This is a genomic window from Gluconobacter sp. R75690 (assembly GCF_015244525.1).
GTDB lineage: Bacteria > Pseudomonadota > Alphaproteobacteria > Acetobacterales > Acetobacteraceae > Gluconobacter > Gluconobacter potus.
Map to the genome: position 1 here is coordinate 56458 of NZ_JABCQB010000012.1, position 53848 is coordinate 110305.

Annotated in this window: 60 protein-coding genes, 2 tRNA genes and 3 pseudogenes (2 of these 65 running past the window's edge); 27 read left to right on the forward strand and 38 right to left on the reverse strand. The window is 63.1% G+C overall.

Going from position 1 to position 53848, the window contains the following annotated elements:
- Positions 1 to 416, forward strand: partial view of a M1 family metallopeptidase gene (locus HKD27_RS13300; protein WP_194689685.1) — the final stretch only. 1585 nt of this gene lie to the left of the window's left edge; only the last 416 of its 2001 coding nucleotides appear in the window; its start codon lies beyond the left edge, outside the window; its stop codon occupies positions 414 to 416.
- A gap of 140 nt (positions 417 to 556) precedes the next feature.
- Here the strand turns inward: HKD27_RS13300 and HKD27_RS13305 are convergent, their stop codons facing one another.
- Positions 557 to 997, reverse strand: coding sequence for a flagellar biosynthesis regulator FlaF (locus HKD27_RS13305; protein ID WP_194689684.1), 441 nt, complete (start codon positions 995 to 997; stop codon positions 557 to 559).
- A gap of 133 nt (positions 998 to 1130) precedes the next feature.
- A complete protein-coding gene (locus tag HKD27_RS13310) occupies positions 1131 to 2633 on the reverse strand; it encodes a flagellin (protein WP_062496979.1) in 1503 nt (500 codons plus the stop codon).
- 178 nt (positions 2634 to 2811) lie between these two features.
- Between HKD27_RS13310 and HKD27_RS13315 the strand changes: the two genes are divergently transcribed.
- From HKD27_RS13315 to HKD27_RS13330, 4 genes are all read left to right on the forward strand, one after another.
- Complete coding sequence (locus HKD27_RS13315; RefSeq protein WP_194689683.1) at positions 2812 to 4044, forward strand: putative DNA modification/repair radical SAM protein; 1233 nt, start codon at positions 2812 to 2814, stop codon at positions 4042 to 4044.
- Positions 4041 to 5543: a UdgX family uracil-DNA binding protein gene (locus HKD27_RS13320; protein ID WP_194689682.1), complete on the forward strand. Its 1503-nt coding sequence runs from the start codon at positions 4041 to 4043 to the stop codon at positions 5541 to 5543. Before HKD27_RS13315 ends, HKD27_RS13320 begins: the two co-directional genes overlap by 4 nt.
- Before the next feature lie 179 nt (positions 5544 to 5722).
- A complete protein-coding gene (locus tag HKD27_RS13325; protein WP_062496983.1) occupies positions 5723 to 6829 on the forward strand; it encodes an HlyD family secretion protein in 1107 nt (368 codons plus the stop codon).
- Positions 6826 to 8403: a DHA2 family efflux MFS transporter permease subunit gene (locus HKD27_RS13330; RefSeq protein ID WP_062496985.1), complete on the forward strand. Its 1578-nt coding sequence runs from the start codon at positions 6826 to 6828 to the stop codon at positions 8401 to 8403. The genes HKD27_RS13325 and HKD27_RS13330 overlap by 4 nt, the downstream gene beginning before the upstream one ends.
- Here HKD27_RS13330 and HKD27_RS13335 read toward each other — a convergent pair.
- Positions 8397 to 9074 (reverse strand): TetR/AcrR family transcriptional regulator, encoded by a 678-nt coding sequence (locus HKD27_RS13335; protein WP_194689681.1) that lies wholly within the window; start codon positions 9072 to 9074, stop codon positions 8397 to 8399. The genes HKD27_RS13330 and HKD27_RS13335 overlap by 7 nt on opposite strands.
- Before the next feature lie 98 nt (positions 9075 to 9172).
- Here HKD27_RS13335 and HKD27_RS13340 point away from each other — a divergent pair, with 98 nt between their 5' ends.
- Complete coding sequence (locus tag HKD27_RS13340) at positions 9173 to 10750, forward strand: efflux transporter outer membrane subunit (protein WP_194689680.1); 1578 nt, start codon at positions 9173 to 9175, stop codon at positions 10748 to 10750.
- Between the two features lie 50 nt (positions 10751 to 10800).
- Here the strand turns inward: HKD27_RS13340 and fbaA are convergent, their stop codons facing one another.
- Positions 10801 to 11877 (reverse strand): class II fructose-bisphosphate aldolase, encoded by a 1077-nt coding sequence (fbaA, locus tag HKD27_RS13345; protein ID WP_062496991.1) that lies wholly within the window; start codon positions 11875 to 11877, stop codon positions 10801 to 10803.
- A 170-nt stretch (positions 11878 to 12047) separates the two neighbouring features.
- On the opposite strand from fbaA, the gene HKD27_RS13350 reads away from it, so the two are divergent.
- From HKD27_RS13350 to HKD27_RS13375, 6 genes are all read left to right on the forward strand, one after another.
- Complete coding sequence (locus HKD27_RS13350; RefSeq protein ID WP_041111363.1) at positions 12048 to 12815, forward strand: response regulator; 768 nt, start codon at positions 12048 to 12050, stop codon at positions 12813 to 12815.
- A gap of 20 nt (positions 12816 to 12835) precedes the next feature.
- Positions 12836 to 14200, forward strand: coding sequence for an ATP-binding protein (locus HKD27_RS13355; protein WP_194689730.1), 1365 nt, complete (start codon positions 12836 to 12838; stop codon positions 14198 to 14200).
- Between the two features lie 117 nt (positions 14201 to 14317).
- Positions 14318 to 14881, forward strand: coding sequence for a NifU family protein (locus HKD27_RS13360; RefSeq protein ID WP_194264112.1), 564 nt, complete (start codon positions 14318 to 14320; stop codon positions 14879 to 14881).
- 3 nt (positions 14882 to 14884) lie between these two features.
- Positions 14885 to 15505 (forward strand): malonic semialdehyde reductase, encoded by a 621-nt coding sequence (locus HKD27_RS13365; RefSeq protein WP_194689679.1) that lies wholly within the window; start codon positions 14885 to 14887, stop codon positions 15503 to 15505.
- Positions 15490 to 16137, forward strand: a complete 648-nt coding sequence (tsaB, locus tag HKD27_RS13370; RefSeq protein ID WP_370544278.1) for a tRNA (adenosine(37)-N6)-threonylcarbamoyltransferase complex dimerization subunit type 1 TsaB — start codon at positions 15490 to 15492, stop codon at positions 16135 to 16137. The genes HKD27_RS13365 and tsaB overlap by 16 nt, the downstream gene beginning before the upstream one ends.
- Before the next feature lie 32 nt (positions 16138 to 16169).
- On the forward strand, positions 16170 to 16577 hold the full coding sequence (locus HKD27_RS13375; protein ID WP_194689678.1) for a GNAT family N-acetyltransferase: 408 nt from the start codon (positions 16170 to 16172) through the stop codon (positions 16575 to 16577).
- Here the strand turns inward: HKD27_RS13375 and HKD27_RS13380 are convergent.
- Positions 16564 to 16812 (reverse strand): sulfurtransferase TusA family protein, encoded by a 249-nt coding sequence (locus tag HKD27_RS13380; RefSeq protein WP_081107306.1) that lies wholly within the window; start codon positions 16810 to 16812, stop codon positions 16564 to 16566. The two genes, HKD27_RS13375 and HKD27_RS13380, sit on opposite strands and share 14 nt — an antisense overlap.
- A gap of 81 nt (positions 16813 to 16893) precedes the next feature.
- On the opposite strand from HKD27_RS13380, the gene HKD27_RS13385 reads away from it, so the two are divergent.
- From HKD27_RS13385 to HKD27_RS13405, 5 genes are all read left to right on the forward strand, one after another.
- Complete coding sequence (locus tag HKD27_RS13385; protein WP_062496999.1) at positions 16894 to 17301, forward strand: MucR family transcriptional regulator; 408 nt, start codon at positions 16894 to 16896, stop codon at positions 17299 to 17301.
- Positions 17302 to 17405: 104 nt separating this feature from the next.
- On the forward strand, positions 17406 to 17939 hold the full coding sequence (locus HKD27_RS13390) for a Fur family transcriptional regulator (RefSeq protein ID WP_062497001.1): 534 nt from the start codon (positions 17406 to 17408) through the stop codon (positions 17937 to 17939).
- Between the two features lie 122 nt (positions 17940 to 18061).
- On the forward strand, positions 18062 to 18892 hold the full coding sequence (locus tag HKD27_RS13395; RefSeq protein WP_011252341.1) for a GNAT family N-acetyltransferase: 831 nt from the start codon (positions 18062 to 18064) through the stop codon (positions 18890 to 18892).
- A gap of 77 nt (positions 18893 to 18969) precedes the next feature.
- Entirely contained in the window at positions 18970 to 20493 is a 1524-nt protein-coding gene (gene lnt, locus HKD27_RS13400) for an apolipoprotein N-acyltransferase (RefSeq protein WP_194689677.1), read from the forward strand.
- A 2-nt stretch (positions 20494 to 20495) separates the two neighbouring features.
- Complete coding sequence (locus HKD27_RS13405; protein ID WP_228518499.1) at positions 20496 to 21134, forward strand: helix-turn-helix domain-containing protein; 639 nt, start codon at positions 20496 to 20498, stop codon at positions 21132 to 21134.
- Between the two features lie 17 nt (positions 21135 to 21151).
- Here the strand turns inward: HKD27_RS13405 and HKD27_RS13410 are convergent, their stop codons facing one another.
- Complete coding sequence (locus HKD27_RS13410) at positions 21152 to 21814, reverse strand: tyrosine-protein phosphatase (RefSeq protein ID WP_194689727.1); 663 nt, start codon at positions 21812 to 21814, stop codon at positions 21152 to 21154.
- 178 nt (positions 21815 to 21992) lie between these two features.
- On the opposite strand from HKD27_RS13410, the gene HKD27_RS13415 reads away from it, so the two are divergent.
- Complete coding sequence (locus HKD27_RS13415) at positions 21993 to 22298, forward strand: hypothetical protein (RefSeq protein WP_226986635.1); 306 nt, start codon at positions 21993 to 21995, stop codon at positions 22296 to 22298.
- A gap of 100 nt (positions 22299 to 22398) precedes the next feature.
- On the forward strand, positions 22399 to 23961 hold the full coding sequence (locus HKD27_RS13420) for a globin-coupled sensor protein (RefSeq protein WP_194689676.1): 1563 nt from the start codon (positions 22399 to 22401) through the stop codon (positions 23959 to 23961).
- A gap of 15 nt (positions 23962 to 23976) precedes the next feature.
- On the opposite strand, the gene HKD27_RS13425 is transcribed toward HKD27_RS13420, so the two are convergent.
- The 3 genes from HKD27_RS13425 to HKD27_RS13435 are packed head-to-tail and all read right to left on the reverse strand — an operon-like array spanning position 23977 to position 25791.
- Entirely contained in the window at positions 23977 to 24156 is a 180-nt protein-coding gene (locus HKD27_RS13425) for a Trm112 family protein (RefSeq protein WP_011252335.1), read from the reverse strand.
- Positions 24157 to 24158: 2 nt separating this feature from the next.
- Positions 24159 to 24833 carry an LON peptidase substrate-binding domain-containing protein gene (locus HKD27_RS13430; protein WP_194263947.1) on the reverse strand — a complete coding sequence of 225 codons (675 nt, stop codon included), beginning with the start codon at positions 24831 to 24833 and terminating at the stop codon, positions 24159 to 24161.
- A 4-nt stretch (positions 24834 to 24837) separates the two neighbouring features.
- Positions 24838 to 25791: a co-chaperone YbbN gene (locus tag HKD27_RS13435; protein WP_194689675.1), complete on the reverse strand. Its 954-nt coding sequence runs from the start codon at positions 25789 to 25791 to the stop codon at positions 24838 to 24840.
- Positions 25792 to 25989: 198 nt separating this feature from the next.
- Here HKD27_RS13435 and HKD27_RS13440 point away from each other — a divergent pair.
- Together HKD27_RS13440 and HKD27_RS13445 are read left to right on the forward strand one after the other, a co-directional pair.
- Positions 25990 to 26064 (forward strand) — tRNA-Gly (locus HKD27_RS13440).
- Between the two features lie 148 nt (positions 26065 to 26212).
- Positions 26213 to 26287, forward strand: a tRNA-Gly gene (locus HKD27_RS13445).
- A 241-nt stretch (positions 26288 to 26528) separates the two neighbouring features.
- Here HKD27_RS13445 and HKD27_RS13450 read toward each other — a convergent pair.
- Together HKD27_RS13450 and HKD27_RS13455 are read right to left on the reverse strand one after the other, a co-directional pair.
- Complete coding sequence (locus tag HKD27_RS13450; RefSeq protein WP_010516374.1) at positions 26529 to 27161, reverse strand: glutathione S-transferase family protein; 633 nt, start codon at positions 27159 to 27161, stop codon at positions 26529 to 26531.
- Entirely contained in the window at positions 27158 to 27727 is a 570-nt protein-coding gene (locus HKD27_RS13455; protein ID WP_010516376.1) for a hypothetical protein, read from the reverse strand. Before HKD27_RS13455 ends, HKD27_RS13450 begins: the two co-directional genes overlap by 4 nt.
- Positions 27728 to 27941: 214 nt before the next feature.
- On the opposite strand from HKD27_RS13455, the pseudogene HKD27_RS16505 reads away from it, so the two are divergent.
- Together HKD27_RS16505 and HKD27_RS16510 are read left to right on the forward strand one after the other, a co-directional pair.
- Positions 27942 to 28085, forward strand: a pseudogene (locus HKD27_RS16505) (LysR family transcriptional regulator); the annotation flags it as partial.
- 87 nt (positions 28086 to 28172) lie between these two features.
- Complete coding sequence (locus HKD27_RS16510) at positions 28173 to 28733, forward strand: LysR family substrate-binding domain-containing protein (RefSeq protein WP_228518504.1); 561 nt, start codon at positions 28173 to 28175, stop codon at positions 28731 to 28733.
- Between the two features lie 87 nt (positions 28734 to 28820).
- Here the strand turns inward: HKD27_RS16510 and HKD27_RS13465 are convergent, their stop codons facing one another.
- The 12 genes from HKD27_RS13465 to HKD27_RS13520 all read right to left on the reverse strand — a co-directional run bounded on the left by HKD27_RS13465 (position 28821) and on the right by HKD27_RS13520 (position 40735).
- Positions 28821 to 29081, reverse strand: a complete 261-nt coding sequence (locus tag HKD27_RS13465; protein WP_010516380.1) for a DUF2274 domain-containing protein — start codon at positions 29079 to 29081, stop codon at positions 28821 to 28823.
- Entirely contained in the window at positions 29078 to 30280 is a 1203-nt protein-coding gene (locus HKD27_RS13470; protein WP_010516382.1) for a TrbI/VirB10 family protein, read from the reverse strand. Before HKD27_RS13470 ends, HKD27_RS13465 begins: the two co-directional genes overlap by 4 nt.
- Positions 30277 to 31278: a P-type conjugative transfer protein TrbG gene (trbG, locus tag HKD27_RS13475; RefSeq protein WP_029329730.1), complete on the reverse strand. Its 1002-nt coding sequence runs from the start codon at positions 31276 to 31278 to the stop codon at positions 30277 to 30279. Before trbG ends, HKD27_RS13470 begins: the two co-directional genes overlap by 4 nt.
- Positions 31275 to 31958 carry a conjugal transfer protein TrbF gene (gene trbF, locus HKD27_RS13480; protein ID WP_010516386.1) on the reverse strand — a complete coding sequence of 228 codons (684 nt, stop codon included), beginning with the start codon at positions 31956 to 31958 and terminating at the stop codon, positions 31275 to 31277. Before trbF ends, trbG begins: the two co-directional genes overlap by 4 nt.
- Entirely contained in the window at positions 31958 to 33382 is a 1425-nt protein-coding gene (trbL, locus tag HKD27_RS13485; protein ID WP_077813798.1) for a P-type conjugative transfer protein TrbL, read from the reverse strand. The genes trbF and trbL overlap by 1 nt, the downstream gene beginning before the upstream one ends.
- Positions 33383 to 33385: 3 nt before the next feature.
- The gene (trbJ, locus tag HKD27_RS13490; RefSeq protein WP_077814490.1) at positions 33386 to 34093 is read right to left on the reverse strand and encodes a P-type conjugative transfer protein TrbJ; all 708 of its coding nucleotides are present in this window, start codon (positions 34091 to 34093) and stop codon (positions 33386 to 33388) included.
- A 23-nt stretch (positions 34094 to 34116) separates the two neighbouring features.
- Positions 34117 to 36549 carry a conjugal transfer protein TrbE gene (gene trbE / locus HKD27_RS13495; RefSeq protein WP_110912913.1) on the reverse strand — a complete coding sequence of 811 codons (2433 nt, stop codon included), beginning with the start codon at positions 36547 to 36549 and terminating at the stop codon, positions 34117 to 34119.
- Positions 36550 to 36561: 12 nt separating this feature from the next.
- Positions 36562 to 36837 (reverse strand): VirB3 family type IV secretion system protein, encoded by a 276-nt coding sequence (locus tag HKD27_RS13500; protein WP_110912912.1) that lies wholly within the window; start codon positions 36835 to 36837, stop codon positions 36562 to 36564.
- The gene (locus HKD27_RS13505; protein ID WP_035444205.1) at positions 36837 to 37169 is read right to left on the reverse strand and encodes a TrbC/VirB2 family protein; all 333 of its coding nucleotides are present in this window, start codon (positions 37167 to 37169) and stop codon (positions 36837 to 36839) included. Before HKD27_RS13505 ends, HKD27_RS13500 begins: the two co-directional genes overlap by 1 nt.
- Positions 37166 to 38095 carry a P-type conjugative transfer ATPase TrbB gene (gene trbB / locus HKD27_RS13510; protein ID WP_031241578.1) on the reverse strand — a complete coding sequence of 310 codons (930 nt, stop codon included), beginning with the start codon at positions 38093 to 38095 and terminating at the stop codon, positions 37166 to 37168. Before trbB ends, HKD27_RS13505 begins: the two co-directional genes overlap by 4 nt.
- A gap of 194 nt (positions 38096 to 38289) precedes the next feature.
- Entirely contained in the window at positions 38290 to 38736 is a 447-nt protein-coding gene (locus tag HKD27_RS13515; protein WP_023979799.1) for a hypothetical protein, read from the reverse strand.
- A 7-nt stretch (positions 38737 to 38743) separates the two neighbouring features.
- On the reverse strand, positions 38744 to 40735 hold the full coding sequence (locus tag HKD27_RS13520; protein ID WP_173574329.1) for a conjugal transfer protein TraG: 1992 nt from the start codon (positions 40733 to 40735) through the stop codon (positions 38744 to 38746).
- Positions 40736 to 42044: 1309 nt separating this feature from the next.
- Between HKD27_RS13520 and HKD27_RS13525 the strand changes: the two genes are divergently transcribed.
- Entirely contained in the window at positions 42045 to 42461 is a 417-nt protein-coding gene (locus tag HKD27_RS13525; protein WP_062497118.1) for a hypothetical protein, read from the forward strand.
- A gap of 132 nt (positions 42462 to 42593) precedes the next feature.
- On the opposite strand, the gene HKD27_RS13530 is transcribed toward HKD27_RS13525, so the two are convergent.
- The 6 genes and pseudogenes from HKD27_RS13530 to HKD27_RS13550 all read right to left on the reverse strand — a co-directional run bounded on the left by HKD27_RS13530 (position 42594) and on the right by HKD27_RS13550 (position 46966).
- Positions 42594 to 43673, reverse strand: a complete 1080-nt coding sequence (locus HKD27_RS13530) for an ArsO family NAD(P)H-dependent flavin-containing monooxygenase (protein ID WP_062497120.1) — start codon at positions 43671 to 43673, stop codon at positions 42594 to 42596.
- A gap of 8 nt (positions 43674 to 43681) precedes the next feature.
- Positions 43682 to 44380, reverse strand: a complete 699-nt coding sequence (gene arsH, locus HKD27_RS13535) for an arsenical resistance protein ArsH (protein ID WP_110912971.1) — start codon at positions 44378 to 44380, stop codon at positions 43682 to 43684.
- Between the two features lie 23 nt (positions 44381 to 44403).
- The gene (locus HKD27_RS13540) at positions 44404 to 45699 is read right to left on the reverse strand and encodes an arsenic transporter (RefSeq protein ID WP_062497122.1); all 1296 of its coding nucleotides are present in this window, start codon (positions 45697 to 45699) and stop codon (positions 44404 to 44406) included.
- Positions 45699 to 46136, reverse strand: coding sequence for an arsenate reductase (glutaredoxin) (gene arsC / locus HKD27_RS16515; RefSeq protein ID WP_231100611.1), 438 nt, complete (start codon positions 46134 to 46136; stop codon positions 45699 to 45701). Before arsC ends, HKD27_RS13540 begins: the two co-directional genes overlap by 1 nt.
- Positions 46131 to 46616, reverse strand: a pseudogene (locus tag HKD27_RS16520) (arsenate reductase ArsC); the annotation flags it as partial. The gene arsC and the pseudogene HKD27_RS16520, both read right to left, overlap by 6 nt.
- A gap of 8 nt (positions 46617 to 46624) precedes the next feature.
- Entirely contained in the window at positions 46625 to 46966 is a 342-nt protein-coding gene (locus HKD27_RS13550; RefSeq protein WP_062497124.1) for a helix-turn-helix transcriptional regulator, read from the reverse strand.
- Positions 46967 to 47204: 238 nt separating this feature from the next.
- On the opposite strand from HKD27_RS13550, the pseudogene HKD27_RS13555 reads away from it, so the two are divergent.
- Positions 47205 to 47405, forward strand: a pseudogene (locus HKD27_RS13555) (arsenical-resistance protein); the annotation flags it as partial.
- On the opposite strand, the gene HKD27_RS13560 reads toward HKD27_RS13555, so the two are convergent.
- A complete protein-coding gene (locus HKD27_RS13560) occupies positions 47394 to 47825 on the reverse strand; it encodes a helix-turn-helix domain-containing protein (protein WP_062497128.1) in 432 nt (143 codons plus the stop codon). The pseudogene HKD27_RS13555 and the gene HKD27_RS13560 overlap by 12 nt on opposite strands.
- A 69-nt stretch (positions 47826 to 47894) precedes the next feature.
- On the opposite strand from HKD27_RS13560, the gene HKD27_RS13565 reads away from it, so the two are divergent.
- Entirely contained in the window at positions 47895 to 48257 is a 363-nt protein-coding gene (locus tag HKD27_RS13565) for a mercuric reductase (RefSeq protein ID WP_062497130.1), read from the forward strand.
- Complete coding sequence (locus HKD27_RS13570) at positions 48250 to 48474, forward strand: GDCCVxC domain-containing (seleno)protein (protein ID WP_081107315.1); 225 nt, start codon at positions 48250 to 48252, stop codon at positions 48472 to 48474. Before HKD27_RS13565 ends, HKD27_RS13570 begins: the two co-directional genes overlap by 8 nt.
- 71 nt (positions 48475 to 48545) lie before the next feature.
- Here the strand turns inward: HKD27_RS13570 and HKD27_RS13575 are convergent, their stop codons facing one another.
- From HKD27_RS13575 to HKD27_RS13610, 8 genes are all read right to left on the reverse strand, one after another.
- On the reverse strand, positions 48546 to 48686 hold the full coding sequence (locus HKD27_RS13575; RefSeq protein WP_155723214.1) for a hypothetical protein: 141 nt from the start codon (positions 48684 to 48686) through the stop codon (positions 48546 to 48548).
- Between the two features lie 253 nt (positions 48687 to 48939).
- Positions 48940 to 50679 carry a VirD2 family relaxase/mobilization nuclease gene (locus HKD27_RS13580; RefSeq protein ID WP_010666219.1) on the reverse strand — a complete coding sequence of 580 codons (1740 nt, stop codon included), beginning with the start codon at positions 50677 to 50679 and terminating at the stop codon, positions 48940 to 48942.
- Positions 50680 to 50973: 294 nt separating this feature from the next.
- Complete coding sequence (locus HKD27_RS13585) at positions 50974 to 51645, reverse strand: lytic transglycosylase domain-containing protein (protein ID WP_010666220.1); 672 nt, start codon at positions 51643 to 51645, stop codon at positions 50974 to 50976.
- 4 nt (positions 51646 to 51649) lie between these two features.
- On the reverse strand, positions 51650 to 51988 hold the full coding sequence (locus HKD27_RS13590) for a DUF736 domain-containing protein (protein WP_010666221.1): 339 nt from the start codon (positions 51986 to 51988) through the stop codon (positions 51650 to 51652).
- 1 nt (position 51989) lies between these two features.
- Positions 51990 to 52547 carry a S26 family signal peptidase gene (locus tag HKD27_RS13595; RefSeq protein WP_010666222.1) on the reverse strand — a complete coding sequence of 186 codons (558 nt, stop codon included), beginning with the start codon at positions 52545 to 52547 and terminating at the stop codon, positions 51990 to 51992.
- Complete coding sequence (locus HKD27_RS13600) at positions 52544 to 53044, reverse strand: DUF2840 domain-containing protein (protein WP_146893096.1); 501 nt, start codon at positions 53042 to 53044, stop codon at positions 52544 to 52546. The genes HKD27_RS13595 and HKD27_RS13600 overlap by 4 nt, the downstream gene beginning before the upstream one ends.
- Complete coding sequence (locus HKD27_RS13605) at positions 53041 to 53283, reverse strand: hypothetical protein (protein WP_018308123.1); 243 nt, start codon at positions 53281 to 53283, stop codon at positions 53041 to 53043. Before HKD27_RS13605 ends, HKD27_RS13600 begins: the two co-directional genes overlap by 4 nt.
- Positions 53280 to 53848 carry the 3' portion of a site-specific DNA-methyltransferase gene (locus HKD27_RS13610; protein ID WP_018308124.1) on the reverse strand. It continues 175 nt past the right edge of the window, so only the last 569 of its 744 coding nucleotides appear in the window; its start codon lies off the right edge, out of view; its stop codon occupies positions 53280 to 53282. Before HKD27_RS13610 ends, HKD27_RS13605 begins: the two co-directional genes overlap by 4 nt.

The following is a 53848-nucleotide window of genomic DNA, read 5'->3' on the forward strand; positions in this document are numbered from 1 at the left end:
ACGCCGCTTTCCGGCGCTATATTTCCGAATGGTCGTTCAAACACCCATCACCGTCCGACTTCTTCCGTCTGATGAGCAGCGAAGCAGGCGAGGATCTGGGCTGGTTCTGGCGTGGCTGGTACTTCACCAATGCCGCCCCTGACTATGCGCTGGGCGATATCCATCACGATGCCGGAAAGCCCGCGACTGTGCAGATCCGTAATTACGGCGCGCTCCCGCTTCCTGTTCTTCTGCGGGCGGACTATGCGGATGGTAAATCTGAGGAAATCCGCATTCCGACAGAAGCCTGGCGCCAGAGCAGCGACATCGTTGTCTCGCTGCCGGTGCATGATGGGCTCAAAGCCGTCACGCTGGACCCCGATCACGTCATCCCGGATATTGACCGTTCGGACAACCGGATTGCCGTCACTCCCTGAGGTTACGGAAAAGTGCGGGGCACAAAATGCCTCGCACTCCTGTCGCGAACAGGGCACGAAAAAGGGCGCCTGGCTGAGCCGACGCCCTGAAACAGCACATCAGAACCGAAAATGGCAGGACCAGACAGCCCTGCCGGATTTCAGCCAACGAGTTCCAGTGAGGATTTCGTCGGGCTCGGCGAATAGGCGCCGGGCATGGCGGGTGCCACGTTTTGCGGCGCCGGCGCCGGCGCCGGCGCCGGCGCTGTGGCCAGGCCCTCGATCATGTCGTTATTGATGTCGATGAGGGGCTTCAGATCCTTCGGCGCGTTGAAAGCGGAATTGGAATAACGCATCGACCAGGATCCGACCTTGATCAGATCGTCGCGCAGAACAGGCGGTAGCGGGCAGTCGACCCGCTCGACGCTCAGGGACAGCAGGCTCCAGAGCTTCAGATTGGCCGCCAGAGCCGCAACCTTTGCCTCGTGATCGGAAGCCTGCGTCAGCAGGGTATTGACGTGCCGGAACGCCATGACTTCGACTTCCCGGGAAGAAAGGTAGCTTCCGGACTGTTTCTGATACTGTGAGGATGCGTAAGTCACGAAGGCAAACTCCTTGCGGGAAAGACTGTTTCAGAAGCCGCTGCGGGATGAGGCAGCAGGTTTCTGAAGCAGTCCTGCGTATGGCGAGGGGGCTGAAGGGTGCCGGATAAACCGGCCCCCTTCAGAAACCTGATCAGCCGCGGAAGAGGCTGAGCAGAGTGGAAGACTGCGAGTTCGCAATCGACAGCGACTGAACGGCCAGCTGCTGCTTCGTCTGAAGCGAGGTCAGCTTGGCGCTCTCTGCTGCCAGATCGGCGTCCGTCAGAGCGCCAACACCCGTTGTCAGGGCATCGGAGAGGCTGGACGTCGTGGTCTGCAGGTTCGAAATCGTCGAGCTGGAGTAACCGATCGTGGAGGCCATCCGCGTGACGCTCGAAATTGCGGCCTGAACAACCGCACTCACGACTGAGGCGCCGGTGACTGCGGTTGCTGTTACGCCGGTTGTGGTGGTCGGAGTTGCAAACACACCTGCTGAGACTGTGCTCAGCTGGGTGCTTGTTGCGTCGATGGAGTTGCCGGCAATCGTCAGGTTGTTGCTGGAATCGCGGGACACGCCGAAGCCCTGGTATTCCATGGCCTGGGTTACCAGATCGACCTGTTCGACGCTCTGGGCGCTCGACGTGCCACCCGTGGTGCTCAGGGAAGATGCGGAAGATGTATTGACGTCCGTGATGACGGACTGGGTCGTCACGTTTCCGTTGGCGTCGAATGCCGTGTTGGCGGTGTAGACGGAGTTGCCGTTGCCGTCCGTGGACTGGACGATGCTCTCTCCGTTCTTCAGCGAGTAGGTAATCGATCCATCCGACGCCGTCGTCTGGGAAACGATCGCATCAGTCGAACCTGAAGAAGTCAGCTTGCCATCTGTACCGAGCGTGAAATCGCCACTGGTTCCGCCAACCGCCAGGCTGACCATATCCAGAGCAGTGCCCTGTCCAGCGGTGCTCTGGTCATCCGCTATGAAGTCATAGGTGACAGACGGGCTGGCCGCGGTAGCGGTCGCAGTGCTCGAAGCGGCTGTGGTATTCTTCAGCTGGAGGACGTTATTCGTCGCCAGTGCATTGTCGGTCGTGCTGCTGCCAAGAGCCAGGGAGGAGCCGGACATGTCCATGCTCAGGTTCGTCAGGCCGAGACCCGCAGACGTCGCATTGAAGCCGTTCTGCGTGAACATCGTGCCCTGGGAGTCCATGGCGGTCGACAGGCTCGTATAGGTCGTGCCGTTGCCCGTCGCGCCGGACAGCAGGTTCACGCCCTCGAACTTGGAGCCCGAGGCGGCGGAATCGATGGAGGCCAGCGTCTGGGTGATGGCGGCATTCAGCGTCGAGTTGTCAACGCCCGTCGTGTTCGTGCCGAGTGTGGTTGCGAGGGACTGCAGGGAAGCTGCGATGCTCGACAGGCCTGTCGTCGCCGTGTTCAGCACCTGAGCGGAGAACTGAAGGCCCGTCGAAACGCCCGACAGGGTCGAGAGCTGGGCGGTCATGTTCTGGGCAATGGAATACATTGCGGGATTGTCGGACGCCGTGTTGACCGACTTGCCCGTGGAGACCGCGTTTTCGGTCGCGGTCAGGTCAGCCGTCGTCTGGTTGAGGCTCTGGAGTGCGGCCATTGCCGCAGTGTTCGTATTGATTGACAATGACATTGAATCTGTTCTCCGTCGGTGCAGGTTTGCGGAGTCAGGATAGGGGGGAGTGGTTAACGGAAGCTGAATCCGTACCGTTAAAAAAAGCCCCCCGGAAATAAGGGAAAACTGGGAAACAACCGGTTAAATTCACGATTTTTCTTGCGATTCATATTCTGGAACGAAATAAGAACACGCAATGAAGAAATCCCTCTCCCAGCGCCTGGCGATTCTGTCCGATGCGGCGAAATACGATGCGTCCTGCGCGTCGAGCGGATCGGGGCGCAGGGACTCGGCAAAAAGTGGCGGTCTCGGCTCCACGACGGGAAACGGCATCTGTCACGCCTTCACGCCAGACGGGCGCTGCGTGTCGCTGCTCAAGATCCTGCTGACCAATTTCTGCGTCTACGACTGCGCCTACTGCATCAACCGCTCGTCCTCGAATGTGGAGCGCGCCCGCTTCACGCCGGAGGAGGTCGTGTGGCTCACGCTGGAGTTCTACCGGCGCAACTGCATCGAGGGGCTGTTCCTGTCCTCGGGCATCATCCGCTCGTCCGATCACACGATGGAACAGCTCGTTCAGGTGGCACGGGATCTGCGGCTGAAGCACGGGTTCCGGGGCTACATCCATCTCAAGACCATCCCCGATGCGTCGCCGCGCCTGCTGGAAGAAGCGGGGCGTTATGCGGACCGTCTGTCGATTAATGTGGAAATGCCGACCGTGGCCGGGCTGGAGCAGTACGCACCGCAGAAAAAGGCGGCCGGTATCCGGCAGGCGATGGGCGAGATGCGGCTGAAGATCGACGCGGGCAGGGAGCGCAGCCATACCGGCCGCCGGGCCGAGCGCTTCTCGCCGGGCGGGCAGAGCACGCAGATGATCGTGGGGGCGGATGCGGCGTCCGATCAGGATATCCTTGCCAGCAGTGCCAATCTTTACGGCTCCTATGGGCTGCGGCGGGTCTATTATTCGGCCTTCAGTCCCATTCCCGATGCTTCCGCACTTCTGCCCGCGAAAAGTCCGCCGCTTCAGCGGGAACACCGGCTCTATCAGGCGGACTGGCTGTTCCGGTTCTATGGATTTGCGTTTGGAGAGCTGACGGCCGGTCGTGCGGATGGGATGCTCGATCTGGAGCTGGACCCCAAGCTGGCCTGGGCGCTGGACAACCGGGCGCTGTTCCCGGTTGATCTGAACCGGGCATCGAAGGAAATGCTGCTGCGGGTGCCGGGGCTGGGGGTCAAGGCCGTGGCCGCCATTCTCAGGGCGCGGCGGCATCAGGCGGTGCGGCTGGAGGATCTGGTGCGGCTGAATGTCTCCATCCGCAAGGTGCGCCCGTTCGTGCAGACGCCGGGCTGGAGCCCCGCCCGCCTGACCGACCGGCAGGATCTGCGCAGTCTGTTCAGCCCCGCGCCCCGGCAGATGAGCCTTCTGTGACCCGTTATGTCCTGACGCTTGAGGATAGTGCGGCCTTTGAACCCTGGCGGGAGATGGCACGGACAGCCTTGCAACGCGCGATCCCGCCCGAAGCCCTCGACTGGCGCATCCGGGGCGGTGAGACGGATCTTTTCGGCCAGATCACCGATGATGGCGACGGGCTGGAGGCGCTGACGGTCCTGCCTGTCGCGAAAACCGTGACCTTGCGGGCATCCTGCATCGCGCTGCTGCGGGATCTGCTGTGCCATTCCGATCCCGGTCGGTTCGCGCTCGCCTACCGGATCGCCTGGCGAGTGCAGGGCAATCCGCATCTGCTGGAAGTGGCGACGGATGCCGACATCGCCAGGGCGCGGATCATGGTGCGGCAGAACCGGGAGGACTGCCACAAGATGGCGTCTTTCCTCCGCTTCCGGGAAGAGCCGCTCCAGCAGGGCGAAGAGCAGGACGGGAGACGGAGGCGGTTCCTCGCCTGGTTCGAGCCGCAGCATCATATTCTCGAACGCATCGCCCCATTCTTCTCCAGGCGCTTCACGGACATGGACTGGATGATCCTCACCCCGCGCGGATCAATCCGCTGGGATGGGAAAGAATTGGTCTGTAGTCCGGAACCCTGCGAGCGTCCGGAGCTGGAGGACGGGTTCGGGGAGTTGTGGGACACCTACTATGCCTCGACCTTCAATCCGGCCCGTGTGCGCACGAAAGCGATGCGCCGTGAAATGCCCGGCCGTTACTGGAAGAACCTGCCGGAAACGCGCCTGATCCCGCAGCTCGTCGCCGGAGCCGAGGCGCGCGTGCGGACGATGGCGGAACAGGAACTCCGGCCCGCACCGGCCTTTCATGAGCGCCTGCGGGCCCGGGAGCAGCTTCCGGCCGAACTGATGCCGGATGTGGCGGAGACTCTTGAGGGTCTGGCCGCTCGGGTCCGGACCTGCACGGCCTGTCCGCTGCACTGTTCGGCGACGCAGGCGGTTGTGGGAGAAGGGCCAGCAGACGCGCGCATCATGGTCGTCGGGGAGCAGCCGGGCGATCAGGAGGATCTGGCAGGGCGTCCCTTCGTCGGTCCGGCGGGGCAGCTTCTGCATGAGGCACTTGCCAAGGCAGGTGTCGATCGCGGCGCGCTGTATCTGACGAATGCCGTCAAGCATTTCCGCTTCCGCCTTCAGGGACGGCGACGCATCCATCAGAACCCGGAGGCAGGGCATGTGGCGGCCTGCCGTCCCTGGCTGGAGCAGGAAATCGCGCTGATCCGTCCGAAACTCATCGTCTCGCTGGGGGCCACGCCGCTCAGGGCGCTGGACGGACCGGGCATGGCGATGTCGGATGTGCGCGGAACGTCATGGACGGTGGGGCGTGGCGAAAATGCTGTCTGGCGTCTGGTACTTGCCCATCCGTCCTGGTTGCTGCGGCTGGGAGAGGGTGCGCAGGGAGACAGCGAGCGACAGCGCTTCGTCGAGGGGCTCGCCCGTCTGCGGGACTTTACGGATCAATCGGGGTCGTAAGCGACAGGACAGGGGGCGCTGCCGGGAGAATGGAAACGGATCAGTTTTTTCCCGCTTGAAGCCCGTGAGACGATATGTCATGGATGACCGAACCGATCGGTCAGTAGAGGGTTTCCAGGCCCCGCACAGCACATCCGGTCACGATCTGACAGACCTGTTTTCAAAGCGAGACAAACATTATGGCGCAAGGCGATCAGGCCGATCACGCGCAGGGTGACACGACATCCGACAAGAACGGAAAGCCGCAGAAAAAGCGTCATCCCCTTGTCCGGATCGCGCTGATCCTGCTGGTGGTTCTGGTTCTCGTGGGTATCGGGGCCTATCTTTTCCTGACCCGCAACAACATCGAGACGGATGACGCCTATACGGCTGGTCGCAAGATCGCCATTGCGCCCCACGTCAACGGTTACGTCACGCAGCTTCTGGTGAACGACAACCAGTTCGTCCATGCGGGTGACCTGCTCGTGCGGATTGACAGCCGGGACTATGCGGCGTCTCTGAACAAGGCCGAAGCCGCCGTGTCGCAGGCGAAAGCCAATATCGACGCGTATCAGCTGCTGCTGGCCGTGGCGCACAAGAACTTCCCGGGACAGCTTGTCACGGCACAGGGCAATCTTGCCGCCGCCCAGGCGCAGCTCGTCAAGGCCGAAGCCGATTACCGCCGCCAGCGCTCGGTGGCCCGCGCCGCCACCTCGCAGCAGGATATCGACTATGCCCGCGCCGCGCTGGATCAGGCGAAAGCCCGCGTCCTTCAGGCCCAGGGCCAGCTGACGCAGGCCGAGCCGGTCAAGGAAAACGTGGCCAACGCCGATGCCCGCGTCACGCAGGAACAGGCTGCCCTGGCCTCGGCCAATGCCGATCTGACGCAGGCGCGCCTGAACCTCGAATGGACGGAAGTCCGCGCCCCGCATGACGGCTGGATTTCCCAGCGTAACGTCGAGCGCGGCAACTTCGTGCAGACCGGCCAGCAGATGTTCTCCATCGTCGAGCCGGAAGTCTGGATCGTGGCGAACTACAAGGAAACGCAGCTCACCCATATGCGTCCGGGCCAGAAGGTGGACATCGAGGTCGATGCCTATCCGCAGCTCGAACTGCACGGTCACGTGGACTCCATCCAGCTCGGCTCGGGTGAATCCTTCAGTGCCTTCCCGCCGGAGAATGCGACCGGCAACTTCGTGAAGACGGTGCAGCGTATCCCGGTGAAAATCGTGCTGGACAGCGGTCTTGATCCGAACATTCCGCTGGCCCTTGGTCTGTCTGTCGTGCCGACGGTCTATGTGAAATGAGCGATACTGCCGGGCATCAGGACTGGAAACCCAGTCACAATCCGTGGCTTGTGGCCGTCACGGTCACGCTGGCGGCCTTCATGGAGGTGCTGGACACCACCATCGTCAACGTGGCGCTGCCGCATATCGCGGGATCGCTCGGCAGTTCGTATGATGACGCCACCTGGGCGCTCACGTCCTATCTGGTGGCGAACGGAATCGTCCTGACGATTTCGGGCTGGCTGTCGCGACTGTTCGGCCGCAAGCGCTACTTCCTGATCTGCATCACGATGTTCACCGTCTCCTCCTTCCTGTGCGGACTGGCGACGTCGCTGCCGATGCTCGTGGTGTTCCGGCTCATGCAGGGCTTCTTCGGCGGCGGCCTGCAACCCAGCCAGCAATCGATCATTCTCGACACGTTCCCGCCCGAAAAGCGCGGTGCAGCGTTCGGCCTGACGGCCATCGCCACCATCGTCGGCCCGGTTCTGGGCCCAATGCTGGGCGGCTACCTGACGGACAATTTCTCCTGGCGCTGGATCTTCTTCGTCAACGTGCCCTTCGGCATCATCACGGTCATGGCCGTGACGGCTTTCGTCGAGGACCCGCCCTGGGAGCGCCAGAAGCGCGAGAAGGTGGATGTGGTCGGCATCAGCCTGATCACGCTGGGTCTCGGCTGTCTCGAAGTCATGTGTGACCGTGGCGAGGATGACGACTGGTTCGGTTCGCCCTTCATCGTCACCATGGCCGTGCTGGGTGCGATCGGCGTCATCGGGGCGATCCTGTGGCTGTGCTATGCGAAGAACCCGCTGGTCCGTCTGTCCGTTCTCAAGGATCGCAACTTCGCGACCGGCATGCTGCTGATCTCGATGGTTGGCGCCACGCTGTATGCGTCCGCCATCATCGTTCCGCAGTTCGCGCAGCAGGTGCTTGGCTATACCGCGACGAATTCGGGCCTGCTTCTTGCCCCCGGTGGCGTGGCGGTGATCTGCCTGATCCCGATCGTGGGCCGGCTGATGAAGTTCATCCAGATGCGCTATCTCATCGCCTTTGGGTTCTTCGCGATGGGCATGGCCATGTTCCAGGCCTCGAACCTCTATGCCGGGACGGATTTCAGGCACCTGATGTTCTACCGCATCAGCCAGACGGCCTCGCTGGCCTTCCTGTTCGTGCCGATCTCGACGATCGCCTATTCGACCCTGCCGCGCGAGCTGAACTCGGATGCGTCGGCCCTGTTCTCGATGGCCCGGAACTATGTCGGCTCGCTGGCGATTTCGCTCGCCACGGCGGCCATCATCGAGACCCGGCAGCGGCATCAGACCTATGTGACGGACCACATGACCCCGGCCAATCCGGAGTTCAACAGCTATATCGCGACTGTCCAGCAGGCTGCGCAGGCGCATGGTATGGCTCCCGCGCAGGCGCATAACTTCGCCATTTACCGGCTTTTTCAGGAGTTTACCTCACAGGTCTCCATGCTGGCCTATAACGAGGTGTTCGACTGGATTGGCGTGATCGCGCTGTTCGTCGTGCCGCTGTGCTTCCTGCTGTCACCCAACGGCAAGAAGGCGGCCCAGGCCTCGGGCGGCGGTCACTGATGGCGCGGTTTGTAGATCTTCAGGAAGCTGTCGGCCGTGAAGGCGGCGAATTCCGCGATTGCGGCGTCGCTGTCATCGACCGGCAGCCCGAAACGGCGGCGCTGCACGATGCGGGCCTGGCACATGAGCATGAACTGCTCGGCCGACAGGCGCGGATCGGCAATGTCCAGCTCGCCGCGGGCCACGATGCGCGTCAGATATTCCGTGAGGTTGCTGAGCTTTCGGTCGAAGCCATAGCGCCAGAACGTGTCGGCCAGATTGGGGAATTTCTCGACCTCGCCCACGATGATGCGATACAGCCCCAGCGCCATTGGGGAAATCAGCATATGGACCGCCATTTCCGCAAACCGGATCAACGTGAGGCGGACGGACTGTTCATCGTTGCGCGACAGCGCCTCGATGGGCGCAAGACGGCAGCGGGCCTGCTCCTCGAAGAACGCGGAGAACAGGGACGCCTTGCCATCGAAGTGGTTGTACAGCGTCCCCTTGGACACACCTGCCATCTGCGCGATGCGGGACATGGACGCCCCTTCGTATCCGTTTGCCAGAAAAACCGTTCCGGCACCTTTCAGGATCTGTTCGCGCTTGGCGCACCCCGCAGGCTCGGCGCTGCCAGCCCCGTCGGCTCCGGCGGAAGGGCCCGCGCTGCCGTCGTCCATGATGCCCGTCATGTGAGCGAGAGATCCTTCTGTCCGTCAGGTCGAGTTCCTGACATGCTGACCGAACCGGTCGGTCACCGCAAGATCATTTCCGCCTCAGGAGTTTCTTTGTGAGCGCAGCCTTCACTTCCCGCGCGCTGCTTTGCGGCTGCGCCCTGTTCACCCTGTCCGGCTGCCTCATGGTGGGGCCTGAATACCACGCGCCCAAGCCCTGGTCGCCGGCGCATTACGCCGATCATATGGCGGGCGCGCCCGACAGCATCGTCAGCGAGATGAAGGCTGACAGTCACTGGTGGCAGGTCTTCCACGATCCCGAACTGACCTCGCTGGAAGACCGTCTGGTCAACCAGAACCTGTCCTTCCGCCTTGCGACCGCCAATCTGGCGCAGAGCCGCGCACAGCTCATCATGGCGGGCGCCGAGCGCTTCCCGGCCCTGAGTGCTTCAGGCTCCTACCAGCGCAGCCAGTACAGCACCAAGCAGTTGCAGGAAATCATCGGCCATGTCGCAGGCGGCATCGCGCAGTCCGAGGGCGGTTCGATCGGCAGCACCGTCGGTCCGATGCTTCAGGACGCCGCCGGTGGCGCCACCATTCCGCTGCTGAACCAGTGGCGCAGTGCGATCGACGCGACCTACGAGATCGACCTGTGGGGCCGCGTGGCGCATCAGTATGATGCCGCCAAGGCCGACCTTCAGGCGACGGATGAGGAGCGTCGCTCCGTCCTCATCGCCCAGCAGGCCGACATGGCGCATGGCTATATGAGCCTGCGCGGCGACCAGCAGCGCCTGAAGATCCTGCGCGACAACATCAAGGTCCTGACCCAGATCGCCACCATCGCACAGGACCGTTATCGCGGCGGTCTGGTGACGGAACTCGACGTGGATTCCGCACAGGCCCGGCTGCATGACACGCAGGGTCAGGAAGCGCAACTCGAACAGGCCGTCGCGCAGGAAGAGAACGCACTCGCCCTGCTTCTCGGTGCGCCCCCGGAAAGCCTGAACACCGAGCTGGAAAAGAACGCCGGCGTGCCGGTCGTTCCGCCGGTCGTGCCGGTGGGTCTCCCGTCCGAGCTGGCCCATCGCCGTCCGGACATCCGTGAGGCCGAAGCCCGTCTGCGCGGGTCGGTCGCCGAAGTGGGCGAAGCCACGGCGGATTTCTATCCGAAGGTCACGATCAACGCCGATTTCGGCTTCCAGACCCTGTCTTTCCGCGATCTGGGCTTCTGGAACGCGCGCGCCTGGAACGTCGGTCCGTCCATCTCCCTGCCGATCTTCCAGGGCGGCCGTCTGTACGGTCAGCTCGAACTGAAGAAATACGAGCAGAAGGCGGCGGCGATTTCCTATCAGCAGACGGTCATCAAGGCCTGGCATGACGTGGACAACGCCCTGATCGCCTATCGCGACGAACAACTGCGCCGTCAGGGGCTTCAGAATGCCGTCAACGATAACAGCAAGGCGCTCATGCTGGCCCAGAGCCAGTATCGTAGTGGCCTGACGAATTATCTGAACGTCCTGAACGCTCAGGCGCAGCTCCAGTCCGCCCAGCTTGATCTCGCCAACAGTGACGCCATGCTGGCGACCAACCTGACGCGGCTTTACAACGCGCTCGGCGGCGGCTGGGAAGACGCCCTTCCCGACAGCCGCGATGTGGCCAAGGCACAACTCGCTTCCGCCACGCCCGGCCCCTGAAATCCGGCAAACCCGTTCAGGAGGCCGGGGCCTCCTGAACGCCGATCCCGTCAGGATTTGCGGGCGATGGACCGGCCCCTGGAGCCCAGGGTCTCGAAAGACTCGGTCAGGCGTTCGACGACGGATTTCTCGCCTTCGCGCAGCCATTTGCGGGGGTCGTAGAGTGATTTCAGGGGTTTTCCGGTTTCAGGCTCGATCTGATGCTGGAAGGCTGCCGGATGAGAGAGAACATAGCGGCCCGCACCATGGGCGAAGGCGAACTGGATATCGGTATCCAGATTCATCTTGAAGACGCCATAAGAGACGGCTTCGCGGATTTCCTCCAGGGTCGAGCCGGATCCTCCATGGAAGACCAGCGGAAGAGGCTTGGGACCGCTCTGCGTTGCTTTCTGAACGGCATCCTGCGAGTTTTTCAGGATTTCGGGACGAAGCTGCACATTGCCCGGCTTGTAGACGCCATGAACATTGCCGAAAGATGCAGCGATCGACACCGTCCCGATCGGGGAGAGCAGCTCCCAGGCCTTCAGCACATCCTCGGGCTGCGTGTAGAGATGCGCGTTATCCGCACCCTCTTCGAGGTCATGGCCGATGCCATCTTCCTCGCCGCCCGTAACGCCCAGCTCGATTTCCAGCCCCATGCCCAGCGGTGCCAGCCGCTTCAGCATCGAGGCCGAGGTTGCAAGGTTCTCTTCCAGCGGCTCCGTGGAAAGATCGAGCATGTGGGATGTGAACAACGGCTTGCCAGTCGCCCTGAACTCGTCCTCGCTCATCGTGATGAGGTCGTCGAGCCAGGGAATCAGCTTGCGGTCGGCGTGATCAGTGTGGAGAATGACGGCGATGCCGTATTCCTTCGCCAGAAGATGGACATGACGCGCCATGGACGCCGCGCCGAGCACACGGGCCCGAGCGGCATCGGGCAGACCTTCGCCGGCATAGAAACGTGCGCCACCATTGGAGATCTGGATGATGACGTCCGATCCGTTGCGGGCAGCCGCCTCCAGAACCGCGTTGACGCTGTCGGTGCCGACGACGTTGATGGCGGGAAGGGCATAGCCCCCTTCGTGGCAGGCCCTGATCAGGGCAAGATAACTGGCGCCACTGACGACGCCGGGAGAAACTCGTGACATTGGCGACTCCAACACAACGCATGAAACGGGCCAGCAGAACGGGCATGGCCGTGATGCGTTGTACTGTACGATGCTAATCTGTTTTCGTCATGAGCGCTAAAGTATCGGGAACAGTTGTTGTCAGGATTTGTTGCTTGTGATCCCTACCCTGTGGAGACTATGGAAAAGACATGGTGCCAAATCTTTCCGACCCCGATCTTCCCGCCCGTATCCTCGTCGTCGAAGATGACGCGGGCATGCGGACCCTCATTCTCCGCGCCCTCCAGGGCGGCGGTTTCCGTGCTCGTGGCGTGGCCTGCGGGGATGAGATGTGGGCTGCACTCGAAGTGGCGCCCGTCGATCTCATCATCATGGACATCATGTTGCCGGGCAAAAGCGGCATCGAACTGTGCCGGGCGCTGCGCAGCGGACAGGGTGCCACGCATGAGAACGAAACCCCGCCGGCCCAGGTGCCGATCATCATGGTCTCGGCCCGTGGCGAGGAACGCGATCGCGTGAACGGTCTCGAATCGGGCGCGGACGACTACGTTCCCAAGCCTTTCGGCCAGCGCGAACTTCTGGCGCGTGTGCGTGCGGTGCTGCGCCGCGGCATCGCCACCGGTGCACCGCAGGAGCGCGTGCGTCGCGAGACACTGCGTTTCGCAGGCTGGACGCTCGACCTGCGCCGCCGTGAATTGACGGACCCGTCCGGGGCCACCGTCGATATTTCCGGCGCGGAACACGATCTGCTGACGAGCTTTCTGGACAATCCGCAGCGGGTCATCGCCCGTGACCGGCTTCTGGAACTGTCACGGACCCGTCTGGGCGATGTGTCGGACCGCAGCATCGACGTTCTCGTCAGCCGCCTGCGCCGCAAACTGGGCTCTGACGCCGATCAGCTGATCCGCACCGTGCGCGGTCTGGGCTACATCTTCGTGGCCGAGGTTGAACGGGTCTGAACATCCAGAATCGCATTCTGCTGTGGCCGCTGGGGCTGGTCGGGCGCGTCTGCGTTGTCCTGACCGTCGCAGTGACACTGGTGTTCCTGACGAACGCCATTTTCTACGGTCAGGCAGAGACCTACATCGTCGATGACGTGCGCATCGCCCAGCTGGGCGAGGCGCTGAGTACGGATTTGCGCGTTCTCGCCGCAGCCCCCGTCGGCCAGAGATCCTTTCTGGCCGTCATGCTCTCGGGCAGTGAACTCAGCGTGGCGTGGCAGCCTGCCTCGATCACGCCTGCGCTGCCGGGACACCACCCGGTCGCACTCACGCAGCTCGTCAGGCGTCTGACCGCGGACGATCCCATTCTCGAACAGGCCCATCTGGACCTCTACACGCTCGGCCCGGGAAGCGCGGACGTGCTGGGGTCGCAGCGCCTGCCGGATGGAAGCTACATCCATTTTCGCGTGCCCGGCATGCTGGGTCATCATCGCGTCACGCGCGGTCTGGCCTCGGCGGCCATTGCGGCGGGCGCGGTGGCCATTGCGGCGGCCATGCTGATCCGTGGCCTCAGTATGCCGCTCCGTGCGCTGGTCTCGGTTGCGGACCGTATCGGCTCCAGCGAGAAATGGGTGCCGCTGGCCGAACGCGGACCGCCCGAAGTCCGCGGTCTGGCCCACGCCATCAACGCCATGCAGGACCGCATCCAGAGCCTCATCAATGACCGGACGCAGGCTCTGGCAGCCGTGTCGCATGATCTGCGCACACCACTGACCCGCCTGCGCCTGCGCTGCGGCTTCCTCAGTGACGGAGAGGCACAGGCTGCCATCGAGGCCGATCTGGACGAGATGGAAGCCATGGTGAACGGCATCCTTGCCTATCTCGCCGGCGCGGATGATCCGGAAGTCCCGCGCACCATCAATATCGTCGCCACGCTCGAAACCCTCGTGGACGACCATGTCGATCGCGGGCACGAGGCCCGTTACGAAGGGCCGGACCGCGCGCTGGTCCATGTCCGTCCGCTCGCCATGAAGCGCGTGCTGTCGAACCTGATCGAAAACGCCATCAACTATGGCGGCAATGTCCTTGCCACCCTCCGCACCCGCGAGGACGGCGCGCTGGAAATCGCCATCAGCGACAGTGGCCCCGGCATTCCCGAGAGCGAGTACCAGCGTGTGTTGACCCCGTTCTACCGTCTGGAAGGGTCGCGCTCGCGGGCCACGGGGGGAATCGGGCTGGGGCTTGCGATCGTCCAGCGCGAAATCGCGCGCGAGGGCGGCTCTCTGGTTCTGGGGCGCGGGGATGCTTCCAGGGGCTATGGCGGCCTGCGTGCGACCATCATCCTGCCCAAGGGACTCCCTTCTCCGGCAAGGAAAACCGAGGGGCAGGGCGAACAGGTCTGAAAACACCCGGCCTGCCGTTAAAAATACGGGAAGTCGGACCAATGCAGTCCCGACACTTGCACCTTGGGGAGAAGTGGCACATGTCAGGGCGGACTGGAACGCAAGGACATGACCACGATGTTCATCGAGACCGAAGATACTCCCAACCCCGCCACCCTGAAATTCCTGCCCGGCCGCAGCGTGACCGGTGATGCCCGTCCCGTCGATTTCGGCGATGCGGACGTTGCCGCCGGACGCTCCGAACTGGCAAGCGCCCTGTTCGACCAGCCGAACGTGCGCCGCGTCTTCCTCGGCGGCGATTTCGTCTCCGTCACCAAGTCCGACGACATCAGCTGGGGCGACCTCAAGCCCGTCGTCTTGGGCACGATCACGACCTTCTTCGAAAGCGGCCGCCCGGTCCTGTCGGGAACGCAGTCCGCTCCGGAGCATGACGTCTCCCCCGAAGACGCCGAAGTCGTCAGCCGTATCCAGGACCTGCTCGACACCCGCGTGCGTCCGGCCGTCGCCGGTGACGGCGGCGACATCGCCTTCCGCGGCTACAAGGACGGCGTGGTCTATCTGGCCATGCAGGGCGCCTGCTCCGGCTGCCCGTCCTCCCGCGCGACCCTGAAGCACGGCGTCGAGAACATGCTGCGGCACTATGTTCCCGAAGTCGCCTCGGTCGAACAGGTCGAGGACTGAACCATGGACGGCCAGACATATCCTGATTGCGGCCCGGTTCCGGGCGCAGAAGCCCTGTTCACGCAGGCCCGGACCCCGCGCAGCTTCTCGCCGCGCCCGGTCGGGGAGGATGTCCTGCGCCGTCTGTATGATCTGGTGAAGCTGGGGCCGACCTCCGGCAACTGCTCACCGGGCCGCTTCGTCTTCCTCACGACACAGGACGCCCGCGAGCGCATCCGCCCCGCCCTGTCCCCGGGAAACGTCGCCCGCGCCATGGCGGCCCCGGTTCTGGCAGTCATCTGTCATGATCCGCTGTTCTTCGAGGCGCTTCCCCGCCTGAACCCGCAGGAAGGCCTGCGCGACTGGTTCGCGGCCGATGTGGGCCTGTCCGACGACACGGCGTTCCGCAACGGCACGCTGGAAGGTGCCTATCTCATCATGGCCGCCCGGATGCTCGGCCTGTCCGCCATGCCGATGTCCGGTTTCGACAGTTTCATGGTCGAGGACACGCTGCTGAACGCCACCGGCTGGCGGGTGAACTTCCTCGTGGGTCTTGGCTATCCGGCGGAAAACGAGCCCGCCCCCGATCACGCCGAGCCCCGCGCGCCCCGCCTGGACTTCGGAGAAGCGTGTCTGTGTCTGTAAAGGCGGGGTCTGTAAGGACAGTCGTTTTCAACGGGGCAGGGGCCGGAACCGGCCTCACCAGTCTGGTGGCGCTCGTCCAGGACGGGCATGTCGTCGCGGAAAAACTGATGGCCGGTCGCGGGGCCTCCGAACATTTCGCGCCCGCTATCCGAGAACTCCTGACGCAGAACAACTGGACCACGCCCCCCGACCGCGTCGTCGCCGTCATCGGTCCGGGTTCCTTTACGGGCCTGCGGTCTTCCCTGTCGCTGGCGGCAGGGCTGGCGGCAGGCTGGAACTGCCCCACGATCAGCGTCACGCTCGGTGCGGCCATCCGCGCCACGCTGGGTCGCCCGGATGCCGTCTGTGTCAGCATCGCCCGTCGCGGCCGGGTTTTCGTGGACCCGCCGCACGGTCCCGTCACAGCCAGCCAGACCGCCGATCTTGATGCCACAGGCTGGGCCTGCGTGACGGGCGACGCCGTTTCCGAAAAGACCGACTGGCCCTGTCCGGTGCTTCCCTGCGAGGCACCTTATGCGCTGGGCATCATACAGGCCGCGCAGGGCGTCACGCCTAGTCCGCTGATGCCGCTCTATGTCGACCCCCCCGAAGCCAAGCCTCCCGCCGCCGGTCTGAGGCCTGCGCCACTGTGAACAGTCCTGAAAAGGATTTCCAGTTAAGGGTCATGGGGATCGAATGTGCGCCGCTTCTTGCCGCGCTGCATGAAGTCACGTTTCGCGGCGGAGAAGTCTGGGACGCAACTTCATTTGCCGCCCTGCTTTCAGGTCACGGGACTGAAGCCACGCTTGCCGTGATCGACACTGTTCCCGTCGGCTTCATTCTTGCGCGGACCATTCTGGACGAAACGGAAATCCTGACCTTGGCCGTGCACCCGGATTTCCGGCGCCGCGGCATTGGAAAGGCTCTGGTGCAGAATGTTCTGGGCAAAGGGAAAGTATTTCTGGAGGTAGCAGTCTGTAACAATCGGGCCGCTGCTCTGTATGAGGCATGCGGTTTTGTAAAAGCGGGGCTCCGTCGCGGTTATTACAGAGATGGAAGCGACGCCCAGGTGCTTGTTTCTAGCGATGTTTAACGCTTAGGCAATAAAGATCCGGGCTGTCAGTAACAGGTGAATCCGCCAGAATTGCGTGACCGAGTGCCTTTACGGACGCGCCGACGTTCTTCCGTGTCTCTGTTCCGCGAAGCCGTACTTCAAGTGTCTGTCCGGAAGTCATGGCGTCGAGTTTTGCCCGGACATATACTGTGGTCATGGGGCATTTTTTTTCAGTTATATCTATGAAAAATGTTTCATTTTCTGTCACGCACATGTTTCTTTCTTTTTATGCTTGAACCGAGCAATTTATGACTGCTACATGCTCACTCGCTCAAGGATGAAGGACTTAACTACAATGTCGCAAGAGACAAATGCTTCCGAACTGCATCAGCTGACCGCGCAGATCGTTACGGCCTATGTATCGAACAACGATATTCCGGCTGACGCTCTTCCGGCCCTGATCCGGTCCGTCCATGACTCTCTTGCAACGGTAAACGTTCCGGAAGAGGCTCCTGTTGAAAAGCCGGTGCCGGCCGTTTCGCCGCGCAAGTCGGTTTTCCCGGACTACATCATCTGCCTTGAGGACGGAAAGAAGCTGAAGCTGCTGCGCCGTCATCTCAAGACTGCCTACAACATGACGCCGCAGGAATACCGCGAGCGCTGGGGGCTGCCGCCGGAATATCCGATGGTTGCGCCGAACTACGCGAACCACCGCTCGTCTCTGGCCCGCAAGATCGGCCTCGGCCGTCGTCGCGAAGACTGAGAGCCTCTTTTCCCTGCCGCCGGTTTCTTCATCCCGATGGCAGGGAAAGCCTGACAGGTTCCACAAAGTGGACAAGACGCCTGTTTTTCGGCTAGGCCGCAGATATGGTCGCAGATACGAAAACCGCTGAGAGACGCGTCGGCCCAGGGAATCGGAAGCTCCCGTCTTCCCCTGTGCCGGATGATTCGCACATTGCCCGCCTGTGTGTGGAAAGCGGCCTGAAGATGACCGGGCAGAGACGGGTGATCGCCCATGTCCTGTCCGTGGCTGACGATCACCCGGATGTCGAGGAGCTGTATCGCCGCGCCTCCGAGATCGACAGCCGCATTTCCGTGGCAACGGTCTACCGCACAGTCCGTCTTCTGGAAGAAAAAGGCATCCTCGAACGCCGTGATTTCGGCGGCGGTCGTGCCCGTTACGAAGCCAGTGACAGCGGCAACCACTATCATCTGATCGATGTGGACAGTGGCCGCGTCATCGAGTTCGAGGACGAGGAGCCGGTCCGTCTTCTGGCCCAGCTTGCCCAGCGTCTGGGATTTGATCTTGTCTCGCATCGGATCGAACTGTTCGGCCGCCGCGCCGAACCCGATGACAGGAAGAAATCTCCTTCAGAAAACAGGAACAAGAGCGGATCATGACCACCAAACCGGCTGGCACACCTCTTTCCGTTCCGGATGACGCAAACGTCGCTTCAGTCTCGGCCCCGGCATCAGCTCCGGCAGCCCATACGCTCGCCAGCAGCGAAGAAACGCTGCGCCAGATGGAGACGCTCTCCACGCTTTCCCTGAACCGCGAAGGCGGCTTTCAGGAACTGCGGGGCGGCACGCTGGGTGTGCGCATCGCCGAGACGGCCGAGGAACGCGACGCCGCTCAGGCCCTGCGTTATCGCGTCTTTTTCGAGGAACTCGGCGCCCGCCCCGACGAGCGTGCCTTCCGTACCAAGCGTGACGTGGACGAATTCGACGAGGCCGCCGATCACCTTCTGGTCATTGACCATGCCAAAGGCCCCGGCGCGGCCGGCGTTGTCGGCACCTACCGTCTGCTGCGCTCCGACGCCGCCGAGAAGGTCGGGCGTTTCTACACGTCCTCCGAATACGACATCTCGACTCTGACGGAATTTCCCGGTCGCCTGCTTGAAGTCGGGCGTTCCTGCGTGGCGAAGGAATATCGCGGCCGGTCCGCGATGCAGCTCCTGTGGCGCGGTATTGCATCCTACATCTTCCTGCACCGGATCGACGTGCTGTTCGGCTGCGGCAGTCTTCCGGGCACGAACCCGGACGCTCTGGCCGATCAGCTCACCTACATGCACCACAACCATCTGGCACCGCCGGCCCTGCGCATCCGCGCGCTTCCGGACCGCTATGTGGAAATGCAGCGGACTGACCCGCATGTGCTGGACTACCGCGCCTGCCTCAACAAGCTGCCCCCCCTGATCAAGGGCTATCTGCGGCTGGGTGGCTATGTCGGCGATGGCGCGGTTGTGGATGAGCAGTTCAACACCACGGATGTCGCCGTTCTGGTGAAGAGCGAACTTCTGGCGGACAAGTATTACCGTCATTACGAACGTCGCCTGCGCGACGCTCTCGACTGACAGTTTTTTTCGCAGCCGGATCTATCAGGTCCGGCTGTTTCCTGTTTCAGCCTTTTCGTCAGCCGGACGGTTCCTTCATGATTTCGACGCTCCCTGTCCGTGGCTGGCGCCTGGCCGGACTGATGCTGCTCGCCGGTGGGCTGGCAGCCCTGTCCCTGCCGCCGGTGCACGCCCTGTTCCTGCTGCCCGTGGGGCTGATGATCCTCTATCGCGTGTCCGAAGACGCGCGGTCCTGGAAACAGGCGGCCTGGTGCGGCTTCCTGTTCGGCATGGGCTTTCACACGGTCGGGCTTTACTGGCTGACCAATGCCATCCTCACCCGCGTCCATGAATTCTGGTGGGTCGTTCCCTTCGCGTCCCCCGGCGTGGCGCTGCTGATCGCGCCTTTCATCTGTGTCCCGGCGATCCTGTGCCGCGTGGTGCGTTCCGGCTGGCGGCGCGTGCTGATGTTCGCGGGAAGCTGGACCGTCATGGATATGGGCCGCGTCTTCATGTTCTCGGGCTTTCCGTGGAACCCGCTGGGAAGTGACCTGGAGCTTCCGGGTTTCGCCGGAGACGTCATGATCCAGCCGGCTTCGGTTCTGGGGGTGGATGGCCTGTCGCTCGCTTTGGTGCTCGGCTCTCTTGCCCTGTCCCGCGGCAGACGCGCGGCTGTGGCCGTGCTGGCCGTATCCGTGCTGTGGATCGCCGCCGGAACCTGGCGCCTGTCATCCGCCACGCCGCTGAACATCACCAATCCCCGTGCCGTTTTGGTGCAGGGCAACGTGCCCGAAGCCGAAGTCATCAGCCATGCGGACGCGGTCGGCAATTTCCGCCGCTATCTGAGCCTGACGGCACAGGGCGCACAGAAAGCCTTCGCGGAGGGTGGTCGTCCGCCCGTGGTGATCTGGCCGGAATCCGGCTTCCCCGGCCTGCTGGACGAGGACACACTGGCCCGGCAGATGATCGCCCGCGCTGCCGACGGTGCTCCGGCACTGGTCGGGTCGGACCGTGAATCCGGCAAGGACTGGTTCAACAGCCTGATCGCCGTCGCCCCGGATGGCAGCATTGCGGCGATCTACGACAAGAGCCGCCTCGTCCCCTTCGGCGAATACCAGCCCTGGATCCTGCCCTTCAACGTCCTGCCGGGCGTCCTGACTCCGGGGCCGGGTCTGAAGACATGGGACCTCCCGGGTATGGGGCGCGTAGGGCCGATGGTCTGCTACGAGATCATTTTCTCCGGCTCCGTCACGGCCCGGAACGATCGCCCGGACTGGCTCGTCACGATCTCGAATGACGCCTGGTACGGCAACAGCGCCGGCCCCCGCCAGCATCTCGCGACCGGGCGGATGCGGGCCGTGGAGGAAGGACTGCCGGTCGTTTTCGCCAACAATACCGGCATTTCCGCCATCTATGACGCGACCGGACATGAAACCGCCCGTCTGGGCTGGGGCCGAGCCGACGTGCTGGTCAGCGACATCCCGTCCCCGCTCCCGCCGACCTTCTTTTCCCGCTTCGGCCGGGCCACGCCGCTTGCGCTTTCGATCCTGTGCATGGTTCTGGCGCTCGTCCCCACGCAGCGGAAGAAGCGCGACTGGGACTTGGGGGTGTATAAAGGTTAACATTGACAATCCAGGGTTGTCTTATTAACCATTTACATGTGTCAGAAAAAGAATCCTCTCCGGATCGCGCCCGCCCTGAATCCCGCAGTTCTGCTGCGGCCGGACCGGTGGACGTCCATGTCGGCAACCGCATCCGGCTGCGTCGCACACTTATGGGGCTGTCGCAGGAAAAACTGGGCGAGGCTCTGGGCCTGACCTTTCAGCAGATCCAGAAATACGAGCGCGGCGCCAACCGTGTGGGTGCCAGCCGCCTGTATGATCTGGCGCAGGTTCTGGACGTGCCGATCGGCTTCTTCTTCGATGACATGCAGGAGGCGCGCCCGTCCGCGCCCTCCAGCGCGCCACGGCCGTTTCCCGGTTCCGCTCCGACATTCAATCCGGCTTTCGGTCAGACGCCCGCCGCGCAGGCCCCTGTCACGGGGTTCGCCGAGACGCAGTCGGCATTCGGTGCCCCACCGCGACGTCCGGCTGCACCGCCGCCGCGTCTGTTCGATCTTCCGGTGGACGAGGCTGCCCTGTTCAGCCGTCGCGAGACGGTCGATCTGGTGCGCTCCTATTACCGCATCCCGGACCCTGCGGTCCGCAAGCGGATGCTGGACCTCATCCGCTCCCTCGGCCCGGCAGACGTCAAACCGGACTGAATCTTACTCCTCGCGCCTTATTCGCGGTGCAGGATGCTGTCGTTTACGAAGGATGCCAGCTTCCCGGCCTTGAAATCGGCCCGCAGACGGTCCTCGTCATACTCGTCCCGAACCCAGTCCAGAAACGGCAGACGCCCTTCGGCTTCTTTCTGATAGCGCAGGAAAAACGCGTCCAGAATGCCCGTGCGCGAGCGGTTGAAATGCCCGAACCGCCAGTGCAGCTGCCCCAGCGCGTCCTGCGCCGTGCCGCCTTCAAACATCAGCACCAGACCTGACGCCAGACCGGCCCGGTCCGCACCGGACTTGCAGTGCATGAGCATGGGGAAGGCGAGCGTCTGGTACATGTCGTAAAAGCGCAGGATGCGGTCCCGGTGCGGCGCCCCCCGGCTCTCGAAAGCCATGTCCAGATGCGTCAGCCCCAGCTTCGCACTGGCCCCGCGGGACAGCACATCCGAGCCGCATTTGCGATGTCCGCGCAGGTTCACGAGCGTCTTCAGATGCAGCCGTCGCGTCAGGCTGCGCAGGCGCGCGGGCGTGGGATGGTTGCAGCGCCAGACCTTGCCCGGCACGACAGGCGCGAGATTGGTCCAGCCCAGCCGGAAGATGGAGTGGTCCACGAACAGACTGTCCCACCAGGCGCGGCGCCGCGCGGCGGGAGACGTGATCCGGCCTTCGAACATGGTGAATGCATCCTTGCTGGACATGTCGCTCGGGAGGGGGCGGGCAACGGGAAGAACGCGCTGTGTCCCATCCCGCAAAGGGATGCGTCAACCGCCGAAAAGTGCTATATTGCGTCTCATGCGCTTCGTTTCCCCTTTCCTCATGCTCTCGTTTCTCGCCACGGCGGGATGCGGGTCCATGTTCAGCGGGCCCGCGCCAGACATGGCCGCCCTCCCGCCGCCAGGCGCAGCCCCTGGCCACCACTCCCACAGCAGCACCCATCACCGTCAGGCCAGCGGTATGTCCTATGCCGACGATGCTCCGGTCATGCCGATGCCGCCGGGTGCGGAAAGCCCGTCCTCGGCCTCGCATGACACGGCCAGCAGCTCGTCCCCGGGCGGCATGTCCTTCGGCGGCGGTCAGGGCAACAGCGTCAACATCGCGCCCCAGCCCGCAACCCCCGATACCGAAGTCTCCTACGGGCAGAACAGCGCGTCCAACTGACCCGGGGATCGTCGGCCGTTCTTCATGATTGCGTAACTCTTGGTGTGTTACGGGCATTGCCCTGAACACGCGCCAAATCCACGCTCTGGAGACTCCGACTATGACTGAGCAGGTCAAGGCAGACATTGCCGAGCGGCTGCTGTTTCTTGGCATCGGCGCAGCTGAGAAAGCCCATCTGGCCAGAATCCGCCCTCAGGCGCTGGGGGTGCTCGGGCCTGCGCTGGACCGCTTCTATGGCCGGATTCACAAGACTCCGGCCCTGAACCGCTTTTTTGCCAACGAGCAGCATCGCATCGGTGCACGCAACCAGCAGGAAAAGCACTGGAAGCGGATTCTTCAAGGTGACTTCGGCGCCGATTACGTCGAGAGCACCCGCGCCATCGGCAATACCCATGCCCGGATCGGCCTCAAACCGCAGTGGTATGTCGGCGGTTATGCCCTGCTGATCGAAGGCATGGTGACGGACCTGCTTCGTCAGTACTGGCCGCAACCGCGCCGCAGCTTTCTGGACCGCCTCTTGCGCCGTCCGGCCCGGGGAACCTCCGCCGAGGAGGCTGCCGCGCAGATCGGCCTACTGATCCGCTGCGGTCTTCTGGACATGGAACTCGGGCTGGAAACCTACACGCAGAATCTGGATGTCCGTGAGCGTTCACGCGCGGAAAGCGAGCGGATCCAGAGCCTCGCCGCCCTGTCGGACGCGCTGGCGGATGCGCTCGATCGCATGGCGGGTGGCGATCTGGTCCAGCAGATCGACCCGGCGCTGGAAAACGGCTCGACCCGCATGAGCGGCGCTTTCCACCGGGCCTGCGAAGGGCTGGGACGGATCGTTCATGCCGTCCGCGAAACTTCCGGAGCCGTGGAGCAGCGTGCCCGCGAAATCAGCGGCTCCACCGAGAACATCACCTGCCGCATCGCCGAACAGGTCGATGCCCTGGCGGCCGTGGCCCGCAACATCACGGAACTGACGTCCTCGGTGAAGGAGGTCGCCGACGAAGCCCGGCAGGCCGATACGACCGTGGCCGACTGCTGTCAGGAAACCGAGCAGGGCCGCGATATCGTGGCCAAAACCGTCGAGGCCATGGCCAAGATTTCGTCATCCTCCAACCGGATCGTCCAGATCATCGGCGTGATCGACGAGATCGCGTTCCAGACCAATCTTCTGGCCCTCAACGCCGGCGTCGAAGCTGCCCATGCCGGAGATGCGGGTCGCGGTTTTGCGGTTGTCGCTCAGGAAATCCGGGCCCTGGCCCAGCGTTCCGCCACGGCCGCCAAGGAAATCAAATCCCTGATCGCCAGCAGCATGGAAGACGTCCAGCGCGGAGTGCAGATGGTCGACGAGACCGGCACGGCCCTTGGCAATATCAGCACATCGGTCGAGCGTCTGGGTACGGCGGTGGGACAGATCGCCTCGGGGGCCGAAGCGCAGGCCCGGCGCATCATGGACATCAACGCCAGCACGACGCAGCTCGAGGGGGTGACCAAGAGCAACGCTGCGATCGTTCACCAGACCAGCGGCGCCAGCCAGAAACTGGTCGGCGATGCCGGCGAACTGACGCGCGTCGTACGGAACTTCAAGGTCCGCAAAAGCCCATCCCGCCCGTCACAGCGCGCGCTGGAGGGCCGGAAAATACCTTCCCCGGCCAGTACCGCAGAAAAGGTCTGATCCCCCGAACAGGGATCAGGCGTCGATCTGGCGTGCCTCTTCGGGCAGCATGATGGGAATGCCGTCCCGGATCGGGAAAGCCAGCTTCGCCCGAGGGCTAATGAGCTCCTGGGTCTCGCGGTCATAGGTCAGCGGCCCCTTGGTGACGGGGCAGACCAGAAGGGACAGGAGGCGGGGATCGAGTTCTGTAGTCATGACTATTCCATGCCCCTCTCAAGCAGATCCAGCAAGAGCCCCGCGCGTTCGTCGAGCGTCATGGCTTCCAGAAGCGACTGTTTTTCCACCGGCGTGAATGGCACGAGCATCGGCAGGACAACCAGCAGCGTTTCATCGTCCATGTCCTCGATCAGCGGCCAGCTTGCCTGCAGGTCGCGGGATTCGAGATAGGTTTTCAGACCGTTCAGCAGAAGATCGCGGTTGATCGGTAGCGGATCTTCCTCGACGAGGTCTGCCGCGAAGGGCGTGGCATCTATGATGCCTTCGCGCCAGCCCTGGTCCGTCGGCGTCTCGCGGATCAGGCGGAAACGGGAAATGCCGAGCAGGGTTACGGAAAACGTGCCATCGACATGTTCGGTAAATTCCGTGATGCGGCCCAGCGTTCCGGTCCGGTAGAGCAGGGGGTGCTCGTCCGTGTCCGGGTCCATGAGGGGCTGGATCACGCCGATCATCCGCCGGCCGGCCAGTGCATCCTCAAGCAGGGCCACATAAGGCGGCTCAAAGACCAGAAGCGGCAGATGCCCGCCCGGCAGCAGCAGCGCGCCCGAAAGCGGGAACAGGCCGACGCGCGGCGGAATATCCGCGAGCGTCAGTTCCGTCAGAGGGGGCGCGCGGCGGGGGCGTTCGTCGGATGGAAGGTCGGGCGTTTCGGTCATCGGCTCACGAAAACAGAAGGGAAGAGAGTTTGCGTCGTGCCGCCAGCGTATCAGGATCCGTATGTCCCCACGCCTCGAAAAAGCGCAGAAGCTCGGTTTTTGCGGCGCCGTCGTTCCAGTTGCGGTCCTTGCGAAGGATATCCAGCAGGGTATTGGCGGCTTCCGCCCGCTCGCCTGCGCCGTTGAGGGCGGCGGCCAGTTTGAGGCGCAGGTCGAAATCGTCCGGGGCGGCAGCGCTCTGCTGGCGAAGCGTTTCAAGCTCCGAGGCGGCCTTTGCGCCTTCGGCATGGAGCGCCAACGCGGCCCGGGCGCCAGTGATCTCGGGATGGCTGTCCAGCTTTGCGGGCACCTGCGCGGAAGCGTCCTGGGCGGCTTCGGGTTCGTTCAGGGCAATGAGCGCCCGGATCATGCCGCCCCAGGCTTCAGGGCTTTCAGGCTCGGCTTCCAGAAGCTGCGAGAACAGACCGGCGGCCTGATCCGCGTGTCCGTCGGCCAGCGCCTGACGGGCTGCGGCCAGGATTTCCGTGGCGGGCATGACGTCACCGGCCAGTTTCAGGAGGGACTCCACGAAGCGGCGGACTTCGCTTTCCGGCTGGGCACCCTGGAAAAGATCCAGCACCTGACCTTTCCAGAAAGCCACGACAAGCGGGATGGACTGGAGCGGCAGACCCAGCTGGCCGAGCTGTGCGGCGAGGGCCTGATTGGCTTCCACATCGACCTTGACGAGTCTGACCCGCCCGCCAGCCGCACGGACGATTTTTTCGAGCACGGGTGTGAGCTGTTTGCACGGACCGCACCAAGGCGCCCAGAAATCGACCAGAACCGGGATTTCCCGGCTGGCTTCCACGACATCCGCCATGAAATTCGTCTGATCGGCGTCAATGATGGTGGCGGCTGCGCCTGCCGGGGCCTTGTTGGAAGACTGACCAATCAGGTGTTCGTCGAATGTGCTGCTCATGGGGGCGGGAACCGTTCGCTGGAAAGACAAGTTCCCTGAAAGATCGGATGTGCGTGCCCCGTGTGCAAGTCCTGGGTGCAAGTCCCGGGTGCGGGGCTGTGATGTGGGGTGTTGTGCCGGAAAGAGGATATTGCTCCTGAATTGAAAAATCCCTCTTGCGCTGTGGCCCTGATTCGGTCATAAGCCCCACCACGGAGTGCGGGCGTAGCTCAGGGGTAGAGCACAACCTTGCCAAGGTTGGGGTCGTGGGTTCGAATCCCATCGCCCGCTCCATCGAAAAAAGGCACCTTCGGGTGCCTTTTTTCGTTTCAGATTTCCCATCCTGACATTCATCCGTCTGCGTGTCTGAGTCCTGTCGGCATAAGGCGCATGTTGCCTCTTGCACGATGTTCGGGATTCGGTCATAAGCCCCCCACGGAGTGCGGGCGTAGCTCAGGGGTAGAGCACAACCTTGCCAAGGTTGGGGTCGTGGGTTCGAATCCCATCGCCCGCTCCAGATTTTCCAAGGAAAATCAGGCGGTTAAAGATGTTCCTTCGGGACCGTTTTTTGTTTACAGTGTGCCGTAGCACAGGAATGTAAGCATTTTGTAAGCAGCCCGGAGCAAATCGGGGGTGGCTACGGCGTAGCGTGCCGAATCCCGTGGCACACATCGTCAGGATGTTCGGGCGGGTGATGTTCATAAGTAGAACAGCGCTCTTGAACGAGATGCCGGCTAACAAGAGTATGGCAAAGGCCGTCATGCCTGTGCTCCTGGCCGTTTCGCGATGCTCGTGACCCATGCATGCAGGGCGGAGGCCTCGTCTGGCAATGCCAGCTTCAGTCGGCTACGGGCGAAATCCAGCGTGACGAACGCGGTGATGTCAGCGATCGAGAAGGCATTGCCCGCGACATAGGGTACATCGCGCAGCCGGGTGTCCAGATCGGCCATGAAATCGGCCAGCCTCTGACGGCCGCGCGCGGTAAGCTCGGGGATTTGCGCATAGCCGTGTGGTCCGACCAGTGCGCGGCCCGACAGTCCCGGCAGGCTGTTCCGTACGGCTTCCATCGCGGCAAGATAGCCGTCGATCTCCATGCGCCGGTCCCACATGCCGATGATGGCGCGTTGTTCTCGCGTCGCGCCCATCAGAGGGGGATCGGGATGCAACTCCTCCAGATAACGGCAGATGACGGGCACCTCGCTGATCGCGGTGCCGTCGTCCAGTTCCAGGACGGGAACGGTGCAGGAGGGGTTAAGGAGGCGGAACGTGGGCGCGAACTGCTCGTGCTTCGCCAGATCAACTGTAACGATAGGAATCGTCAGCCCTTTCTCGGCGATGAAGAAGCGCACACGCCGTGGATTGGGGGCGGTGGGGTAGTCGTAAAGCTTCATGGCAATGCTGCGCGCGGGTGATGAGAGGGCGGAGACTCCGACTGTTCCCGGATGGTCGCGAGCATGCGGCGGCGGATCAGGCCGCTGACCGGGCGGATCAGATACCAATAGGGCGTGAAGCGACGCCTGGCCCGGTCCATGGCGCAAAACACGCGGGTTTCCGTCACCAGCAACTGGGTACCGTGTGGTCCCGGCTGGATGGAGAAGCCCAGAGCGAGCTTGCAGACGTCATCATGGCAAGGGGTGAGAAAAGCGTCCGTTGTGGGAATGTCGCACAATCCGTAATCCGCCCGCCAGAACGCGCCGACGAGGCCGTAGACCAGGGCGGCATCGCCTCGCCGTTCCAGCAGCGTGAAGTCGGTGAGGTCCAGATTCCGTTGCCGCGCATGGCCTAACAGCCGGGCGGGCATTTCGCGCAGGCGGATGGCGGCACGAACCAGCGGATCGTCCTGATTCCGCCATGCAGCCACCGCGTTCATGATGCGACTGGCCGGGGCGGAGATATCGACACTGTGTCGCTCGCTGAAATCGAAGCGCGGGATGAATTCGTCCAATAGGTTCATCATGCTTCCATTTCTCTTCGGCGAGGTGGTACATTAGCGCACTATGCCACAAGAGCATTTTGCACCGCAGCGCGGATATTGCGATGGCTTCATGGCGAAGGCAGAGAGTAACGTCATAATATATCGTGAACGAATTATTGTTGCAGACTTGAAAGCACAATGACTGGATTTTGGCAGGTCATGCCGAAGGTCTTCAAAAAATCGGGATAGACAGAAAATGTCGGTTCGGCGACCACCTCTCGATCTGCGGGAATTGCTGTTCGTGCGTGTCATCGCGAGGGAGGGAAGTATCCATGGAGCCGCACGGGCGCTGGGAGGCAAACAATCTGCCGTAAGCCGGTCCTTGCGGTTACTGGAAGAGCGACTTGGCGTCTCCCTTTTTCGACGCACGTCGAGCGGTGCCCGGCTCACCCCGGCGGGAGTTGCCTTTCTGCGAGAGGCTGAGAAGTTGCTCGATGGAACAGTCGGACTGTACGAGCGCACGCGGCGTTGGAGCCGGGGCGAGACCGGCGTCATCTCCGTGGGCGTCCAGGGCAGCATCCCACCCGGCCGGATCTCGGCGATACTGGAGTCGTACAGCCTTGCGCAACCCGGTATCTCCTTCACTTATCGGGATAATGCGAAAAAAGAACTGTTCCAGGCCCTGGAACAGGAGGAGATCGACCTCGCGATAATGACGCTGCCCCTGCCCGGCAGCATGGTGGCCACCGTCCCGCTCTGGAGCGATCGTGTCGTTGCGATCATGTCGGCCGAACATCCGATCGCACAGGTCGGAACCGCGTCATGGGCTGAGTTGCATGATGGAATCTTTCTGATCGGCAAGGATGATACCGGCGAGGAACTGCTCGCGCTCTTGATGCGCAAGATGCGGCAGGCGGGATTCGTGCCGGTGACACGTCAGGAGGCGGTCAGAAGCCTGCGGGTCGTCGCATTGGCAGCGGCATCGCTCTGTTGCCGGATGCCTGGCTGGGTTTTCTGCCCGCTGCCATCCGGGAGCGGATCGCGGTAGTGGAAGTCATCGACGGGGACGGATTTTCCCACTTCGCCTATGGCGCGGCTTGGCATCGTGAGCGCTGCCCACCGGCCGCGAGGACAGTCATCCGTTTTCTGGAGCAGCAGGCGACTGCGTTTTAACGGGTGCCCGCCGTGGCTCCTGCCGGAGCTTTCGGAACGCGCGGTCGGAGGTGATAAAGCCACGGATCATGTGCGGTACGAGACGGGCCGGATCGACGGACTGGCCGTTCTGGCTGACCAGGGCAGCATAAGCGACGAGATCGCGATGCAGGTCCGCAGGCAGGTCCACGGTGACACGGACCGGCTTCTCGTCGGGAATTTCGGTGATGCGCAGCTTCGTCATGGAGCCGGTTCCTTTGGGTGCCAGGGTTTCAGGACAAGGTCGCGATTCAGGATAAGCGTGAACGGCAGGCCCGGGCGGTCTGTCAGCGTCGGCTGAATATTCAGGCTGCGATCAATCAGCCGGTTGCCGACCATAGAAAACCCGTTGCTCGCGCCGGAGCGGATGGCCTGCATCAGGTTGTTCTCGTTCCATGACGTCCCGGCCTCGGAGCCCACGCTGAGGAGGGTCGTGACGAGGGCCGCCTTGAACAGTTGCCCCCAATGATTGTTCACCTCATCGGACAGGCCAGACTGGCCGATGGCGTCGCCACCGGGCAGCTTTTCCAGGACGAGGCTTTCGCCATTCGGATAGATCAGCCGCGTCCAGATGATCTGGGTGCGCTGCTGCCCGAAGGAAATGCCGCTGTTATAGGCTCCGAACAGGGTGCTACCCTGCGGGACGAGCAAGAACCGGCCTGTCGGACTGTCATAGACGTTCTGGGTCACATGCCCCACGATCTGGCCGGGCAGATCGGAACTGATCTTCGTGTTCAGCGCGCCGGCAATGACGGTCCCGGCCTGGAGCATATAGGGCGAGGCGGGAGATACGATCCGGTCCGGGCTGACCGTCGCGCGATCCGGCTGACCTGCCAGAAAGGCGCGATTGCCGGTCTGCTGGTCGGGGCCGGTCGGTGATGCCTGTGCTCCGGGAGCGGTGGCCATGACCGGAATCGTCTGCGCAGCCTGGCCCTCCCGCGCCTCGATCTGCGCGAAGAGCCTGCTGGTGCGTGCCGCCTCGATCTCCTGATCGCCACGCCGGTCTCCCATGCCGGAAACCGGTCCCGCGCGACCGTTCCGCTGTGCATCGAGGATCGGCTTGCCGAGATCGCCGGGCAAAGGCGGCCCGAGTTTCGGGGTGGCGGTATAGTCATTGGGGAGTGCGGCCAGCCCGTCGGCCGAGGGGCGGGTGTCGGTGTCCTGTGCCCCCTGGAGCGGCCCCTTCTGCGCACCATTTTGCAGCGCGTAGCCCAGCGCAAGACCGATCGCGAGCATCCCCGCACCACCCAGCGTCCAGATGACGGGGCGCGAGAGCCGGACCACCGGCGGACGCTGCGCGCGCAGCCGCAGATCGGGAGAGGGCGGCGGGGATGATGGTCCTGTTCCGCTTCCGCTTGTGGTGGCTCCCGTATTCCCTTCCGGGCGCTCTTCCGCGCCGCTCATGACTTCCTGCCATCCGTGCGCACGATCCGTACCCGCTGCTCGGAATGCCTGTCGCCCAGCCGCAATTCGGCGGCGGCAAACAGGCGATCGACGATCATCCAGTTCTGCCGGACGCGGTAGTTCACCAATTCCGGCCCGCCATCGGCCCCCAACACGAACAGCGGCGGCAGTTCGCCCTGCCCGATACCGGACGGAAACGCGATATAGACCTTGTGGCCATCGTCAAACGCCCGGCTGGGCAGCCAGGGCGGCGTGCCACCTTTCACCGGCTGAATAGCGTAACGGAAATTCAGCGCATTCAGATCCAGCCCCGCATCCACCGGGGCTGCATCATCGGCGTCGCTGTCCTGCCGATGCAGGGCAATCAGGTCGTCCTCGGGATAATCCCAGGACACCGACGCCATATAGGTCGTGGGTGTCGCCCGCAGTTCGGCAAGGTAGCTCCTCCGGTCGGTATTGACGATCAGATTGGTGATGAGATCCGGTCGCGTCGGCTTGACCAGGATATGCACGCGCCTGGTCGTGCCCGCGCCACTGGTGGTATCGCCGACGATCCAGCGCACGGTATCACCCACCGCGACCGGGCCGGTACCCACCAGTTTTTCACCCGGCTGGAGCATAACGTCGGTGATCTCGCCGGGCGAAGCATAGACCTGATAGAGCGCTCCCGCGCTGTAGGGGTAAACCTGCACCGCGTTCACGTAACCGGCCCGCGTCGGCTGGATGCGAGCGGCAAGATTGGCCTGGGTCACGCGCACGGTAGGGTCAGCCGCCTCGGGCACGACATGGGTACGCCGTAAGGGCGGAAGCGGCTTGAGCTGGCCCGGCAGCGGGAGTGGCTGTGGCACCTCCGCCACCCGCACAGGCTTCGGCGGATCAGGCAGGAGCGTGGCCTGGGCCGCGTCGTCATATCGTATGACGGGTGGATGGTACTGTTGCGCGCAACCCGCCAGGGGCAGGGTTAGCAACGGCAAAGCACGAAGAGCGCGACGGATCATTGCCCGAGTTCCTTCGACCAGTTGATGGCAGAGACGTAGATTCCAAGCGGGTTTTTCCGAAGATGATCAGCGTCGCGCGGCGTGCGCAGAACAACCGACACGATGGCGGTCCAGCGTTCGGTGCCGGTGAACGCGCCGTCACGGTAATGGCGCTCGGTCCAGGCGACGCGGAAGCTGGCGGGCGAGGCCCGGATTACCGAAGCGATGTCCAGCTCGACCTGCTCGTGCCCGATCCGCGAAAACGGATCATTCAGGCGGGCATAATCGTTCAGCGCCACGGCACCAGAAACGCTGGTGAAATTATAGGCGCGCAGCCAGTTATGCCGGACCACGACGGCATCGGATGACAGGGAGCGCACGTCGTGGACGAACTGTGCCAGATACCAGGCAATCTGCGGATCAGCGGGCATGTAGCCGGACGTCGCCGGCGCCACGACCTGCGCCTGACCGAGCGTGTCGACCTGCACGACCCACGGCGTGATGGTGCCGCGCGCGGACTGCCAGACCAGCCCGGCCCCGAGACCTGCGGACAGGAACAGGGAACCGAACGCCATCAACCGCCAGTTGCGGGCCTGCACACGGGCCGAGCCGATGCGCTCATCCCAGATCTGTGCGGCTTTCTGGTAGGGCGTGACGGGCTCGGGCGTGGTCCCGTAGCGTGTTGTGGAGCGACGGAACATCATTCTTTCTCCGAGAGATCGATGGACGTGGACCCGCCCCCGCCATCGGCGGAGCGGATGATATGGGCGGCCTCGGCAGCATGGGTGGCGGCGTTGCGGCGCTTCATCTTTCGCGCCCAGCGGGGCGGCTTGCCGTCGGAGCCGTCGCCGCCATCGGGGCCGCCGCCAGGGTTACCGCTACCGGCAGGCCCGGTACCGGGATCACCTCCGCCGCCGGACGGGCCTGAAGATCCACCGTCACCCGATGGCCTATCGCCTTCTCCGCCGGCGCCCATCGCACCGGCGGCCCAGCGTCCGCCAGCAGAGTAGCTTTCCTTCAACGAGGATGTTGCCGCGCCGACCTTGTTCTTCACGGCGTTCATCGCAGCACCACCAGCGGCGCGACCGACATTGCCAGCCGCCGACGCCATGCCCGCCGCGCCGGTCTGTCCGGCTGCTCCCATGGAGTAGGCTGTCGTGGCGGCACCTGCGACGGCAGCCCCGCCGCGCGCTGCCGCGGCCGTCGCACCAAGCGCGGCAGCGCCCCCAGACGCCAGGGCAGCGGGCGCGGCAACAGCCGCAGCACCCATCGCGCCCACCGCCATTGCGGTTCCGGCCGCTGCCCCGGCACCAAGCTGCGGGGCACCGGAGATCAGCCCATTGGCGAGAGAGCCGCCGAAAATGGCGAGACCCACGATGCAGAGCGACGCCAGAACAACGGACAGCGCCTGGCCGATGGTGGGCGCACTATCACCGTAGGACGTCGTGAACTGCCTGAACAGCACGGAGGCGATGGCGGAAATGACCGCCAGCACCATGATCTTCACACCGGACGATACGACATTGCCCAGCGCCTTCTCGGCCAGGAAAGCGGTGCGATTGAACAGGGCGAACGGGATCAGCACGAAACCGGCTAGGCTGGTCAGCTTGAACTCGACGATCGCCACGAAGAGTTGCACCGCGAGAATGAAGAAGGCCGCCAGCACGATGAACCAGCACAGGACCAGGACGAGGATCTGCACGATGCTGGCCAGCGCACCGAACGAAAACGCCAGTTTACTCGCCGCATCCAGAAGCGGTTGCGCGGCATCGAGCCCGGTCGCCGCCAGTCGGCCGGGGTGCATGAAGTCCGCAATTGCCAGCGTGCCGCCGCCGGCCTTGAGACCGAGGGCCGCGAAACTGTTGAAAACGATCCCCGACAGGCCGCTGAAATGGTCGATGATGAAGGCAAAGAAGCCGATATACAGCGTCTTCTTCACGAGACGCTGGACGATGTCCTCGTCGGCCGCCCACGCCCAGAACAGCCCCGCCAGCACGATGTCCAGCACCGAGAGCGAACCCGCGAGCGACACCACGCTTCCCCGGACCAGACCGAAACCGCTGTCGATCGTGGTCTCGAAGGTATTCAGGAAGCCGTCGATGATGCCGACATTGTCGCTCGCCATTGCTCAATATCCAGAACTTGGGATGGCGACGGCCTGGGGAACATAGGCGTCATACTGCGAGAAATGCTGATATTGGGCTTCCGCACCGGCCTCGTTCGCCGCCTGTCGCGCCCGTTCGAGGTCCGCGGCCCGGCCATTAGCCGCGAGTTCGGCCTGGATGTCGGAAAGCTGGCGAGACTGAAGCGCGAGAAGCTGGTTTCCCGCCTGTGCGGCCTGTAGCGCCCCGGCCGAACTCTGGCTCGCCGAGACCAGTTGCGTCATGGCCGAGCTGTCGCTCGGGATATTTCCTACCACCCGCGCCTGAAGCTTCAGGGCATCCTCGAACCCACCCACGGAATTCTGCCACCGCGTCTGCGCCTGACTGAACAGGGCGCTGTCTGACATGCCTGACGATAACGATGTGTATGACTGCTGGTACTGCTGCTCAACGGACTGGACGCTGTATGCGATATTCTGCGCCTGCGCGAGCAACGCCGTCGTCTGGGAAATCGTCGATTGCAGCGTCGACAGTGTCGAAAGCGGGAGGCTCGCCAGATTGCGACCCTGATTGACCAGCATCTGCGCCTGATTGGCCAGTGACGTGATCTGGTTGTCGATCTGCTGGAGCGTGCGCGCCGCGATCAGCACGTTCTCGACATGGTTCGCGCCATCATACACCGCCCATTGGGCATGGGCGGATTGAGAAGCAGAAACCGTAAAAGCAACGACCATAACGGCAGGAATCAGACGATATCTCACGGCACCTCCCCTTCCCGCAGAAGATCAGCCGCCCACATGACATCACGCGCCTCGAACCAGGCGGGCAGGAACCCAACCCGCCCGTGCTCCGCCAGCACCCGATCGATCAGCCTGTGGTCGTCCTTGCCGGAGGCCGCGCACAGCGCCAGGGCGACAGGGCCGAGCCCCAGTTCGAACAGCCGGTTCCCCCGCTGGGTCTGGCAGTAATATTCCCGCTTGGATGCCGCGCGGGCGATGATGGCGATCTGCCGGTCATTCAGCCCGAAGTCGCGATAGATGGCCGCGATCTGTGGCTCGATCGCCCGTTCGTTGGGCAGGAAGATCCGGGTCGGGCAGCTTTCCACCACGGCAGGCGCAATGCGGGAATTGGCGATATCGGACAGCGACTGGGTGGCGAAAATCACCGATGCGTTCTTCTTGCGCAGCGTCTTTAGCCACTCTCGGAGCTGGCCGGCAAAGTCCCCGTCATCCAGCACCAGCCAGCCTTCGTCGATGACCAGCAGCGTCGGCCTCCCGTCCAGTCGCCCTTCGATGCGGTGGAACAGGTACGACAGAACGAATGATGCCGCGCTGGAGCCGATCAGCCCTTCGGTCTCGAACACCACGACATCGGCGTCACCCAGACGTTCGGCGTCTGCATCGAGCAGGCGGCCATAAGGACCACCGAGGCAGTATGGGGCCAGAGCCTGCTTCAAAGCGTTGGATTGAAGCAGTGCTACCAGCCCGGACAATGTACGTTCCGGCACAGGCGACGATGCCAGGGAATTCAGCGCCGACCAGAGGTGAGACTTCACCTCGGGGGTCAGCGTTACCCCTTCACCGACAAGGATCTGCCCCAGCCATTCACTGGCCCATTTGCGCTCGTCGGGATCGTCAATCTGTGCCAGCGGCTGAAGGGAAACGGCGGAATGCCCATCGCCCTCGTCCGTCAGCCCGCCTCCAAGATCGTGCCAGTCCCCGTCCATCGCCATCGTCGCCGCACGCATGGACCCGCCGAAATCGAAGGCAAAAATCTGCGATCCCGCATAACGCCGGAACTGGAGCGCCATCAGCGCTAGCAGGACAGATTTGCCAGCTCCTGTCGGTCCTGCGATCAGCGTGTGGCCGACATCGCCGACATGGAGCGAGAAACGAAACGGTGTAGCGCCCGCCGTCCTGCCGTAGAAAAGAGGCGGGGCGTTGAAGTGGGTGTCGCGCTCCGGTCCAGCCCACACCGCTGACAGCGGAATCATATGCGCCAGGTTCAACGTCGAGACGGGTGGCTGGCGCACATTGGCATAGATATGGCCGGGAAGAGAGCCGAGCCATGCCTCCACGGCGTTGAGGCTTTCCGCCATGCAAGTGAAGTCGCGGCCCTGGATGATCTTTTCGACCAAACGGAGTTTTTCTGTAGCGATGGAAGCGGAACCATCCCAGACCGTTACCGTGGCGGTGATGTAGGCCTGCCCGACGTCATCAGCACCGAGGGACTGCAAGGCAAGGTCCGCATCCGCCGCCTTGTTGGCGGCGTCGTTATCCACCAGAACCGACGCCTCGTTGGTCATCACCTCCCGAACAATCGCCGTAATGCTCTTGCGCTTTGCGAACCACTGGCGACGGATTTTTATCAGCACTTTCGTCGCATCCGTCTTGTCCAGCAGGATCGCGCGGGTGGACCAGCGATAGGGCATCGCCAGCCGGTTCAGGTCATCCAGGATTCCGGGAAAGGTCCGCGACGGGAAACCGGTGATCGTCAGCGTTTTCAGGAAGGCATCGCCGAGTTTTGGCTCCAACCCGCCCGAAAGCGGCTGATCGACCAGCAGCGCGTCAAGATGCATAGGGATTTCCGGCACCCGGACACGCTGGTTCCGCGTCGAAATGGTCGAATGTAAATAGGTCAGCGTCTCACCGTCATTGAGCCAGGTGGCCTCGGGCATGAAACCGTCCAGCAACGCCAGCATCCGGTCGGAGCGATCCACGAACGCATGGAGCATGCCGTGTGGGTCCGGCCCTTCGCGCTCCCTGCCCTCGAACAGGAACCGGGCAGCGCGATCAGATGATTCCGCCGGTGGCAGCCAGACAAGGGTCAGAAAATACCGGCTCACGAAATGTGCGCCCTCATCCTCGAACTGCTCACGCCGTTCCAGATCGACCATGTGCGAGGCGGCATCCGGAAAATCGCTCTCGGGATAGAGTGTGGCCGGGACGCGCTGCGCCTCGACGAACACCGCCCATCCGGAGCCCAGACGGCGGAGATTACTGTTGAGCCGTGCGGTGACACCGACCAGTTCGGCGGGCGTGGCGCTGTCCATATCGGGGCCACGGATGCGCGCCGTGCGCTGGAAACTGCCGTCCTTGTTCAGGACCACACCCTTTTCGACCAGCGCGGCCCAGGGCAGGAAATCAGATAGAAGGGCACTGCGATTACGGTACTCGCCAAGGGACATCATGGCCGATCTCCCCTATGCCCGCAGCCAGGCGGGATAGCGGAGATGCCGCCGCCCGACCTCGATGAACAGCGGATCGCGTTTCGCGCCCCAGAGCGCCAGCCCGTGGCCGACGATCCAGAAGGCGGCCCCGATCAGCCAGAGACGCAGGCCGAGTGTTATGGCCGCCGCCAGCGTGCCATTGGCGATGGCCACGGCACGGGGAGCGCCACCCAACAGGATCGGGTCGGTCAGGGAGCGATGCACCGGGACATGAAAGCCCGGCACCGCGTCATCGTCGTATCCCGCCATCAGATCAGCGCCCCGCCCGAGAAGGAGAAGAACGACAGGAAGAAGCTGGACGCCGCAAAAGCGATCGACAGGCCGAAGACGATCTGGATCAGGCGGCGGAACCCACCCGATGTTTCCCCGAACGCCAGGGTCAGACCCGTGACCGTGATGATGATCACCGAGATAATCTTGGCGACCGGTCCCTGCACGGATTGCAGGATCTCGTTCAGGGGCGTTTCCCACGGCATGTCCGACCCGGACGCCAGGGCCGAGGAACACCATGCGACCGAAAGCAGCAACATGGCGGAAATGGCGGGCGCGTGCCGACGCACGCGGATTATGGCATGGGTCATTGGGAATCTCCCGAATTCTGGAAGGGATGAATGCGATAGGCGCCGGTGGCGGGATCGAGCCCGTCCACGGTGGCGAGTTCGGAGAGCCGGCGGGCATTGCCTCGCCCGGACAGGACAGCGATCACGTCGATGGTGTCCGCGATCATGGCGCGTGGCACCGTTACCACCGCTTCCTGGATCAGTTGTTCGAGACGGTAGAGAGCGGCGAGCACTGATCCCGCATGCAGCGTACCGATGCCGCCCGGATGGCCGGTGCCCCATGCCTTGACCAGATCAAGGGCTTCGGCACCACGCACCTCACCGATGGGAATACGGTCGGGACGCAGGCGCAGACCGGACCGGACGAGATCCGACAGCGTGATGACCCCTTCGCGGGTCCGCAGGGCAATGAGATTGGGCGCCATGCATTGCAACTCGCGCGTGTCCTCGATCAGGACGACGCGATCGCCGGTTTTCGCGACCTCGGCCAGCAGGGCGTTGACCAGCGTGGTCTTGCCCGTGGATGTGCCGCCTGCGACCAGGATGTTCTTCCGTTCCGAAACAGCGCGGCGCAGAGACACCGCCAGCCCTTCTGTCATGATCCCGGCGGCGACATAGTCATCGAGGGTGAACACCGCGACGGCGGGCTTGCGGATCGCGAAACTGGGGGCCGTCACCACGGGCGGCAGCAATCCCTCGAACCGTTCGCCGGTTGGCAACTCGGCCGAGACACGGGGCGCACCCTCATGCACCTCAGCCCCGACGTGGTGTGCAACCAGACGCACGATGCGCTCGGCGTCGGCAGGTGTGATGGTTTCGCCCGTGTTGGCCATGCCCTCTGACAGCCGATCGATCCACAGCCGCCCATCGGGATTAAGCATGACCTCGACCACAGAGGGATCGGCAAGGTGCCGGGCAATCGCCGGCCCCATCGCTGTGCGCAGCATGGACACGCCGCGCACTCTGGCCCCTTCATGGATGACGGAAACCGACATGACCTTCCCCCGTATGGGCCGCACGCGACGGACGAACAGCGACGGGGATCATTAAGAAAGGCTGGAAACAGCGCGTTTCAACAAGAATTCAGAGGTCGTAGAACGGCGGCGAAACACAGGGCAAAAATACTTGCGGGGTGCGGATTTTACGCCTCCGGTTCATCCCGTGCGCCGGGGTCCAAAACATCCTCCGGGATTTCCTGCTGGAGTCTTGGCCCCTGGGCCAGCCTACGGCCGAGGGCGGCGACAAAATTATCGTAGCGCACCCCGGCCTGCGCGCGCGCCGCCTTCGCGGCCGGTTCGGGCAGCGGCGGGGTCGTGGTCAGCCAGAAACGGATGAACAGCGCTAGTGTCTCCACCGTGATGCCGATATCGCGCTCCAGCCGCGCGAGACGTCGGTCCTGCCGGTCGAGGCGCTTCGATGTAGCAGCCTCGCGGCGCTCTTCCCCGTCGGGCGAGAGGAAGGAAGCAACGGCGGCCTCGACGATCAGCGACATCGGCTGCGCGCGTCGCGCGGCATAGGCAGACAGGGTCTTCATCACATCGGGATCGAGATAGACGGAGATCTGGGCCTTCTTTTTCGGTATCGCCATGTCTGCCTCACAGTCCAAGCTCATCGCCACGGTCGAGCGACGCCTGCCGGGCGATGCCGCGCCTGAGATCGTTCATCCGGTTGTTGCGGGGCGCGATGTCGTCGAACTCATCGACCGGATCGGGCGTGAACTCGTTCTCCAACGGCTCCTTTTTCTCGACAGTGCCTTCGTCCAGTTCGGGCTGATGGCGTCGGGCGGACTGCTTCGGGTCTTCTTCCTCATCGTCCCCTGTCCGCGTTTCGGCCGCCGCATCGGGTGCCGGCGGCCTGGGCGGCAGGGGACGGCTACTCCAGTCGTCCGGGCACCCATCCTTCGGGGGCGTAGGCTTTGGCGGCGGCAGAATGCGTTCCTGGAAGCGCGCATCCTCGAAGTAACGGGCCTTCTTCGCACGGATCGGATAGAGGCCGGAGGTCATGACGATCTCATCCGCTGGCGGGAGCTGCATGACTTCTCCCGCCGTCAGCAGCGGGCGTGCCGTCTCCGAGCGCGAAACCATCAGATGGCCCAGCCAGGGCGAAAGACGGTGGCCCGCGTAGTTCTTCATCGCCTTCATCTCGGTGGCGGTCCCGAGCGCGTCGGAGACACGTTTTGCCGTCCGTTCGTCGTTGGTGGCGAAGCTCACCCGGACATGACAGTTGTCGAGGATCGAATTGTTCGGCCCGTAGGCCCGCTCGATCTGGTTGAGGGACTGGGCGATCAGGAAGCTCTTGATCCGGTAGCCCGCCATGAAGGCCAGCGCCGATTCAAAGAAATCCAGCCGCCCGAGGGCCGGGAATTCGTCGAGCATCAGCAGCACACGTCGCCGCCGCGCCGCGGCATCAAGGTCTTCCGTCAGGCGCCGGCCGATCTGGTTCAGCACCAGACGGATCAGTGGCTTGGTGCGGCTGATGTCCGACGGCGGCACGGTCAGGTAGAGCGTCACCGGGCGATCGGCGCCGACAATGTCGGCGATGCGCCATTCGCAGCGCCGCGTCACTTCCGCGACCACTGGATCGCGATAGAGGCCGAGGAAGGACATGGCGGTGGACAGCACACCCGAGCGCTCGTTGGGGGATTTGTTCAGCAACTCGCGCGCGGCCGAGGCCACGACGGGATGCGGACCGGCGTCACCGAGATGCTTCGTCCGCATCATCGCTGACAGCGTGGTGGCGATGGGGCGCTTCGGGTCCGACAGGAAATTGGCGACACCGGCCAGGGTCTTGTCGGGCTCGGCGTAGAGGACGTGCAGGATGGCGCCGACCAGCAGGGAGTGCGAAGTCTTCTCCCAATGGTTGCGCTTCTCCAGGCTGCCCTCCGGGTCGACGAGGATATCGGCGACGTTCTGGGCATCACGGACTTCCCACTCCCCACGCCGGATCTCCAGCAACGGGTTGTAGGCCGCGGAGGCTGCATTGGTTGGATCGAACAGCACGACGTGGCCGAAACGGGCGCGGAATCCCGCCGTCAGTTCCCAGTTCTCACCCTTGATGTCGTGGACGATGGCCGAACCGGGCCAGGTCAGGAGCGTGGGGATGACCATGCCGACACCCTTGCCGCTGCGCGTTGGTGCAAAGGTCAGGACGTGCTCTGGCCCGTCATGCCGCAGGTACTCTCGACGATAGCGGCCTAGTACCACGCCGTCGGGGTCAAGCAAACCGGCCTGGGCGATCTCCTTGGCGTCAGCCCAACGGGCCGAGCCATATGTCTCGATCCGCTTCGCCTCGCGCGCCCGCCAGACCGAGAGGCCGATCGCAGTAAGCGCAGCCAGGATGCCGCCCGACGCGGCGATATAGGCACCCCGTGCGAAGACCTCCGGCGCATAGGCGTCATACGCATACCACCACCAGAAGAACGCGGGCGGCAAGTAGAATGGAAACCGCAGGATTATGAACCAGGGTCGCCCGAGTTCGGCCTGGAAGGCCAGCTTCCAAGCGATCCATTCGGTCGCAGCCCACATGGTCAGCAGGATGATCGCCAAGACGACGATGATCTGCCCCCAAAGAATCTTGGTGCCCGACATCGGGAGCCCTCCCTTTTAGAGGAGGAAGGAACGGCGGATTCCTGCGTTCAAGTGCTTTTAAGCGTTGTTCGCAGCCGGGCAAACCAGAGCGAAAAAATACTTGCGCTGTGCGGACAAGGTCCGCCCAGCCGATCCTGGGACACACCGGTAGCAGGCGATTCGGACATAGGGCTGAGCTTCAAAAGCACGGTGACGGCAATGACAATGAGGAATGGACGATCGGCAGCGCAGCCTGCCTTCGGATGGAAAATATGTGAAAAATCATAGTATTATTGCACAAAGAGACTTTTCATTTCTCTGGGAAAGAATAACAGAGTGCTGTGCCTTGTGAAGGCCGTGTTGGCCGGCGCCTGAAATGCTGCGACTTCATTAACCAATACTCTGTTGGTTTCCAAAATTCTTGTTGAATTGACGGATATACATCGCGAAGGTGCTGTGCGCACGTGTGCTTACGGAGGGTGACACGGGGATATCCCATGTGTTATTCTGAAATCGGCGTGTCGAAACGCTTTTTGCAACTGGGCGGCCTCCTATGTCGGGTGGCCTGCCGAATAGAACACCCGGACCTATGGTCCTGCGGTGAACAGCCTTGGCTGTTCTCAGCAGGGGAATAGGCAGGAGGTGGCTACGCCCAGTGCAAAACACCTTTCGACCCGCCCGACGCCAGGCGGGTAACGGGGAGTCACGCCCTCAATTCGCTTCCGTCGTCGTCATGTCGTGCGAGGCGGAGAGCGGATTGGCGATAGAAAAAGATGACGAAATTTCCAATGCGTGTTGTGCGTCAGACATGGCAGACGCCTTGATCCGTTCCTTCGGATGGAGTGGAGCGTGGAACAAAGCTCATGCGCATGTGTTGCGATGTGTTGAGGCGGGTCATAGAGACAGCGCGCAATTCTGGATGAATGTACGAAATATCGTGGATCACCTCACGACGTTGGGGCCGCAGGACCGTGACTTAATTCACTGAACGGTCATAGAAAGTATTCGGAGATGGACATCGATTCTGAGGATCAGATAGTCAAATTCTGGATAAAACAGCATCTTCGCGCGCGGTTTGGCAGCATTATCAATGAGGCCGTTCCTGATGCACTTCTATGTCTTCTTCATGGATCGAACGCGTGTACAGATTTTGAAATTACTGATGATCGGCCGGATCCTGACGGACCGACATCTACCGCACAGGAAGGTTAGTGTGGGATTCAAACGCCATGGTTGGCGACAACGGTGAAATGACATAGACAGAAGAGAACATCGGACATCATGCAGGTGAGGTCTTCGGCCTCTGTCTCTCCATGGGAAAGGACTGAAAATGCGCATCAGCGGCATATCTTCGATTATCGGCAATGCGACACAATCCTCATCAGGAGCCGCAACAGAAAAGACAGGAATTCTGCAATCTTCGTCCCTTGACTTCAGCAACATTTCCGCATCGAACCTGCAAGACGTGAATGCAGAACTTTATGATCAGGGGAAAATTACTCTCCGTCAAAGCGGTGAACTCTCACTACTGGACGGATGGGCACTCCAAGGCGTCAATGGCGGCCAGCTTCGCCAGTCATCCACCGGCAATCTCAATGCCTATTCCTTGCTTGATACAATGATCAACTATCAGGAAACGAACGGCATCGGCGATGTGAAAGATACGGTTGCGTCCCTCAAGGCATTGCGCAGCACTCTCGCAGAGTACGATACGAACAATCAGAATAAAACGACAGTCGTCGCGTGAGATTTCTTTATCCGCAGGGATATCGGATCGTGTGAAGTGCCTAAAGTTCGTGGTTGATAGCAAGTTCTATGCTGGCCGCTGCGCGCGGCAAACGGACGGTCGTAGTCGCGCCCCGGCCGCCGGAATATCCATTCAGTTCTTCGTTAATCGGACATCCTGTGTCGGCGACGCAAGCCAGGCCGCCAGTTGCCTGACCATAGATCGTGCGACGCGGCCTGCCCCCAGCAGGGTGGCGCATGCGGGGCCGCACCAGGATCCATAACCCAGCAGCCAGAGACGTGGCTCCCTGACGGCCTGCTGTCCGTTAACGCGAATCAGCCCGTCCGGCTCGATCACGTCGAGCGGCGCAAATGCGGAGAGCGCGGGTCGGAAGCCGGTACACCAGATGATCGCGTCGATGGCTTCTTCCCGCCCGTCGGGCCAGACGACGCCCGTTGCGGTCATACGTACAAACGGGCGCACCGCGTGGAGCACGCCTCGCTCCATGGCGGCGCGCACAGGTGGTACCATGACGATATCGCCAAAACCGCCGGCAGGCATGGCCGACGGGCCGCCGAGAACGCGAGCGGTCGCCCGCTCGAACAGAACCCGTCCATCCACGTCATCGGGCAAGAAGACGGGGTCATGCAGCGTGACCCATGTTGCCTGGGCGACAAGCGACATCTCCGCCAGGATCTGCGCCCCGGAATTGCCGCCTCCCACCACAAGCACACGCCGGCCAGCAAAGGGCGCGGCATTCCGGTAATGGCTGGAATGGAGTTGCGTCCCGCCAAAGAGGTCATGCCCCGCGACATCGGGAATGAAAGGGGCTGACCACGTACCGGTCGCCCCGATAACCGCACGGCTGAGGAAATCACCTGTGTTCGTCCGGACATTCAGGAGTTTTCCTTCCGCGCGCTCCACGCGATCGACCGATACGGGGCGGTGGATCGGCGGCGCATAGCGCGCCTCATACCGGTACAGATAGTCCAGCACCTCGTCGCGGGTGGGGTAGCTGCCATCGGGCGTGTCGGGCATCGGCCAGCCGGGCAGTGAACTGTAGGACGCGGGTGAAAACAGATGCAGGGAGTCCCAGCCGTGGACCCATGCCCCTCCCGCCTGCGTCCCGTTGTCCAGAATGACGTAGGTCAGCCCGGTCCGGCGCAGGAAATAGGACGCGGCGAGCGCTGCCTGACCGCCGCCCACGATCACGACATCGAACGGTTCCGCCATTGCCCGGCTCACAGACTTTCCGGGAGACGAAATTCCGCCTTGCGTTCACTGTAGCGATCCACGAGGTGGTCGGCCCGGTCGCGCAAAAGCCATGTGAACTTCACCAACTCTTCCATGACATCCACCATCCGGTCATAGAGGGGGGACGGCTTCATCCGGTCATCGTCACCGAACTGCGTATAGGCCATTGGCACGCTGGACTGGTTGGGGATGGTAAACATCCGCATCCACCGGCCCAGCACCCGCAGGGCATTGACGGAATTGAAGCTCTGCGATCCGCCCGAGACCTGCATGACCGCCAGCGTGCGGCCCTGCGTCGGGCGGATCGAGCCTTCGGTGAGGGGCAACCAGTCGATCTGGTTTTTGAATACTGCCGTCATGTTGCCGTGCCGTTCAGGGCTGCACCAGACCTGGCCTTCCGACCAGATTGAGAGGTCCCGCAGTTCCTGCACTTTCGGATGGGTCGCAGGCACGGAATCCGCTACCGGCAGGCCGGTCGGGTCGAACACCCGTGTCTCGGCCCCCAGCACCTTCAGGATGCGTTCTGCCTCAAGCACCAGCAACCGGCTGAAGGATCGGGGACGCAAAGAGCCGAAGAGCAGAAGGATACGCGGCGGATGGTCCACACGCGGTTGCGGTTCCAGCCGCGCGAGATCGACCCGTTCAAGATATTCGGGGTGGAGGGCCGGCAAGTCAGGTTCAGTCATTGTGATATCGGTCCATTCGTGCATTACAGGTGGCTGATCCAGGGCAGCCACAGGGCCAACGCCGCGAGCGTGACCAGCAGGACAGGCGGGGTGATCGCCAGTCCGACTTTCATATACTGCCCCCATGTGACCCGATGCTTCTTGGATGCCAGCACATGCAGCCATAGCAACGTGGCGAGACTGCCGATCGGGGTGAATTTGGGGCCGAGGTCACAGCCGATGACATTGGCATAGACCATCAGGTCGCGAGTCAGCGGTGTGATGTCGTGAGCCTGCTGGATCGCCAGCGCCCCCACCAGCACGCTCGGCATGTTGTTCATGACCGACGAGAGAAGGGCCGCCAGAAAGCCGGTGCCGATCGTGGCCGTGAATGTTCCCTGATGGCCGAGCCAGACCAGCGCGGTCGCGAGATAGTCAGTCAGCCCGGCATTGCGCAGGCCATACACCACCAGATACATGCCCAGCGAGAAGATCACGATCTGCCACGGCGCGCCGCGCAGCACTGTACGGACCGGAATGACGTGTCCCCGCCCGGCGACGATCAGGAGAGCCCCAGCCGCAAGACCTGCCACGATGCAGACTGGGATATGGAACGGGGCGGTCAGGAAATACGCGGCCAGGACCAGCGCCAGCAATGGGAACGCGGCGCGGAACACGGCATGATCCCGGATCGCCGTGGCCGGGGCGGGGAGTTCGGCCACGGGATAAGTCGCCGGTACCTGCCGCCGGTACCGCAGCCAAAGCACCGCCAGCGTCGCGCCCAGCGCCACCAGATCGACAGGGACCATGATCGCGGCATAGCGATCGAACGCAATGCCAAAGAAATTGGCGCTGACGATGTTCACCAGGTTGGAGATGACAAGCGGCAGGCTGGTGGTATCCGCGACGAAGCCAGTGGCGATAATAAAGGCCAGCGCCGCAGCAGGACTGAGGCGAAGCTGCGTGAGGATGGCGATGACAATGGGCGTGAGCAGCAAGGCCGCGCCGTCATTGGCGAACACAGCCGCAATGGCCGCTCCCAGCACCACGATCAGCGGGAATAGCGTCCGGCCTCGCCCCTTGCCCCAGCGCACGACGTGCAGGGCGGCCCAATGGAAGAACCCGGCCTCATCCAGCAACAGCGAGATGACGATCAGCGCGATAAAGGTGAAGGTCGCGTCCCAGACGATGTGCCAGACGACAGGAATGTCGTGCCAGTGGATCACGCCAGCCGCCAGGGCCACGGCGGCACCTGTCATGGCGCTCCAGCCGATGCCCAGCCCCCGAGGCTGCCAGATGACAAAAACCAGCGTGGCAACGAAAAGCAGAAGAGCCAGCATCAGGAGATCCGCTTTCCGGATTCATCGACGATCTTCTCGCCGTCCTCTTTGACGAAAGCGCCTCGCTGCGGGTTGGGCAGGATGTCCAGTACCGCCTCGGACGGACGGCAGAGCGCAACACCGAGCGGGGTGACGACGATCGGCCGGTTCATCAGGATTGGATGCGCCATCATGGCGTCGATCAGGTCGTCATCGGTCAGGGATGGATTGTCGAGGCCAAGCGCATCATAGGGCGTGCCCTTGCGCCGCAGGAGATCGCGAACCGAGATTCCCATGCGCGTGATGAGACTGACCAGTTCGGCGCGCGATGGCGGAGTTTTGAGGTATTCGATGATGGTCGGCTCGATCCCCGCATTGCGGATCAGGGCAAGTGTATTGCGCGATGTACCGCAATCCGGGTTGTGATAGATCGTAACGCCGGTTGTCTCGGTGCCAATGTCGCGCAATTTCGTCACCAGACTGGCAGTCTCAAGCTTGGCGATCGGCAACGCGACAAGCAGGGAAATACGATTCTTCAGACCCTTGAACGCCGAGACGAACGCGCGTTCACGGTCGGCATCGGTTCCCGAAACACTACTCGGATCGGGAATGCCCCAATGGGCCGTGATGGGTTTTCCTGGCCATACCGGACAGACTTCTCCTGCGGCGTCATCGCAGACGGTAAAAACGAAATCCATAACGGGAGCGTTCGCAACAGCGAACTCATCCCAGGGCTTGGAACGCAGCCCCTCGGTCGGGTAGTCGAAGCTCGTCAGTACTTTCAAGGCGAGAGGATTGACCTGCCCCTTGGGATGGCTTCCGGCGGAGAAGACTCTGAAATGGCCGGCACCATCCTTGCGCAGGATGCTCTCGGCCAAGATTGAACGTGCGGAATTACCCGTACACAGAAACAAGACATTGAAGACGCGATCGGTCATTGGGGGGCTCACTCGGATGGGCAGCAGGAGGACAGTTCTGCAACCAGTGGCTCACAGAGTTCGGGGCTTCGCCCGCAGCAGTCCTTGACGAGAAACAGCATCAGTTCCCGCAGGCGCGGCAGGCAGGCACGATAGACAATCACACGGCTATGGCGCTGCGAGGTCAGCAGGCCAGCCCGCGTCAGGGTGGCGAGATGGGCCGAGATCGTGTTCTGCGGGACATTGAGATGCCGCGCGACGTCTCCGGCCGGCAGCCCGTCCGGTTCGTGGCGCACCAGCAGGCGGAAGATTTCCAGTCGCGTGGATTGCGACAGTGCGCTCAGGGCTGATAGGCTCGATTCGGTATCCATATATCCTTACTCACGGATATATGGAATATTGTCAAACCCCTTTCGCCCGATGGACCGTTCCTGTCGCCGGATTGCTCAGCGTCATTGCCGATTTCCGACTGGCTGCTTTCCCGACATCGGCCATTCATCATTCTCTATTCCACTGATGGCGGGCCGGCGGGACCGCGCATCACACGGACGCTCGACGATGCCGCCGTCAAGCTTGGGCCTTTGCCTGCCATGATCGCCGATCGGGTGCGTCGCTGCACCCGCCGCGTTGATCGGTGCGTCCAACGTTTTCGGGCTGGCCGTCGCTGCCGCGATCAGCCTGTTCGGCCTGGGCTCGGGCGCTGCGCTCGCGATCGTCGTGGGTGTGCTCGTCGAGGTCCCGGTTATGCTTTCGGTCGTTGGACTCGTGAAGCGCACGCGACTCTGGTATGAGGTGCGTTCAGCCGTCTGAGGGTGCGGCTGACGGGGTCACCTCGGCGAGGGTTTCGAGCAGCGGGCAGCCGCTATTGTCGCCGCGTTCGCAGGCCTGCACCGCCCTCGTCAGCACGCTCGCCATCCGTTCGAGGTCGGCAAGCTTCGAGCGCACTTCTGCCAGATGGTCCTTTGCCAGATCGTGCGCTTGCTGGCACGACTGCGCGCCACCCTCAGCCAGCGTCAAAAACGTCCGGATCGCCTCGATCGAGAAGCCGAGTTCACGGGCTCGGCGAACGAAGCTCAGACGGCGCACGTCGCCTGCACCGTAATGGCGATAACGCCCGCGTCGGATCGGGACAGGAAGCACGCCGATCCGCTCATAATAGCGGATCGTCTCGATGTTGCAGCCCGTTTGGCGTGAGAGTTCGCCGATCGGTATCGTTTCTGAAGCCGGCATGAAGATTCCGCTTGAGTCTGTAGTTGCTACAGATGGTATCGCTCGGTTCGGTCACGCACAAGGATTCGTATGTCGCAACCTCTTCAACCCCGCCCCAAGGGTATCGGTGCCGCCTCCCTCACACTCGGCGGGATTGCGGCGGCATTCGCCGTCGCCTCGTGTTGCGCGCTCCCGATCCTGCTCACGTCAGCCGGACTCGGCGTCGCCTGGCTTTCCGGCATCGCGGTCGCAACTGCGCCCTTCCGCACGCCGCTTCTGATCGTCGGCGCGCTGTTCCTCCTGTTCGGTGCGGTCTTGCTCGGGCGGCAGCAGGTTGCGGCATCGCGTTGCGGACCGGACGGTGTCTGCACGCCGCCGGCGGTCCGGATATTCACCTTTGCTGGCCTGCTGGTCGGCGTCGTGCTGCTCTATCTTGGCTACCGTTATGCCTGACGCCGCGATCGAACTGCGCTCCACGCTCACCTGTCCACATTGTGGGCATCAGGCGACCGAGACCATGCCGACCAATGCGTGCCAGTTCTTCTACGACTGCAAGGGTTGCGGTATGGTGCTCAAGCCCAAGCCGGGCGATTGCTGCGTATTTTGTTCCTATGGAACCGTGTCGTGTCCGCCGGTCCAGGCCGACGGCAAGGATAGCTGCTGCCGTTGATTGGCAAGCCACCGCAAATCAGCGGCGTAGCACCTCAACCGCAATCAGCTTGATCCTGGGCCACAACAACGTCAGCCAGCACCATCATCGCGGTCGCGATGCCCAAGCGGAGTTATTATCGCTGGATCGAGCGTGGCGTGCTCGACGGTTGTCTGGCGACCCTGATCGGGGAAGTGGCCCGCCACAGCGCGCTGCAAGCCCGGCTTCGTCACGCTGCTCCATTCCATTTCGCCCCTGCGGGTGCAGCCCGCCGCTTCTGCGGGCCTCTCGGCTCGCTCTCGTCGCCCACCCCCGCCTCGCGGGAGGTTCATGGGGCTTTTTGGGCAGGGCCGGTGGCAGCGATGATTTTTTCTTCCGACCGCCGTTTGGGACTGGACTGTCAGGATATGTCGCCAGCAACTTCCTGTCCCTCGGCGCGTCTATCTTCAATCCAGGGGAATTTAACTGTCCTTATCGCTACGACGACTACAGTCCGAGCCCCCGGTTCCGGGTGAAGCTCCAGTCGATCCCGCCATCGTCGCGTGCGACGCCGGAGACGTGCTGGCCCCGCTGCTTCTCCAGCGACGGAGTCCATGGTACAAGCTGGAACTGGAGCCCATCATCGATCATCGCATAGCGGCCGGAGGCCAACGTCATGCGTTGACGATACGTGCCGGTGACATACTCACCCGAGGCCGACTGGCTGAACGCCCGGCCTGTCTCGCCGGCGAGCTGCTCTCCGACTTCCCGGACCTCGCGGTCCCTGAGTTTCCCGATCAGGTTGCGCGCAAGGACCACCCCCTGCGTCCGACGTTCGGCAAGACCCTGCTCAATCAGTTGCTCGGTCCGCCGCTCCATCGCCTCGCGCACTTCGGCACCGAAGCCACTCTGGCCTAGCGCCGCGGGATCGCGCGCCACTGCTTGCCGGTCGAGCCAGGTGGCCCCTCGCGCCGTCACCTGATCCTCAATCGACAGGTCAGAACGAACAGCCAGAGCAACGCGACGCTGCCCTTTCCTGTCATCGAAGGCGCGAAGCTCTACAACCGATCCCATGCTGCCATCACCGGTCGCATCGAGATCGGGAAAGCGGATATGATGCGTGCGGCCATCCACCCCGTCGATGACGGCGTAGGCAGTGCCTTTCAGTTCATCGTCCAGCCCGCGATCGACCAGCCTGCCGATGACGGGAACATCAAGGCTTTCACCCCCCAGCACATAGCTCGACGCGCTCCGCTCGATGCCGCGCTCGGTCAGGGAGCGGTGGATACGCTTGATGATGTCGCCGCGCTCCCCGAGTTCGCGGAGCGTCACCTCGGCGGATTCATCCAGCATCCATTGTCCCTGACCGACCTGATGGGCGAGGCCAAGCCCTTCCAGGCTGCGCAGGCGCCCGACCTTCAGGGCCTCGAACGGATCAGGCTGCCGATCCGGCGCTGGCGCCATGTCGATGATGCCGTTGCGGCCCGCGTCGCGGGCAAGTTGCCGGTCAAGCTGGGTCCAGTGCTCGGCATCGACCTGGCGTTCGAGTGCGCGGTGAATTTCGACGTCATTGCGCGGCCCGAGTTCCTGCGTCACCAGATCCTGGGCGCGGGCGCGCAGGCCCTCGCGGATGTAATCGCGGGAGATCACGAGATCGCTGCCATCTTCGGCCACGCCGCGCACGAGGATATGGACATGGGGGTGCTGGGTGTTCCAGTGGTCCACCCCCACCCAGTCCAGTTTTGTGCCGAGGTCTTTCTCCATCTGCCCGACCAGCTCGCGGGCATAGCCCTTGAGGTCGGCCATGTCGGGCGCGTCCTCGGGTGAGACGATGAAACGGAAATGGTGACGGTCGTCCTCGCAGCGCTCGGCGAACGCCTTCGGGTCAGCATCGTCGATGCCAGGACCGAAGAGCCGCGCCTTTTCGCCGTCCTTCGTGACCCCTTCCCGGCGCAGGTAACGCAGATGGGCGGCGAGTGGCGCCTTGCGCCCGCTGTGGCGCACGACACGGGCCTTGACGGTCACGCGGCGGGCACGGCTGGTCAGCAGACGATTGGCCCTGGCTGCTGCGACGCGGCCACGCCCGAAGGACGAGCGGGAACCGCCGCCGCTGCGGCCCGATCGGAACCCACCGCCTCCGGCACGCTGGGCCGAGGCGAGGGCCTGGGCGACGAAGGGCTTGAGCCGCTGGGCGCGCGGCGAGCGGATGCGGCCCAGACGGGGCTGGAAATCATTCTCGCGGGCCATTGGCGCCCCGAATGTGCGAAAAAGGCCGGTGCAACAAGGAAAAGTAGGGTCGGAAAACATTGGAGGAGAGAGAGAAACATTGTGTAGGAAAGGTAAAAACGCTGGAAAACCAACACCCCAACCGAGGCGCAATGTGCGCCCTTTTATCTCGCCTCTTCTTTGCCCAGACCCAGTGCGCCCCCTGATCCCTGCTACGATCCCTCATGAGAAACGCTGGACCACGCCAGACCACGATGATGCGCTGACCTGCGACCGGCTGCGAATGGGCGGTAAGCAGAGGCGGATTCGGCATGGTCATGGTGCCGGCTCCCTGTCAGAAACCGTCACGAACAGGCCAGCGGAGTGCGGTGCAATAGGCGACAGATCGCGTGCGGTGATGTTGGCAGACGCATCGTTCGCGAGTGCGATAAAGATCGGCGCGCGCCTCCATGCCAGGGGATCGGGATGCACCGCCAGAAGCGGTATTGTGTCACCGTTCTGGCCGAGAAGAGGCAGAAGACCGGCGACATAGGCGAGTGTTTCGGGCGGCAACGGGCGATGCCGATCGCGGAAGTCCTCGTAGCGTCCCGGTCCGGCATTATAGGCTGCGAGAAATCCCGGTGAGCCGTAGCGATCGTGCATCTCGCGCAGGTACGCAGCACCCGCGAGAATGTTGTCATGCACATCGAATGGATCACTTCCCAGCCCGTAACGGACACGCAGGTTGGCCCAGGTCGTGGGCATGATCTGCATGAGTCCGACCGCGCCTTTTGACGAAATCGCGCTGGTGTCGCCGCCGCTCTCAGCACGCATCACCGCCCTTATCCAGGCGGTCGGAACGTCGAAACGGCGGACTGCCTCAGCGATCTGGGCAGCAAAAGGATCGGTGCCGGCGAGTGTCGAAACCGACGCAGCCCGTGTCTGGTCGGCAGCAGCCAATACGCCGATCGCGGTGATGCCGACAGCGAGGAAGAAGGCGCGTCGCATCGTCTCAATCTCCCCGTTCGGCGCGCTTTGACGGGCGCGTCCAGTTCAGCACCCAGACCGCGCGGTCGTCGGCGGTGCGGAAGAGATTGGCCCGGATCGGCTGCGTGAAGGCGGGATCGTCGAGGGCTACGGCGATGTATTCACCAGCCCTCTCGCCGGTGCGTTTCCAGCCTGCGCCGACCTCCGGGCCGTCCGCGTCGGTGAGATGGACGCGATAATCCGGAGCATGTTCGGCATCAGAAAAATCGGCCGGAATGAGGATAAGATCCTGCGTCACGGTGAGGGTGCGGATGCGCCCGGCAAAGCCGGTTTTGGTGCGGGTGAAAAGACCGATCTGTGCCATCTTATTGTCCTTTCGAGGATGGATTGGAGGATGAGGCGACGGCCTGGCCGCTCCCGGATGGACGCCAGACCGGGGTGGCACGGCCGATGACGGTGGAGAGGGACAGCACGCCGAAATATCGACCGTCGAGACTGCGTGGTTCGGCCGGGTTCATGACGAAGACCTGGCCGGGATCGAGGTGTTGGCAGCCCTGCCAGACGGGCAGCGGGCGGCCACGGTGATCGACGGATTGCGCGTCGCCAGCGAATTTTCCGTCGATGGTGATGCGTTGTCCGGTACGGCAAACGGACTGCCCTGCGATGGCCGCTACAGGTTTGAGCAGGGGCACACCGAGAGGGAGGTAGCCGCGCGTCGCCAGCAGCGTCGCCGCGCGCTCGGGCAGACGGACAGCGACCAGATCGCCGACATGCGGCGAAAGGTCCGTGTGCAGCCGATAAAGTCCGATTGGCACGCTCGCCGTCTCATTCCAGATCAGCCGGGGCATAGGATGCACGGCCAGTGAAATGCCCACGCCGAGCACCGCGAAATAGGTGGCGAAGAACCAGCCACGCCGGGTCATGACGTCACCTGCCGTCGCTTGAGCCATGCTGACTGCTGCTCACGCGTGTAGCTGCGGGGCTCATGTCCGGCACTGATGCGATGGTGGAGATGCCGCCAGTATTCGGGTGCGGCATCCGCCGGGTCGATGCCCAGCGCGTCAATAACGTCGATCGCCCGGAGTACGCGCTCGACCCTCGGCCAGCTATCGACACGCAGCAGGATTTCGCCACCGGGACGCACAAACGGGAGGGTCTGGAACGGGCTTCCTGCCTCCACCGCCCGTACGATGTCCACGCGGGAGACCGTGGCTCCCAGATCGTTCGACGCCCAGCGAACGAAGGCGAAGATGCTGCCCGGCGCGAAACTGGAAATGCGGCGGCGACCATCAAGGATCTGTTCGTCAACGCGGTGGCCGAAGCGCAACCAGTGCTCGATACGCTTCTCGATCCAGGTCAGTTCGACATGGGTCAGCGACGCCGCGCGGCGATGCGGCGGCGTAGAAAATCGTCCGTTCATGGCACGTCTCCGGGATTGTCAGGGAACTCACGGGCGAGCAGCGCGCGCAGCATGTCGGCGACGGTCATGCCGCGCTGGAACGCCGCGACCTTGATGCGGGCGCGCAGCGCCGGCGTGACGTCGATGGTCAGCCGGGCGGTGAAGTGGTTGGCAGCCGCAGGCTTGTCCGGCGCCTTGACCCAGCGTTCCGGGTCGGCGGGGCGCGACGCGAAGCCGGGTAGCGTGCGACGCTCTGTCATGGCGATATTCCCTCGCCGAGCGGCAGCACGGACGCGATACGGTCGCGCGCTTTCTGCGCCATGACAGGATCGATCTCGCAGCCGACATAGCGCCGACCGGCGAGCCGACAGGCGACGCCAGCAGCCCCCGAGCCGGCGAACCAGTCGCCCACCAGGCCACCCGGTGGGCAGCTCGTGCGGATCAGGATCTCCAGCAACGCCACCGGCTTCTCGGTCGGGTGGATGGCCCGGCCATGCGTATTACGGACCGGAATCACGGAGCGCATCAGGCGCGGGCCACCGTCCTCGCTGACGTAACGACCGGCATCGATCCGACCCATGTGGGGCGGCCGGTGTTTCCGTCGTACCGTGCGTGCCCGTGCGTCGGACGTGGTCGGAACCACGTTGTAGACGGCGCGCCAGGGCGTATCGTCGCGATAGAACTGGACGATCAGTTCATGCACGCGCCGGAACCGATCGGCATGGAAGCTGGAACCGTTCTGCTTCTCCCAGACCAGTTCCTGGGCATATTTCCAGCCCGCATTCCGAAATGCCGCGTTGGATGCAAGGAAACTCCGCAGGGAGC

What these genes read in the sequence shown, in the direction of transcription:
- HKD27_RS13530 (WP_062497120.1), bottom strand. Translation starts at nt 43,673, where the DNA reads ATGGCGGAACCGTTCGATGTCGTGATCGTGGGCGGCGGTCAGGCAGCG.
- trbL (WP_077813798.1), bottom strand. Translation starts at nt 33,382, where the DNA reads ATGGCGAGCGACAATGTCGGCATCATCGACGGCTTCCTGAATACCTTC.
- trbF (WP_010516386.1), bottom strand. Translation starts at nt 31,958, where the DNA reads ATGTTCCGTCGCTCCACAACACGCTACGGGACCACGCCCGAGCCCGTC.
- HKD27_RS13540 (WP_062497122.1), bottom strand. Translation starts at nt 45,699, where the DNA reads ATGCTGGCTCTTCTGCTTTTCGTTGCCACGCTGGTTTTTGTCATCTGG.
- HKD27_RS13325 (WP_062496983.1), top strand. Translation starts at nt 5,723, where the DNA reads ATGGCGCAAGGCGATCAGGCCGATCACGCGCAGGGTGACACGACATCC.
- HKD27_RS13435 (WP_194689675.1), bottom strand. Translation starts at nt 25,791, where the DNA reads ATGAGCAGCACATTCGACGAACACCTGATTGGTCAGTCTTCCAACAAG.
- HKD27_RS13580 (WP_010666219.1), bottom strand. Translation starts at nt 50,679, where the DNA reads ATGGCCCGCGAGAATGATTTCCAGCCCCGTCTGGGCCGCATCCGCTCG.
- lnt (WP_194689677.1), top strand. Translation starts at nt 18,970, where the DNA reads ATGATTTCGACGCTCCCTGTCCGTGGCTGGCGCCTGGCCGGACTGATG.
- HKD27_RS13415 (WP_226986635.1), top strand. Translation starts at nt 21,993, where the DNA reads ATGTTCAGCGGGCCCGCGCCAGACATGGCCGCCCTCCCGCCGCCAGGC.
- HKD27_RS13360 (WP_194264112.1), top strand. Translation starts at nt 14,318, where the DNA reads ATGTTCATCGAGACCGAAGATACTCCCAACCCCGCCACCCTGAAATTC.
- HKD27_RS13385 (WP_062496999.1), top strand. Translation starts at nt 16,894, where the DNA reads ATGTCGCAAGAGACAAATGCTTCCGAACTGCATCAGCTGACCGCGCAG.
- arsH (WP_110912971.1), bottom strand. Translation starts at nt 44,380, where the DNA reads ATGACTGAACCTGACTTGCCGGCCCTCCACCCCGAATATCTTGAACGG.
- HKD27_RS13570 (WP_081107315.1), top strand. Translation starts at nt 48,250, where the DNA reads ATGCCTGACGCCGCGATCGAACTGCGCTCCACGCTCACCTGTCCACAT.
- HKD27_RS13390 (WP_062497001.1), top strand. Translation starts at nt 17,406, where the DNA reads ATGGTCGCAGATACGAAAACCGCTGAGAGACGCGTCGGCCCAGGGAAT.
- trbG (WP_029329730.1), bottom strand. Translation starts at nt 31,278, where the DNA reads ATGATCCGTCGCGCTCTTCGTGCTTTGCCGTTGCTAACCCTGCCCCTG.
- HKD27_RS13470 (WP_010516382.1), bottom strand. Translation starts at nt 30,280, where the DNA reads ATGAGCGGCGCGGAAGAGCGCCCGGAAGGGAATACGGGAGCCACCACA.
- HKD27_RS13590 (WP_010666221.1), bottom strand. Translation starts at nt 51,988, where the DNA reads ATGGCACAGATCGGTCTTTTCACCCGCACCAAAACCGGCTTTGCCGGG.
- HKD27_RS13565 (WP_062497130.1), top strand. Translation starts at nt 47,895, where the DNA reads ATGTCGCAACCTCTTCAACCCCGCCCCAAGGGTATCGGTGCCGCCTCC.
- trbE (WP_110912913.1), bottom strand. Translation starts at nt 36,549, where the DNA reads ATGATGTCCCTTGGCGAGTACCGTAATCGCAGTGCCCTTCTATCTGAT.
- HKD27_RS13315 (WP_194689683.1), top strand. Translation starts at nt 2,812, where the DNA reads ATGAAGAAATCCCTCTCCCAGCGCCTGGCGATTCTGTCCGATGCGGCG.
- HKD27_RS13600 (WP_146893096.1), bottom strand. Translation starts at nt 53,044, where the DNA reads ATGAACGGACGATTTTCTACGCCGCCGCATCGCCGCGCGGCGTCGCTG.
- HKD27_RS13420 (WP_194689676.1), top strand. Translation starts at nt 22,399, where the DNA reads ATGACTGAGCAGGTCAAGGCAGACATTGCCGAGCGGCTGCTGTTTCTT.
- HKD27_RS13310 (WP_062496979.1), bottom strand. Translation starts at nt 2,633, where the DNA reads ATGTCATTGTCAATCAATACGAACACTGCGGCAATGGCCGCACTCCAG.
- HKD27_RS13335 (WP_194689681.1), bottom strand. Translation starts at nt 9,074, where the DNA reads ATGACGGGCATCATGGACGACGGCAGCGCGGGCCCTTCCGCCGGAGCC.
- HKD27_RS13350 (WP_041111363.1), top strand. Translation starts at nt 12,048, where the DNA reads ATGGTGCCAAATCTTTCCGACCCCGATCTTCCCGCCCGTATCCTCGTC.
- HKD27_RS13505 (WP_035444205.1), bottom strand. Translation starts at nt 37,169, where the DNA reads ATGACCCATGCCATAATCCGCGTGCGTCGGCACGCGCCCGCCATTTCC.
- HKD27_RS13365 (WP_194689679.1), top strand. Translation starts at nt 14,885, where the DNA reads ATGGACGGCCAGACATATCCTGATTGCGGCCCGGTTCCGGGCGCAGAA.
- HKD27_RS13595 (WP_010666222.1), bottom strand. Translation starts at nt 52,547, where the DNA reads ATGACCCGGCGTGGCTGGTTCTTCGCCACCTATTTCGCGGTGCTCGGC.
- HKD27_RS13515 (WP_023979799.1), bottom strand. Translation starts at nt 38,736, where the DNA reads ATGGCGATACCGAAAAAGAAGGCCCAGATCTCCGTCTATCTCGATCCC.
- HKD27_RS13380 (WP_081107306.1), bottom strand. Translation starts at nt 16,812, where the DNA reads ATGTGCGTGACAGAAAATGAAACATTTTTCATAGATATAACTGAAAAA.
- HKD27_RS13525 (WP_062497118.1), top strand. Translation starts at nt 42,045, where the DNA reads ATGCGCATCAGCGGCATATCTTCGATTATCGGCAATGCGACACAATCC.
- HKD27_RS13465 (WP_010516380.1), bottom strand. Translation starts at nt 29,081, where the DNA reads ATGACGAAGCTGCGCATCACCGAAATTCCCGACGAGAAGCCGGTCCGT.
- HKD27_RS13550 (WP_062497124.1), bottom strand. Translation starts at nt 46,966, where the DNA reads ATGGATACCGAATCGAGCCTATCAGCCCTGAGCGCACTGTCGCAATCC.
- HKD27_RS13395 (WP_011252341.1), top strand. Translation starts at nt 18,062, where the DNA reads ATGGAGACGCTCTCCACGCTTTCCCTGAACCGCGAAGGCGGCTTTCAG.
- fbaA (WP_062496991.1), bottom strand. Translation starts at nt 11,877, where the DNA reads ATGTCACGAGTTTCTCCCGGCGTCGTCAGTGGCGCCAGTTATCTTGCC.
- HKD27_RS13430 (WP_194263947.1), bottom strand. Translation starts at nt 24,833, where the DNA reads ATGACCGAAACGCCCGACCTTCCATCCGACGAACGCCCCCGCCGCGCG.
- HKD27_RS13560 (WP_062497128.1), bottom strand. Translation starts at nt 47,825, where the DNA reads ATGCCGGCTTCAGAAACGATACCGATCGGCGAACTCTCACGCCAAACG.
- HKD27_RS13330 (WP_062496985.1), top strand. Translation starts at nt 6,826, where the DNA reads ATGAGCGATACTGCCGGGCATCAGGACTGGAAACCCAGTCACAATCCG.
- HKD27_RS13450 (WP_010516374.1), bottom strand. Translation starts at nt 27,161, where the DNA reads ATGAAGCTTTACGACTACCCCACCGCCCCCAATCCACGGCGTGTGCGC.
- HKD27_RS13585 (WP_010666220.1), bottom strand. Translation starts at nt 51,645, where the DNA reads ATGCGACGCGCCTTCTTCCTCGCTGTCGGCATCACCGCGATCGGCGTA.
- HKD27_RS13500 (WP_110912912.1), bottom strand. Translation starts at nt 36,837, where the DNA reads ATGGCGGGATACGACGATGACGCGGTGCCGGGCTTTCATGTCCCGGTG.
- HKD27_RS13605 (WP_018308123.1), bottom strand. Translation starts at nt 53,283, where the DNA reads ATGACAGAGCGTCGCACGCTACCCGGCTTCGCGTCGCGCCCCGCCGAC.
- HKD27_RS13520 (WP_173574329.1), bottom strand. Translation starts at nt 40,735, where the DNA reads ATGTCGGGCACCAAGATTCTTTGGGGGCAGATCATCGTCGTCTTGGCG.
- HKD27_RS13455 (WP_010516376.1), bottom strand. Translation starts at nt 27,727, where the DNA reads ATGATGAACCTATTGGACGAATTCATCCCGCGCTTCGATTTCAGCGAG.
- HKD27_RS13425 (WP_011252335.1), bottom strand. Translation starts at nt 24,156, where the DNA reads ATGACTACAGAACTCGATCCCCGCCTCCTGTCCCTTCTGGTCTGCCCC.
- HKD27_RS13410 (WP_194689727.1), bottom strand. Translation starts at nt 21,814, where the DNA reads ATGTTCGAAGGCCGGATCACGTCTCCCGCCGCGCGGCGCCGCGCCTGG.
- trbB (WP_031241578.1), bottom strand. Translation starts at nt 38,095, where the DNA reads ATGCTGCGCACAGCGATGGGGCCGGCGATTGCCCGGCACCTTGCCGAT.
- trbJ (WP_077814490.1), bottom strand. Translation starts at nt 34,093, where the DNA reads ATGGTCGTTGCTTTTACGGTTTCTGCTTCTCAATCCGCCCATGCCCAA.
- HKD27_RS13375 (WP_194689678.1), top strand. Translation starts at nt 16,170, where the DNA reads ATGGGGATCGAATGTGCGCCGCTTCTTGCCGCGCTGCATGAAGTCACG.